We start from the raw sequence: 43,073 nt of genomic DNA on the forward strand, positions 1-43,073 counted from the left end.
CACTCAAGAAATCACTCCTTTACTTAAATATCTATTACATATACATTTGTTTTAATCTCTCTAAAAATGACCTTCAATATACATTTTCAGACTTCTTAATAAATCTATTCTATTCTTTGGAAATTCTATTATTAAAGGCCTTTACACTTTTGTAATGTCCTATTGCTGAAAAACGTAACATATGAAATTTAGAGCTAATTTATAATAATGTTAATCTCTTTTTCTTTTCTTTAATTTATTAGTAAATTTAGTTATTGCTTTTATTTCTTCTTCTTTATCTATTCCAATATATCGTCTTGTTACTTCTATAGTCTTATGGCCCAATATCTTTCTTATAAGTTCTAAAGCATAAGTCTTATTTTCTTCCTCATCATAAATATGTCTTGCAAATGTCTTTCTTAAAGAGTGTGTTGCAACATTTTCTTTAATCCCTACCTTTTCTGCTGCTCCTTTTATTATTCTTCCTGCTTGCCTTGTTTGAATAGGTCTATTAAACTTTTTTCTCTTACCGCTTTTAAATAAGAACTCCTCTCCAGGTTTATCTTGAGTATAGTTTTCTATAGCCCCCTTTATTACATCAGATAAGAAAACTTCTCTATCATAATCCCTTTTTTCCTCTATAACTCTAATCCAATCCTTAGATACTCTTATCTTCTTCCCTTTTTTATCTAATTTTACATCTGTTACATCTGCAACTTTAAGTGCTAATATATCCCCTATTCTAAGTCCAGTACACATTCCAAATATAGCTAACAAGTAATTTCTTTCATTCCATTCCTCTAAAAAATTTAAAAGTCTAAAGACATCTTCAATATCTTTTATAGGATTAACTTTTTGTCCTTTATGTGCTTCCATTCATTAAAAACACTCCTTATTCCCATAATAATTTTTTCTCTGCCTTTCTTGTACTAACATCTTTAAATCTTCATCTACATTAGCAAAAGAATCTGTAATTATAGAGGTTATATCATTTGTAGTGTATCTTCTCTCTTTTGAATAAGTACTGGTTTTTATTCTAAATCCTAAGTCATTTACAGTTCTAGTTACTTTCACCACATTTTCTAACTGTAAATATAACTTAAATGTAACCAACTCAACATGATCACACTCGTCAATTATACTTTCTTCTAAAACTTTTAAATATAAATCTAACTTATCAATCTTAGAATGATAGTTACTTTTAACCTTCTTTTTTAGTTTCAGAAGTTTTTCTTGTTTTTTCTTTATAAAATCTAAAGAACATTCCCTTCCATACATACCTGGAGTTTCTCTCATTACATTGTCATAATACTTTAGATTGTCTGGTATATATGCAGCACTTAAAATTTCCTCTGTTATATCTCGTTTAATTTCAAACACCTCTTTTAAAAATACTTATTTTATTGCATAAAAAAATACCATCTATTTAGATAGCATTAAATTATATCTATTAATTCTTTAATTTTCCTATATATCTCTTTATAGTTCATATCTTTATCTATTAACTTAGGTAACTTCATAGATATAACTCTTTCAAGTGCTTGTATATCAAACAAATCACTTTGATTTAATTCATCTCTTTTTACATCTTTTGGGATTCCTAGTTTTTTTCTTACAAGTTCAGTGAAATGTTTATAATACGTTTGAGGCTTACTACTGCCTTGACTAATAGCATAATAAACAAACTCTTGTATTTCATCTGTGAAGTCTTTTCTTACTTTTTTCCCTTCTGTTCTTATGCTTATCCATTCTTGGTCTTTTTCTGTAGCAACGTAATAGCCATGTATTCTAATTTGTTTAAGAGTTTTAGAAACCCACTTTGTAAATAGTTTTGCCTCTGGTTTATTACTTCTAAATGACATATTATATACTGCTTCTTCTGTAATGAATATGGTACCAAAGTTTGGCAATTTACTTTTAAAATTTCTAGTGTCGGAATCTCCGACACTAGACTCATTAAATTTCTTTTTATATTCTCTATCTATATTTCTTAAAGTATCACGAATATTTACTATGCCTAATTCTTCTCCTACATCATTTGCATTAAACCAAACCTCACTACCATCCTTTGACCATATCATTCTTATATTTTTCTCTTGCAAAACTTTCAACATACTACACCCTCCTAAACTAATTATTGAATTTTTGTATAAAAAAAGACCTAGAATATAAATTCCAAGCCATTTTTTATTAAATATATTTTTTCATAATACAATATTATCATGATTAAAAGACATAAATCGTACACAAATCGGTCATAAATCGTACATAAAAAAGACATAAATCAGTTTTAAAATAGATGTGTTTAATAACATTCTCAGATTTAGATAAATATAGTGTACTAATAATGTATTTAATTTATAGTAAAATTGCAGTACAATTAAATAAACCATCATACTAATTATTAAAAATTAATATGATGGTTTATTTGTATAGATTTACTTATGAGAAATTTGAATACTTTATGTAATATTGATTAAATATATATTTATCAAAAATCCAATAACAAGTAGCTCCTAAAGTATATGCAACACAGTCCCACCAATCAGCAGTACTAGGTTTAAACAAAGGCATTAGCCATTCCCAAAAAAAGCTACATAAACATGCTATAAGAATAACATGAAAATATGATTTAATCCTAATTGGATGATCCTTATAAAAAGATAAGACCAAATTTGTATATGCTAAAAAAGCCATACCACCTAAAAAATCATTAAAATAACACTTTAGTAAATATGATAGAACTGGAACATCTATATAGTGTCTATACAGATGGTTTATAAAATGTAACAAAATGCAGGTTGAGAAAATAACTATATCTACTAAGCGTAATTTATTCAACTTAACCACACAATCCAAAAATAACTAATGCTACTAACATAGCTCCAACCATTTTCCAAAAACCCATTTTTTTCTCCCTCCATCCCCTATTTTAAATCTATGTTTACAGAATACTACAAAATATATAATACTTCAAGTATTGCAAATTCTTCTTAAATTGAATAACTTTTTACACTTAAGAAATAAAGTATGGAGGTATAATTATTTAATTAAAAGTAGGTTAAAAATATTTTTAACTTATTAAATATAAATTAAGAGCATACTTTACAATATGCTCTTAGGAAATGTATTTCTTGTTTATAGGTTGTAATATTTCTCTATGATTTTTATTTTTATTATTTCAAAAATAAAAACTAAAATCACAGTTATTATCATATTTATTGTACTACTTTCTATAATATTATAATTAAACAACGCAAAAACAACAATTAATAAAATTACATTTATAGCTCCAGAAATTAAGAATGCCTTTTTCTTATTATTCATATATTTCCTCTCTAGATTATCTAAATTAGTCTATATCAAGCATTTTTAAGTACTTCTCATTAACTTTATATACATCCTTTTCTCTAGATAAAATCTCTATCTCTTCAAGATTATTAAACACTTCCATCAACTGGTCAACTAATTCAATTTCCTTTATTCCAGCCTTTAAGTATCTACTTTTATTCTTTTTAATATAATTTTCTAATGTCATAGAATAGTTATCTTTACTACAAATATATTTTAATATATGTTCTTCTGTTGCTGATAGAGTAATATCATTTTCAAACAACTCTTCTTTTAATACACTCTCTAAAGACTTTCTATCATGTATGTCTCTCATTTCATTTATAGACTGTATTATAGACTTTAGCATGAACTCTATAAATACAGTTAAATTATATCCCTTATTCTCCACATCTAGTATAGCCTTATAATACTTAGTTCTGTTTTTAGATATCATATATGATATTGAAAACTCTTTAAAAGTATCATATCCTTTATTAATTAAATATAGATATGATAAGGCTCTTGATGTTCTTCCATTACCATCACTAAAAGGATGAACATACACAAAATAGAAATGAATTATTGTACTCTTTACTAAATCATTTACTTTACTATTTTCCATAAAAGTTATTAATTCATCCATAAAGTCATATATTTTCAAAGGATCAAGTCCTGTATGTATAATCTCTCCTTTTGAATCACATACATATACTTTTTCAGTTCTGTACTCATATTCTTCTGAATCTAAGCAGTTTTCACCCAATATATGATGTAAATTATATATAAATTTGTGACTATATAATTTATCTAAATTATCTAATCCATATTCTAAGGCTCTATGATTATTGTAAATCATGTACTCACTTTTATTACTTGGTTTCATCTTTCCTCTAATTATAGATTTTGCAATCTTTCTAGTTGAAAAGGCACCTTCTATTACACTAGAATAATAAGACTCTAAGGCTAAATCATTTTTATCTTCTATTATTTTAAATATCTTACTTGATGTTAATCTATCTATTTCATCTATTGAATTTAATATGTTATAAGTTTCATGATAGTATAGTTCTTTATTATCAAAACTCTTTAAGGAAAGTATAATTTTATCTCCAGTAGAGTATTTATTTTTGTATTCTTCTATTGTCAGTTTAATCACCACCTTAGTTTATCTTTATCTATTAATATTAACAAAAAGTCTTAGTTTTTACACTATTTTTGATTGTTTATTTTATGATCTATAGTTTTATTTCTGTTAATTGTAATCTTTAATATATAAAATTTTTAAAGATTCTATAAATGTGTCTAAAAATCAATTCATTCTTCGTTATAATTATATATACATTACCATAAAGGAGGATTAATATGCTAAATAAGAAAAATATAAGTTTAATTATCTTAGTAATAGTTTTAAGTTTATTCACTGCTATATTTGTTTTCAATAATAGAAATACAAATGACAAATTAAAAGAAGTTACTAAAAATAATGAAGAAATAGTACCTAAAAACTTAGAAGATTTAAGCATAGAACAATTAACAGAAATTAGAGATAAGGCTATTGATAAAAATTTAGAAGATCTTAGAGAATTTGGAGAAGATTCAATAAAGGAGCGTAAAGATTCAATTTTAAATTTTGAATTTGGATTAGTTGCTTTTGTTAACAAAAATTATAGTAACTTAACAGAAAAAGAGAAATTAATAAGACAAATTAATATTGTTAACTATGAAAACTCTATAAATGAAATAATGGATCCTTCAGGTTCATTCTTTGAATTAGCCAATCAAAATTATGAAATTAATGAGTTTATGTTAAAAAACGGAAAAAGTTATAAGGAATGGTCATATGAATATGTAGAATTTCTAATTGATCACTTAGAAGAATTGTGCAAATTTGTCGATTTTGATGTAAAAGATGTAATAGATATTATTGATCCTACAATAAAGACAGATCTTTCAGAAGAACAAAAGAAATCTTTGAATGATAAATTAAAGAAAATGTCTTCGAGTGATACTTTAAGTGAATACATTAAGAAGGAGATAAAAAACTGGGAAAACAATTTGAATAGTTTAAATATGAATAAAAATAACTCTAATTAACTTTTTCATTGCTAATTCTTTCTAACTATAGATAATAATCATTCACTTGTAGTAAAAGTATTTACTTGATGATTATTATGATAGTGTAAAATGCACATAATGATAAACAAAAAGGACTAAATATTTATTAGCCCTTTTTGTTTACATGTATTTGTAAAATAAACTTACTATAAACATAAAAAGACCTAGAGCATAAACTCCAAGTCATTCTTATTAAATATATTTTTACTTGATTAATCATTCTTTTGTTCACTTAATTTTGACTCTATTAACTTCTTATATTCTAATGCTTTTTCATTATCTTTATCTAATTCTAGTACTTTTTCAATATCACAAGATGCTTTATCAAGTTCACCTATTTCTATATATAAGTTTCCTCTACCAATATATGCATATACATTTTTATTGTCTAATTCTATTACTTTATTAAAATCATTTATTGACTTATTATATAAATTATATATTGCATATATAATTCCTCTAATAATATACGCCTTTATATGTTTATCATCTAATTTTATTACTTTACTAAAATCATTTATTGCCTTATCATGAATTCCTTTACTTTCATATGAATGTCCTCTATTAAAATAGGCATCTATATACTTACCATCTAGTTCTATTACTTTATTAAAATCATCTATTGCTTCATCATACATTTCTTTATTTATATATGAATTTCCTCTATTATAATATGCATATACATATTTATCATCTAATTCTATCACTTTATTAAAATCATCTATTGCCTTATCATGAATTCCTTTGCTTGCATATGAATGTCCTCTATTTAAATAGGCTTTTATGTATTTATTATCTAATTCTATTACTTTATTAAAATCAATTATTGCTTCATCATACATTTCTTTATTTATATATGAATGTCCTCTATTTAAATAGGCTTTTATGTATTTATTATCTAATTTTATTACTTTATTAAAATCATCTATTGCTTCATCATACATTTCTTTATTTGTATATGAAACACCTCTATTATAATACGCATCTATATATTCATCATCCAATTCTATTACTTTATTAAAATCAATTATTGCCTCATTATACATCTTTTCTAATCCATATAAATGTCCTCTATTTAAATATGCATTTACATATTTATCATTTAACTCTATAACTTTACTAAAATTAATTATTGCCTTGTTATGCATTTCTTTATTTACGTACGAAACACCTCTATTATAATATGCATCCACATATTTATCATCCAATTCTATTACTTTATTAAAATCAATTATTGACTTGTCATACATTTTTTTACTTCCATATGAAATACCTCTATTATAATATGCATCTATATATTCATCATCCAATTCTATTACTTTATTGAAATCAATTATTGCATCATCATACACCTCTTTATTTGTATATGAAATACCTCTATTATAATATGCATCTATATATTCATCATCCAATTCTATTACTTTATTGAAATCAATTATTGCATCATCATACATTTTTTTGTTTATATATGAAATACCTCTAATATAATATGCATCTATATCTTTATTATCTAATTCTATTACTTTATTAAAATTATCTATTGACTCACTATACTTTTTTTCTTTTCCATATAAAATTCCTTTAAATAAATAACCCATTCTTTCTTTAGGATACCTTTTAATTACTCTATTAATATAGTTAAATTTTTCGTTATCATCATCTTCCAAGTTGCAAATAGTAATTGTATTTTGAATAAAGTTATTTTTTTCAACATCGTATAACTTTTTATCCATTTCATCTTTACTTTCTCTTAAATCTTTTCTTAATTCATTTATATCCTCCAAGCTATTTCTTAACTCTTCTTTTAAGTCATCCACTTCTCTTTTTTCAATAACATTATATATATTCAATCCAACCCACACAGTTGCTAATACTCCTAATATAGCTATACCTGCATCATCTTTCTCTACATTATATTCAGAATATCCAAAAACTAAATATAAACTTATAAATAATCCAGTTGATACCATTGCAACTAATGTAATTTTTTTCAGTACTTTAAATTTATCATCTTTTTTGTTTAAAAATAAAAGTGCAAAGAAAAGTATTGCTGTTATAATTCCAACACAAAATAATATTGTTTGATATCCAGACATTAAAATATCCCCTCCCATGATTATTATATTATCATAGGAAGGGACAAATTTTTTAATATCGACAATCTTTTTACCATATTTTTCATAATGGCAAAACTTCAAAGCAGTCCTTTTATCTTATCTATAATCTCTATCCTCATCTGCTTACACTTACTTGTTGAAAAACCAATCATTCTACCAACATATTCCCAAGATGTCCTATTATTTGAAAAATACTTATATTGGACTATTTTCTTTTCTTCTTCACTTAATATCTTCATTGCATTATCTATTTTTTCAACTAATAATTCCTTATGTCTTTTCTCTTTTTCTTTTAATAATAATTTCCTTTCTTTCTCTTCAACTTCTATCTCAACTACACTTTTAGTGTTATATCTTCTACTTGATTTCTCTTTAACCTCAATACCACTGCATCCTCTATAGTTATTCTTTATTATTTCTATATCAATACCTATTTTCTCTATTTCTGCTTTTGCTTTTTTATAGCTATATAACTTGCCCTCTGCGCTACTGAACAAAATATCTTTTTTATCGGCCAATATTACTTCACACTCCCATTTATGTTATAATGATTTTGTGATGACAACTTTAGAATTTTGACAAGCGGGAGCGTGAAGTAATGCTCCTCTTTCTTTTTTGAATTTTACTTATTACCAAAGCCTATTTTCTTAAAAAAATCTTCAATTTTACTTTCATTTTTTTCTATATCTTTTAGCATTTGTTCTTCTTCTCTTTTCTTGATAATAATTATTTCTTTACTATCTTTACATACATTTATAGTTTCTTTATGTATTTCTTCTTGCATAATTTCTCTATATAAATCAATTCCACTACTACCAACATTTAGATTAATTAACTCATCTATTGTACTTTCCATGCTTTCCTTCAAATTCTTTATATTTTCACTATGTTCAATAAGGCTTTTCATATTTTCTTCCATCTTAAACTCCTCCTTTAATTTTTCTTACATTTAAAGTCCTGATACATACAACCACAGTCTTTGCATTGCCAAACTATTCCGATTGATGTTTCAATCTTAAATACATTGCCACCACATATTGGACACTCATTTTCCCTACCACCAATTACTTTTACTTTTTTCAAGAGATTTCCCCCTAAACTGTTTTTCTAGTTATTCTAATGATTCTATTATCAGTTACTATTCTAGTTGAAATCTCAATATCATAATTCTCTTTCAAATTTAAAAGATGCTCATAAAAATGTTCTGCATTATCCATAGTTGAAAATGCTATTTCACACTGTCTTCCCCTAACCTTAGTACCTTTCGTTCTGAATTTTACTATATATTCTTTTTCTCTATTAACCATTTTTCAATTCTCCTCTTTAAGATATATATTCTTCTCTTTTTTCCATTTCTTTTACTACTTCTGTTGCTTTTAATAATGATTCATATCTACTCATTGACTTAGATTCAGATTTTATTTCTGATGCTATTTTATTAATGAATTCTGTTTTTCTAATATGTTCATATGTGATATTTTCTTCATGAACCATACCCCTTTTTATATATCTTTTTTTAATTGCTCATATATCTTTTGACATTCATTCTCTATCTTTTTAGTATTTTCCACTGTCTTAGTTGCATCATTAAAAACTCTATTTATTCTGACTGCAATATCTAATGATGAATTAGCACTTTTATATAAACTATTTTTAAAACTATTAATTTCTTTTACATCTTGATCTATTAATTTAATGCTTTTTCTTAATCTGATATTGTTTCTAATGCTGAAGACTGCATCAAAACATAATATCAAAATTACAATGTTAAATATCATGTACTCCCCTTCCTTAATGCATTTTTTAATTCCAAAACGGTGCTTCTTCTCCATTTAGCTCAAAAATTATAGCATTAACTATCCTAAATTTTTTTAGTTCATTTTTATACCTCTTTCTATTAAAGGTTATTTTTCCTACGAGGAAATTAATTAATAAACTTTAGCTATAATTTAATAACGTTTTTATAAAACTTTTTAATTTTATTTTTTCTCTCTCCCATTACCATTTTTTTAATGGTTTTTGACAACTTCTTTAAACCTGTGTTTTTCGCATAATGTAATCGTCTTCTATAAGCATTGCAATTGCTATATTCTTTAAATTTTTTCAATATTGTTTTTCAATACTTTGTCAAATTTTAATTTCAATATTGAAAAATGACCCTTTTTCAATATTGAATTTCTATATTTTTCAATATTGAATTTTGCTCAAATTTACTACTTTATAAAACTTCCTCTTTTCTTTACTCATTTTTCAAACTTTGCCTTTTGACTTTTCTTTATAATTTCATCTAACTCTTTGTTACTATACTGAGTAAATGTTTGTTCAAAATTGGCAAATTTATTTTTACTCACTTCTTTATTTTGTTTGACACTCTCATTTCCATTTTTAGCCATTCGTGGCACTTCATTTAAGTAAGACTCAAACTTGTTGCCAAAGATCGTCTCAGGGCGTAAATAGATGTTCATTTTGGCATCTTCTAACCATGTATGCACTTTATTATCTATTGCTTTGTAGAAATCTTCTTCAACAAACCCTTCTTTGAGTCTCGCATTAATTAAGTCTCTTGTTTTTTTAGTTGTGCTCTTGAAAGATTTATCTGCTTTTTCATTTAAGTAATCAATAATCCTTTTATGTGCCTCTTTGTCATTTGTTTTACCTTCTTTTTGCTCTGCAGGACTATATATATTATTAGTTAATTGGGTATTGTTAATATGTGTATTGTTTGCGGGTCTGTCAGAGCCCCCCCTAGGCTCTGTGTGAGCCCCTCCGGGGTTCTGTGTGAACCTAGGCTCTGCGTGAACCCCTAGTTTCGAGCTAGCTACATAATATAAATTACTAGTGTTGCTTCCTGTTTTTTTATCCTTTCTAAATACTCTTTTTATTAACTTTTTTTCTTCCAAACTATTGATAGTTCTTTTTACAGTTGCTTCACTACAACCTGCCTCTTTAGCTATAGTGCTTTTTTTGGGAAAACATGTGCTTTCATCATCTAGATGTCTAACTAATACTATATAAATCATCTTTTCATATGTAGATAAGTCTAAATTATCTATAAGCGAATTTTCTATCCAAAACCACTCTTTTTTTCTAGAATCTTTCAGAAGTTCCAAAATCTACACCTCCTTCATGCTAAGTTATTTTTAAGACAATAATTCGAATTTGTAATCATTGAATATTAAATCCTCTTCGCTTATAACCTTGTATATTATTTCCTCTATTTCTTTTTCGTAATGCATAACTAATATTTCATTCTTTTCTACTTCTACAATAATGCAATCGGTTTTTGTGCTAAATCTTACATCTTGCAATTGAATAGCTTTTCCTATCTGCTTTCTATTAAAATCTGAGATTTTCAAATTTATCACTCCTTTGATTTTGTATATTATTTATATCTTCAATGTCTTGAATTTCTTTTAATATGTCTATTTTGCTTAATGCTAATTTTAGTTTTGCATGACTAAGTAATTCTAACTTTCCATATATTTCTTCTCTAATCTTATTTATATCTGTCATTTTAACCACCTCTTTTTTGTTGATTTCGTAATACAATTATATTATATATTTGCTTACAAGTCAACTATTTTGTAATACTTCATCTTTTATTTTTTGTTGACTTGTAAGCACCATTAAAATATAATGTTCATATGGAGGGATAATAATGATAGATGAAATAAAATTAGAAAACAAAAGAATAAGAGAGCTGAGATTAAATCTCAATCTAAGTCAAGAGGAATTTGCTAATAAACTAAATTTAAAAAGAAACACAATATCTCTGATTGAGAATGGTAAAAGAAATGCAAGTGAAAGAACTTTAAATGATATTTGTAAAGTTTGGAGTGTGTCTGAAAATTGGCTTAAAAATGGAATTGGAGAAATGTTTTCTATCAAAGAATTAGATGAACAATTTGCTCATTTAGTTGGTGAACTAAGTAAAATAGAAAATAAAGTAGAAAGAGAAATCATAACTAAAATGTTCAAATTGAATAAAAAATATCTAACTGTATTTGATAAAATGATAGATTCTTTATTAGAAATAGAAGAATAGTAATTGCTATTCTTCTATTTTTTCAAAAGGCCAATGATAAAATTTTTTATCATCAATAAATTCCTTTTATCTTTATCGATATTTAGTTTTTTTATAATTTCAATTATTTCATATTTTTCCTTTTCTAAATCTCCCATAAAATCGCCCCCCTGTTTTCAAAATATTCTGATTTATATTCTTGCAATTACCCAACTTCTGAAAAACAACAGACTCCTTTCTTCAATTTTTAAGTTTTAAAACTGACATAGTCTATATTTTTGATTGTATATGTCATGTCCTAAGATGAATTCAAATTGAAAGTTAATGTGATTATTTTAAAAGTGTTTTATGTACGTAGTTTTATATGTATTATTTCGATATATATCTTCTTTATACTACAAGTATAGTACCTATTTTTGCAATAATCAACTTCCAATTTTTACCATTTATTTAATTTTATTAAATTTACAAATAAAAAACAGAGTAGTTAAAACTACTCTGTTCGCCACTTAGTTAATATAAAACTAAGACACTTTGAGGATTTTGTTTGCAGTGGAAAAAATTTACATACCACTTAGTTAATATAAAACACGTTTTGTCGGCTACCCCTGTACTTTGTCAAGCCTAATTTACATACCACTTAGTTAATATAAAACCTACTACCTCAAGTTTGGTCGCCAAACCAATTTTGAGTATTTACATACCACTTAGTTAATATAAAACTAGTTGTTGTTGCTTTTGCCTCTACTATAGTCGCCTATTTACATACCACTTAGTTAATATAAAACCTTAAAAAAAAGCTAGATTATATTTGTATTGCTAAATTTACATACCACTTAGTTAATATAAAACATAAGAATGATTGCCATTATCCAACTAGTTGTATTGAATTTACATACCACTTAGTTAATATAAAACAAGGATATGGAATAAAACTTACTGTATCGGGTGGTACATTTACATACCACTTAGTTAATATAAAACCTTTTCTAGTCATTTATTCCACCTTCTTTTTAAAAATTTACATACCACTTAGTTAATATAAAACACTGAAAAAAATAATTGTTTTTTAAATTGTTTTTTGAATTTACATACCACTTAGTTAATATAAAACTAGTGGAGAACAGGTAATTAGTCAAGTATTTAAATAATTTACATACCACTTAGTTAATATAAAACGCTTTTGAAAAATTAGGGTATGAAGTTTTATATCCAAATTTACATACCACTTAGTTAATATAAAACGAATAACACTTCACAAAAAAACTACCCGACCAATCATATTTACATACCACTTAGTTAATATAAAACTTTTTATTTTTTGAAATATAAATATATTTCTATTGCATTTACATACCACTTAGTTAATATAAAACCCCGAAATAAATTGGTCAATTTCAATACTTTCAGATACAGAAAATATTGAAATTTGCAGTGAGCCACAAGTAGTGCTTTTTGATATCTTTCAAAAACACCTTGTGACTCAGTGTTTACAAGCATCACAACGTTTATTTTCAAAATATCGCACACTGCATATTTATATATTTATTATAACATAATTTATTTAATAAAAATTTTAGTTTGTTAATTAAACTAAATATAGAGAACCAAAATTATTTAAATTTATATATACATTTTATAAAACTTATTATTTAATTTATTTTATAAATTATATATGCACTTCTTTATTAATTTATATTTCTATTTTTACTTTATATAAAAACAGAGTAGTTTAAAACCACTCTGTTTTCCACTTAGTTAATATAAAACATGTTAATATTATTTTAATAAAATACTGGTTTTTTATGTATTAGAAGATTGCAAAATAAAAGCAGAGTTAGAAGATTATCCATATTTAATTGATGTTTATAAAGACAATCCAAATGAATTTGATACTAGATCAAATCTAATCAAAGTACATTTTATTTCAGAAAAAATATTTAGTAATGATGAAGAAAGGTTTATTGAGCATGTTGGAATAAGTCTTGTAGAGTTTAAAAATAATGTTAGTACTTTATTTTATACTCATGAAAACAAATAAATTAAAAAACTCTTAACTGTTTATGATGAGAATCCGTTTAAATTGTATAATGAATTATTACAAATTACAGAATTAAAACCAAATGTTTTAAACTTTAAAATCAGTTCACTAAGTAATTTATATCAAGAGTAAAAAATCAAATATTTATTATTTGACTTTTTACTCTTTTGTTTATTAAAAATATCTATTTATTTCTATTTTAAAGGCTTTTGTTTTATAATTTATACTTTCCTACCTTATTGTAAATAATGAAATCGTTCCTTATGGCTTATATCACTTGTAATGATGATTTAATTATCATTTTAGAGTTTAAGTATATTTATTCGCAAATGCAATATTTAACTGCATCTTTATTTATTAATTTAATATCCCATCCTTTATCACCAATACTTCCAATAAGTGCAATATAATATATAAAATCTTCATTGATACAATCTCTATTTCCTCCTTGATATAAGCTAGTTCTAAATGTCCAGTCTCCATTTTTATTTTGCCTATAAAGCTCTAATGTATAAAAATTATATAATTTTCCTAAGCTATTTCTTTTTTCATGTTCAACTACTCTCAATTTGACTTTTCCATAAAAAATATACAATTCATCTTTTTCTAAATTTCCAGCCCATACATTTAGACTTTTTCTTCTAAGAGAACGTAATATTGTATTTTCTTTTACTTTTTCTGGTATAAGCATTGGATTATTTTCAGGTTGACTTAATGAGATTTCTTTAGTTCTCTCTTGGTTTGTCATAGGTCTACAGAGCATATTTATAGCAGAATCTAATTTATCTTGAATAGCATTATAACTAATAGATTCAAAATATTCTTTAATTACTTTTTTCCTAGCATATTTATAATTATAAGAACAGTTTTCCTTGTGAATAGCAGTTCCATAACGTCTTAGATGTGCACATCTTATAGAAGTTTCAGGAATAAAAGATAACATCGCTTGATGGCATTCTGGGCAAAACATCTTTTCACGATATTTATCAATTTTTCTTCCATGTAATTTAAAACAAGTTATTACATCATCTACACTATGTATGCTTTCATCCTTTATATAATAAAATTCTTCAAAACTTTTTGTTGACATATCAATACCTCCTTTTAAAAAGATTGTATCAGATGTTTTGAGGAATAGGTATATAAACGTTTTTATTAATAAAATAAAAAGCTTAAATACAGTATACACTTATCTATATTATTTATCTATTTGCCATCTTTATTTTTTGCTAATATAAGTATGACATAAAAATTTTAGAAAAATATATATAATTTAATTTTAAATTATGAACTTTTTGTAATATTGTATTAAAAAGAGGTTGCAAAAAAAGTACATATGTTCTAGTATTAGAAATAAAAAGGAGTTTTATTATGTACTATGTTTATAAATATATTAACCCAGTTACAAAAGAATGTTTATATGTTGGAAAAACAGAATATATGTATGAAAGAAATTCATCTCATTTGAATAATAAAAAAGAAGATTGGTGTACCAAGGAATTAATATTAAAGTATATTGAACTTCCATCTAAACGTAATATGGATTTTTTTGAAGTTTATTTAATAAATGAATTAAATCCAAGATTTAATAAATTAAGTAAAGGTGATATGGATACTAAGCGTATCTTTTTCGATTATAAAGATAAAGATTGGAATATATATTTAGAAGAAGACTTTACAGAAAAAGTAAAGAAAAAAAGAACTGGAAGAAAAAGAAAGATAGAAATAAAGTATGATGTAAGTCAAAAATCTATTAACTTTTTAAATAAAATAAAAAAAATAAATGCCAAGAGTGAAATGTTATATGAAAACAATGTTTTAAATGTACTATATAACCTTGAAAATAGGGATATAGAATTTTTTAAGAATGAATCGGATATTAATTTAATTTCATATGATTTTGAGATATTGAAATCTTTTGGAGGTTGTACTTTAATTTCAATGTATCGTAGCTGGACAGAATGTATAGCAACAAATAAAGAAATCCTTATAGATATAGAATTAAAAATTAGGGTTGGTTCTTTGATTAATTTAATGGAGTTAAAACCAATTTTTGAATCTGAAATTATTAAAATTGGTAAACATTTTAATGATATTCTTAAGATAATTGGAATTGATTGTGAGTGGGATAAGCTTTCTGATTATTGTAACATAAACTATTAACTATATATTAAAAAATATATTAGAATTAAACTTGACAAGAGAAAATTATAAATAATGAATTTAAGTATTAAAAGTAAGTAAATTTATCATTTATACTATGACAACCCAAAAATTATCTTTTTAGCACATTGAAAGAGGCTTTTGGGTTATCATATTAATTAGTAACAAATAGTGTAACTTATTACTTTATTTTTATTTCTCATATTTATTTCTATAGTATAAATCAGCTTCTTTTAATCTAATGTTCATTTTTTTCCAATGATTTTTAACTTGGGCTCTTATATTAGTTTTATATTTACTGTTTTCTTTAAAAACATCATGTGCTTTATAAGCATATGTTAAAAAGTTTCCATGCTTATTATTGACACCTCTTATTTTTTTATGTTTAGGATTTGCTCCTAAATGAGAGTATATACCATATAATTTTTTTCTAAAAATTTTTCTATTAAGTACTACACTACATTTACTTGAAACAGTTGCCTTTCTGTACATTCTTTTATAGTACTTAAATAAACTTTTATCTCTTATTTTTACAGAATTTCCGTCAAAGCTAAAACCTAAATAATTTATTAAGTTTTTATTTGTATGCTTTGCTCCTATTACTTTCCCTTGACTGTATATAAATTTAGATGTTTTATTATCATTTATAACTACATTTAATTTTGGGATTGATGTTCTCATGGCATTAATTTTTTCTGTATGTTTAATATATTCTTCATCATCGCATATTGGTATAACAATTATAATATCATCACAATATCTGCGATACATTCCTTTATTACTTGTTACATAATTATTTATATTTTTATCAAAATCTATCATATATATATTTGAATATACTGCACTAATTGAAGAACCCTGCGGTATCCCTATGTTCTTTTTACCTTCATAGCTATCTCTATGTTTTTTAAGGTATTTTTTTTTAAAAGATTGAAATTCTTTAGATGTTTCAAAAATTTTATCTAATTTATTATATTCTTTATCATTTATACCTTTATATTCTAAAATGTCATTTCTATTAATGTATGTAAAGTTTGTGATATTTTTAAAAATTGCATAGTGTTCTTTTGGTAATTTATCGCACTTTAAAACATCGTAAAGTTTTTCTTTTAAATATGAATGGTCTAATCTGTCAAAGAACTTAGAGAAATCAGCTATATATACATATGCTTTCTCTTGTACAGATATAAAATCAATAACCTCTTTTGCAAAGTGAATATTGCTTTTTCCATTAAATATATTTCTATAAGCGATTGAAACACGATTTATTCCATATTCTTTAGCTATTTTATTATAATAAGTATTTAATTCATTGGCATAAAATTGATATATATATCTATCTAAATGTGCTGAATAATAAATTTCTCTTTTTTTAGGTTCACTTTGTTTAAATTTTTTTGGATTTATAATTTCATAATGAATAAATGGATAAAATCCATGACTTGAAACCCAATCTCGATTTGATATTTTAACTTTATAATCTTTTGAATTTTTCCTAGAATCGAAGTGGACATAAGGTTTATATTTAAAAATTTTTCTTTTATTCATATTTTTCCTCTCAAGTTGAGCTTGCTAACTAGATAATTCGTAGCTATTATCAACTTTAAGTTAGCAAGCATTCTTAAAAAATTAGGTTGCCCTGCTACTCTCCTCATGATACTTTCATGTATAATCTTATTATAACATCAGATTGGAGGTTAAAGTTCTTGTACAACATATGGCTTATAATAGCAGTTATACAGACTTATCTTTTGAATAACATCAATTTAAACATTGACATATTGAATACAAATTCCCCTTAAGACTAAATCTTAAGGCATTATCTATTATATCATACTTTTTTAATTTTTAAATAAAATAAACCTTATTAATTATAATAAAACTTTTCATTTTTTAATTGACATATTTATATCAAAAATAAGAATTTGAATAACAAATATTTGAGTACTAAAAATTGACAAAGCACTAGAAAGATTTAAATCACTATGTTGTTAAAATTTCTTGAGATTTTAATTTTAAAAATATAAATCTTTGTCCAAATATTAATTTTAAAATTATAGTAGTCAACCTTTTTAAGTTCTATTTTTCTATGTCTTAGAAACGCTACATATAAGTATTATTTAAAACTTAGATTTACTTAGACTAATTTCCTTAAGAAAATTTTAGTTAAAATCAAATATAAATTATTATATAGGAGATGATATTTATGGAAAAAATACATTAAAAATTGTAAATATATGTATATAGTGGCAATTATTCTTTTGATTTTGATTTGGATTAATAGGAATAAAAAATATTTCAATACAACCGATTTTAACGATTTTAGTTAAAGTATATATTGGTTTTACATTTGTAATTGTAGTTATTAGCTTGTTAAGATACTTTCAGAAACAAAATAATTAAATTCATTTGTATTAGTTTTTTAAATTTAGCTATTTTTCCTATATAAAAAATGTCCTTTCAATCTATTTATTCAGATTATGAGGACATCTTTACCATAGATATTTAATTGCTTAGATAAAAATATAATTTATACCAATTTTTTATTCTACTATTATTTTTATTACTACAAAATTACTGGGACTTCATTTCTTCTTTTAAATTCTCTAATTTAAAAAAGCCATCTTCAATATTAGTTTTATTTTCAACTTTTATTTTCTTATATTCTTCTATGCCACACATTATTTTTTTATATAGTGAATATAAGTCAGTTTGATTCTCAATTATTTTTAAATTATTCTTAGATGTGCTTACTTTATTCTTCATAAAAAATTTGTTTGTTGATTTCTGCACACTATTTATTCCTATTGACAAAATTTCCTGTTTTTTTAATAATATTGAGTTTGTTAAGCATTGCTTAAAAATAGGCAGTGTAATTATAAGAGAAGATTTTATTAAATTTATTAACTCGAAATTATAATTTTGAATTTGCTCCATTAATGTTATATTCTGCAAAGATATATTTCGAGTTATCTTTAGATCATAAACTCTTTGTTCTAAGATTTCTTTATTCTCCTTTAAAAATCCCACTTTTTCATAAGACTTTGTTTTTTCTACTTCTAGGGACAATTCTTTGTCTAAATTCTCTAAAATAATTCCACTTGCTGATATATAATTTTCCAAGCTACTACAATATTCAAAGTTTGATTCGTATAACATGTTCATTTTTTTTAATTGATCTCTTAAATCTATTTCATATTTTTTTAATATAAAATAGCTTTTATCAACTTCATCTACTATCACTGTATATTTACTTATTTGTTTATCTAATTTATATTTATTTTTTTTAAATATTTGCTTAAAAAAATTTGATTTCTTAGATTCTTTTAGTTCATCAAAATCAAATTCATTTATTACTTTGTCTAATTTATTTAATACTTCATTTATGTCAATATCATAATAATTTTTCAATGAATATAACAGTCCATCAGATATTTCTGTAACACTCTTTGAAGATGTACTTCCAAATTTAAGTATATTATCTATATTGTTTATATTTATTTCTTCTAATATAGTCTTTACTTCTTCGCTTTCTCTTAAATCAATTTCATATTTATCATTAAAATTTATTTTATCCTTGCCTTTTATAGATATATAATCATACTCTTCTTTTATTTTTTCTAAACAATCCACTAAAATAACAACCCCTTAATAATCTCTTTAAATGAGAAAAAATCTTCATTACTGATACTATTTTTTATATGTTTGTTTAACATCCTTTGAAACATTAATACTATTCAAGTTTAAAATATCACTTATATATATTATAGCTTTGTATATTCTTTTAACATACTATTGTATTTTTTAATATCTTTTAATAATATTTCTTTTTCATCTAAAACCATTTCTCTTTTAGAGCGATTAGCCATATTATCAGTAAATTTTAAAAGATTAATTAAAGATATTTTTATTTCGTTATATATATCAAGTTCTTCTTTTTCAGTTTTAAAATAGTCTTTTATATTGTTGTATTCATTCACAAATGAGTCAAGGATAACTGCATTTTCTACGACTATTCTGTGGTAAGGATTTTTAATGTCAGATAAAATACTTTCTATTGTTTTAAACTCATTCTCATATTGTCTATTAATATCTACTTCTTTATCATAAATAGATTTAATTACATTTAATAAATATTTAGCATGATCCTTTTCAAAATCTCCTCCTAAGTTAAGAAGCACTCCTAAAATAGCAAATGCAGAAGCCAAATACCCCAGAAATGGTATGCAAAATACAAAAAAATATGTCCATGAACCTACTATATCTAATACATTAACATTATCTTTTAGAAAGTTCGAAGATTTATTTTTGAACTTAAATTTACTTTGTATAAAAATCAGAAAAAAAACTAAAAAAACTAAAAACATTTGATATTTATATATCTTAATTAATGCCTCAAGTAATTCATGCATTACTTTTCCCCTCTCCTTTTTAATTATCCTTAGATAAAATACTATTATACCTTTTAATATTTTTCAATGATATATCTTTTTTAAAAGTATCAAAGATTCCATTAATATAATTAAATATAGCTTCAAATTCTTAAATAGATTAGTTATCCTATTTTATTGTTTTTTTAATTTTTTAAATTATATAAATAAACTTTTAATTAAGTTATTTTTTAAATTATATATTAATTTTAAAAATAATTTATTTTAAAATTTAAATTATAAAAAACAGAGTAGTTGAAACTACTCTGCTACTTACTTAATTAACATAAAATATAATTTAAATTTTATATTAATATATTCCGATCTTTTATTCTATTATTATTTTTATTACTTTAAAGATATTAAATTTTAAGTATTAATTATACATATTACATCTTCATATATTCTTTTAACATATTAGTATATTTCTTAATATCTTTTAATAATATTTCCTTTTCATCTAAAGCCATTTTTTTTTCAGGATTATTAACCATATTATCAGTAAATTTTAGAAAATTAATTAAAGATGTTTTTATTTCATTATACATATCAATCTTTTCTTTTTCAGTTTTAAGATAGTCTTTTATATTGTTGTATTCATTTATAAAAGAATCGAGAACAGCTGCATTTTCTACCACTATCTTGTGGTAGGGATTTTTAATATCAGATAAAATATTTTCTATTCTCTTAAATTCTCTCTTGTATTGCTTATTAATATCTTCTTCTGTGTCATAAATAGATTTAATTACATCTAACAAATATTTAGCATAATCTTTTTCAAAATCTCCTCCTAAGTTAAGAAGCATTCCTAAAATAGCTAATACAAAACCCAAATATCCTACAAATGGGATACAAAGTATAAAAAAACATTCCCATGAATTCATCAAGCTTAATACATTATTATTTTCTTTTATAAATTTTAAAGACTTATTTTTAAACTTAAATCTACTTTGTATAAAAAATAAAATATAAACTAAAATAACCAAAATCATTTGATATTTATATATCTTAATGAATCCTCCAAATAATCCATGCATTACTTTTCCCCTCTCTTTTCAAGTTATCCTTAGATAAAATACTATTATATCTTTTAATATTTTTCAATTACATATCCTTTTTTAAAATTATTAACTATTTCATTAATAGACTAATTAAATTAATTAAATATAGCTTTGAATTTTCTAATAGATTATGTATTCCATTTTATTGCCATTTTAAGGTAGTTTGTCCTTATCATAAAGTAAATTATTGTATTTATTATTTAAAAGTGTTACAGACGTTTTAAAACTCTTTAAAAAGCCTTTCTAAATTTATTTGAGACGTAAGCCTTTTATATAAGTTGTTTTTACAAAGAATGAGAATTTAAATGTTGTTTATATAACTTGATAATTTATAAAAGAAATATATTTGTATTTTTTTATAAACAGTACAGAATAGAAAAGTATTTGTGTTTTCCCTTTTACTATTCTATTCTATTTTAAAAACATTTTATTTATTTTATATTTTATTATTTTAGGCGATTTGGACACATTGAAACTACTTATGTACAGAGATCGAACGACGAGTATTTGGGAATTAACGACGAGTGTTTGGGAGTTTAACGACGAGTATTTGGGAATTAACGACGAGTATTTGGGAATTTAACGACGAGTATTTGGGAATTTAACAACGAGTATTTGGGAGTTTCACGACGAGTGTTTGGGAATTTAACAACGAGCATTTGGGAGTTTTTAATGACGAGTGTTTGGGAATTTATGAATTTAAAATAAAAGTGTAAAAAATAAAATCTTTGTAGATATAAAAAATAAAAAATCTTATAAAACATTTAAATTTCAATATTTTGGTATATTTTAAGATAAACTTTTAATAATTAATTTCAAATAAATTATTTCAAAAAATGAATAAACGAGCATTTGGGAAACTAAAAACGAAAAATAATATATTTTTCGTGAAAAATAGGTTAATATATAACTGTAACTAAAAATGTATTATTGTTTTATTAGAAATTAAGGAAGGAGGCATGTATTAACTTTTAGCTTAATACATTAAGATATATGGGTAATGTAAAAAGAGTCATTTATAATAAATACGATAAAAAAGAAATTTTTAAAGACTACAATAGTCTTGTAAAACACAATAATCTTATACAAGGAAAATATACTCTTTCTGCTTCTGAACAGAAATTTGTGTATAAGCTTTTTGAAATAATTCAAAAGAGGAATTATTCTTCAAGAGAGATTTCTTTCAAATTTGATACTATATACAAAGACTATAGTGGAATAGTAGATAAGAATATAACTAAACAGGAGTTTAAAAATTTAATTGAAGGAATACAGAATAATCAACCTCGTGTAATTATAGGAGATCAGTTTATAAGGACACAGTGGTACGCTATAAAAGGGGATTTGGATTATAATGAAATAACTTTAATAATAGATGAGCACATATTTAAATACATACAAGCAATAGAGGAAAATTTCACCAAATTAGATTTTGCAAGTATTTATTCTTTTACAACTTTTTTTGCTATGCGAATTTATGAGTTATTAAAGCAATGGAGTGGGACAAGGCAAGGAATAGTTTTTAAATTAGATTATTTTAAGGAACTTCTAGAAATACAAGATAAATACAAAAGATATTATGATCTTGATAAGTATGTACTAAAAAAGAGTACAGAACAGATTAATGAAAAGTCAGATATATTTGTTGAGTACAAGCCAATTCGTAAGGGCAGAAGTGTTGAATCAATAGAATTTACTATAAGAGAGAAAAAGGAAAATATAGAAACTTCTTATCAAGATAAAAAAGACGTTATTGAGGAAAGACATGAGAATAAGAGTATGAACTTAAATAAAAAAGATTTTTTTATACCAGAAGAAATATCTCTGAGTGATAAACTGAAAAATTTATTTAAGATAGAGTTTGGAGAATACAATTTTAGTGAACCAAAGTATTATAAACTATTGTTAGAAGCAGAAGAAATTGCTTTAAAAAAAGATAACTCTTCTAAAATAGTTGCAACAAATTATGAATTATTTTCTTCGATTTTAAGAAATAAAATATCTTACTTAAAAGCAAAAGAAAATGCAATTGAAGTAGAACTTATAGAAATGAGTTTAACTGAGGAACAGTTAGAAGAAATGCAAATACTTGATATGAATCCTGTCACTTTTCTTGAAAGAATAATTAAGCCAGATAAGAAAAAATATGAGGCATTTAAAGCAGTATATGAGAAATGTGAAAAAGAAAAAGATAGAATAACTTTTTAAATAAGTTATATTTTAATTTATATATTAAGTTATTAAACAAAATAAAAAGAAAATTAGTATATAAATCATTAATCCTTATTTAAATAAAGTCAATTAATCGCCATATTATGGTACAATTAATTTTAGCAAGAGAAAAAATATATTCTAAAAAAGAGTGGAATTTGTGTAACAAAAGATTATCCTCCCAACAATGTTGAAGGGAGGTGAATTACATGGATAACTTTTTACTAAATGTATTAGCTGGTGTTTTTGCTAGCTATATATTCTATTTAATTTGCAAATTATTTAGACATGTAAAAAGCCACTCCGGCAAGAGTGGCTGGGAACTCGATTTAAAAATCAAGTTCAAAAAGTTCAAATAATTTTTTATTTTAAATTACGAACTCCATTCTGTCGCTAAATAGAATATAGTTCTCTTGCTTTTATTATAGCACAAAAACTTAATTTTGATACAATTTTATATTGGATTGCCAAAACTCCATGTTCTAGGGTTATTAAATATAAAGATTTTTAAGATAGACTTTAAGATAGTATAAAAAATAAGAGGTATTAATCTCTTGTTTTTTTATGATTTTCTTTATAATACATAATAATCATTATTATATATAAAGTCAAAAGTGTTCCAAACATAAATATCTCTAATTGAAGTTGACCATAAACAATACTGAATAAATTATGCGAAATCATTAATAAAACTTGTGGGATTTGTATGATTATTATCAAAAACATACCTATAATCAAAGATGCTATATGAAAACTCTCTTTTTTTATCAAAAACTTATATATAAATAATGAAAATATTAAAAAATAAACCAATATAAAAATTATAAATTGAAGTTTATTAATATTAAATCTTATTATCTGCTCATGCAATAATGAGTTAAAGAACATAGATATTAATATTATAACTGGATAAATAATAAGAAACATATTATTGAATATATTCTTTTTATTCATAATTATCAACAACTTTCAAAATTTTAAGAGTATGTGAATTCAACATTAATTGTATGTGTCGCAGTCATTCCTTGAACATGGATTTTAGCACTGCTCCAAGCTCTTGGCGCATTATCTCCCCAAGTTCTATCGTTGTACCCCCATCCAGTAGTATATGAGAACGTATTTGATGTTGGACTTTTAGTTAATTTTTTTCCAGTAATAACACCAGAGTGTGCATTAACTGATCTATTTGACAAAGTGTATAAGCTAGAACTTGGAGTCCAACTGCCATAAACTCTGTTTAATCTGACTTTCTCATTAGTAGAGCTAACGTCATAATTAACATTCAACTTAGCAGTTACTCCTCCTGATGTTTGTGTTCCACCTGTAGATTCAAAAGGAGTGATACCTTCTTCTATTGGAATAAAAACTTCATATCCTAATTCATTATTATATACAATTGAATTAGTTTTTGATTCATTTTTTAAGTCTATCGGATTTAAAGTAGTGACTTCTCCTGTTTGATCGTTTGTAACTGTAATTTTAATTTTATTATTATGTAATATTTCATTGTTTGAGTTGTTTGCATAACTTCTGCCTGTTATCAATAGCACTAGAGAAAACATTAAAGATAGAGAAATAAATAATTTAGAAAATTTTTTCATAAAATCACTCTTCCTTTCTTAATTAATCTGGTTATACATTACCAGTTAAAATTGCTATTAAATCCTCCTTTTTTAAATTATATCATATATTCTATAATAATAGAATGAAAAAGTAAAAATATTTAGAAAATTTTGATAAATTGTCAAGGTAAGTCATTTTAATGATATAATACAAGTAATTATTTAAAGGAGGGATTGATATGGTAAAAAAACTTTTTTTAGGTATTTTTATAGTTTTTGCAATCTCTATATTTTTTATATTTAGTAAAACAGATGATGAAAATATTTTTATCAACAATAGGCGAAATACTCCATCCTCAACGTAAGTAGGGTGGAGATGAAAGCCTGAAACATGCTAATATAAATTAAAAGGAGGTGAAAAAATGATACAGATGAGAGCTTTTAAGTTTAGAATATATCCAAATCAAACTCAAAAAGAAATAATAGAAAAATCTTTTGGGTGTTCAAGGTTTGTGTACAATCGCGTGTTAGCACTTCAAAAAGAAAAATATGAAAATGAAGGCGAGTCATATTCAAAGTATGATTTAATTAAAAAGCTTCCATCACTTAAAAAAGAATATGAATGGCTTAAAGAAGTTGATTCAACCAGCTTGCAAGCTACTATTGATGATTTAGATAGTGCATATAAAAACTTTTTTAGAGAGTTTAAAAAAGGAAATAAACAAGGATTTCCAAAGTTCAAAAGCAAAAGAAATCCTAAAAGAAGTTTTGAAAGTAAATGGGTGAACAATAATATAACTATTAAGGATAACCTAATTAAACTACCAAAATTGAAATGGGTTAAGGCTAAAGTGACTCAAAATATAAATGGTAGAATATTAAATACTACTGTATCAAAAACACCTACAAATAAATATTTTGTTAGTATATGTTGTGAGGTTGACATAAAGCCATTAAAAGAATCTAATGAATATATTGGCATAGATTTAGGTTTAAAAGATTTTGCAATATGCTCCAATGGAAGCATATTTAAAAATCCTAAATGGTTAAGAAAAGCCAACTATAGATTGAAATTGGAACAAAGAAGATTATCAAAGATGACGAAGTTCAGTAATAATTGGAATAAACAAAAAAATAAAGTAGCTAAGATACATGAAAGAATATCTAATCAAAGAAAAGATTACTTACATCAAATATCAACTAAGCTAATTAGAGAAAACCAAATAATTTGTTTAGAAGATTTGAAAGTGAGTAATATGATTAAGAATCATAAATTAGCAGGTGCAATAAGTGAAATTAGTTGGTATGAATTTAGAAGATTGCTTGAGTATAAAGCTACTTGGTATGGGAGATTAGTTTCTGTAATAGGAAATACATATCCATCCAGTCAGTTATGTAGTGTATGTGGTCATAGAAATAAAGATGTAAAAAACTTAGCACTTAGAAAGTGGATTTGTCCAGACTGCAATACACAACATGACAGAGATATAAATGCCAGTATAAATATACTAAGAGAAGGATTAAGATTAGTGGGGATGGAACAGCCCTTAGAGCCTATGAATGCTTAGTGCAAAAGTGCTATCGAATAGGAATCTCCATCTTCAAACATTACCGAAGGTAGTTAAGGTGGAGTAGTTCAATGGAGAGTCTGAACATTGGACAGCTAAGTTTGTGACTACTGAAGAACGATCAGAATTAGAAATAAAATATAAAGATAGTAAAAAAGTATTTGACCAAAAATTCGATTATTCATATGAGTTTATAGATGGGAAAGATGCAGTTGTAATTGTAAATGGAGAAGTTTTAGAAGCAGGTCGAGAAAAGGCAATAAAAATACAAAGACCAGGTCTTTATTCAAATAGAGAATCTAGTTATAAAGTAATTATATCTTGGAATGGAAATGAAGAAACTATAAATTTAGAGAAAAAATAGTAATTGAATGTGATGAAAAAAGATATTATAAATTTAAAAAGAATTTATAATTAAAATTATTTTTGTATGAAGTCAATTAAGAACTGAACTATATTAGAATTAATTTTATAGATAAGATAAAAAATACAATCTATAAAAGTGAAATTCATGTATGAAAGATTATTGTTAAAATTAGCAAGAATCAATTTAAAAAGGATTAATTATGCCTAGAAGAGATTTTCTTTTTAGCTAAGAAACTTCCAATACCCAACATATTATAAACTATTAATAAATCTATACAATTTCCCATGTTATACATTAAATTTACAGGTACTATAAATGCTATAGATGATAAAATGAATCCTAGAAGCAATTCATTTTTGAAATCTGAATACATTATCCCTTGTATAACAAAGATGATTGGAAACAGTAAAAATAATCCAAGTAATATATTTTTTTCAGCTCTACCCCATAGAGTTATTGCAATTATTATCATGCTTGGTAATATTATAGAAAGTATTTTCTTCATAAAAACCCCCTTTTTACTATGTATTTTCATTTATATTACTAAATGTTATCCATCTTTATATACATTTCTATGTATTTTATCTTTATCAAATCTATCTATAAATTCATTTTTTTCTTCGCTATATCCTATAGATACTAGTGCATAAGGTACTAGTTTTACTGGCAAGTCTAGAGTTTGTCTAATCTTACTTACCACTTTATTTTTAGGAAAAACACCTGTCCAACAAGCAGCCAATCCTTGATTGGTGACTTCTAACAATAAATTCTGTGTACAAGCGCCTAAATCTTGCATCCATTTACCAGGCTTCAAGAATTTATCTCTATTTCCAAGTACTACTATACATAGTGGTGCGAATTCTATATGTTTTGCTCTATGTTGTGACTTTGATAGTTCTTTTAAGAGGTATTTATCATCTACTACAATAAATTCCCATAGTTGAGCGTTTTTTGATGACGGTGCTTGCATAGCTGATTTTAGTATTTCAGTTACTTTGCTTTCTTCTACTTTTTTACCTATATAGGTTCTTATTGAACGTCTATTTTTTATAACTTCCAACATATAGATTCTCCTTTAAATAATATCATTACTTTAAATTCAATCTATAGCTTCTATAAAAAAATAAACACTTATTTTTTTATAGAATAATATAAATTATAAAATAATATAAAAAATAAATTGTTTTATAATTTAATATATAATTTAAAATGTGTAATATTATTTCTAAATACAGGCATAACAATACTCTATTTAAATAGAATTATAGATGCATCTATGTTATAATTAGACTCTAAAATATTGATTCGAGATATTTACTTTGGAGGAATTATAAATGTTAATTTATTTATCAATGCTTGAATTTGAAGAAGATAAAATCAAGTTTGAAAAGATATATGAAAAATATAGACAGATAATGTTTTATGTGGCAAATAAAATATTAAAGGATGATCATTTAGCAGAAGATGCTGTACATAATGCTTTTCTAAGAATAATTAAAAATATAGATAAAATTGATGAAGTAGATAGTCCAAGAACGAAGGCTTTTATCGTTATAATAGTAGAAAGGATTGCTATAGACTTTTACAGAAAAAGAAAAAGGGAGAAAGTATCTGATATTGAAGAAGAATATAAAAATAGAGAGATAAACTTTTCTATAGAGGATAAAGTGTGTGAAAGTAATTTAGCTATAGCACTTGCAAAACTTAATGAAAGTTACTTTCAAGTACTTTCTTTAAAATTCCAATATGGTTTTTCAAATAAAGAAATAGCAAAGGCATTAAATTTAGGGGAGGAGAATGTATATAAGAGGATTCAACGTGCTAGAAAAAAACTAAAAGAAATATTAAAAGAAATGGAGGTTGAGAATATTGAGTAATAAAAAAGATGATTTTGATATTACAGATGATATGCTTCAAGAAAATATTCCAATTGCAACACAAATTATTCTTGACAACCTTCCTTCAGATGATGAATTAAATCATGTCTTTTCAAAAGGTTTTGAACGAAAGATGAAAAAACTCATTAAGCAGCAAAAAAGAAGTAACATTACAAATAAAATTATTTTCTATTCAAAGCGAACAGCTATTATATTTTTGATAGTCTTAGCTAGTTTATTTACTGTTACTATGAGTAGTGAGGCATTGCGTACACGTTTCTTTGAATTAGTAGTCAAAGTATATGAAGACTTAACTTCATTTGTTTTTTCAACTAATGAAGAAGATAATCTTAGTTTAAAAAACAAAGAACCTGGCTATATACCAAAAGGATTTAAAGAAGTTGATAGAGTGGATGATTTTGTTATTACATATAAAAATGATGAAAATATTGAGATACAATATATAACAGATAAAATTAGTTTAAATTCTATTATATTAGATACAGAGGATGCAAAGGTTGAAGATATAACTATAAATGGATATAAGGCAAAATATATAGAAAAAGAAACCTTTTTACAATTGTTTTGGAATGATAATAATTTTGTATATTTGATTAATGTAGATTGTCATGATAAAGGAAATTTAGAGTTTTATAAAGATATTTTGATAAAAATGGCAAAAAAAATAAAATAATTTTTTATGTGTCCAGAAATCACTTCTTTATTCGTTATAGCAGTATATAACAGATAGAGAGGTGATTTTTATGGTTTTAAAAAAGAAAATTATAAGTGTAATTTGTTTATCAACATGTTTGTTAACATCTTCACTTCCTGCTTTTGCAGATACCTTACAAGAGGTGAATGGAAAAGAAAATTTAGCACTAGTATATATGTATAATTCTATGGAGAGAATGGCTAAAATTAAATCTGGTATTTGTGATTTAAGTATTTCTAGTGGCGTTGCCACAGTAAAATGTTTTGTAAAGGGTGGAGATAGTGTGAAAAGTACATCAATAAGTGCTAGTTTACAAAAAAGTAGTGATAATGGAAAAACATGGTCTACGATTCAAACATGGAGCTCTGCAGGAAAAGAGTCATGCACACTTTCTAAAACAAAGAGTGTTGGTAAAGGATATTATAGGGTTTATTCTGTAATAAAAGCAGACTCTGAAAGTAAAAATATAGTAAGTAGTGAAAGAAAGTATTAAAAAAGTACATATAATAAATAATTTAAATAATATAATATGATGGGAGAGATATTTATGAAAATAAAACTAAGAAAAAGACTAGCATTGCCATTAGTATCAATTATGATTTTGACAACTATAATTCCAACAAGTTCATTTGCAAATGAAATTACTGGAGGTAATATTGTGCTTGATGAAGATTATAATAAGATAAATTTGAGTAATAGTGAGATTAATGAGATATTAGAAAATGCTGGGATTGATAAAAATACAGTAAAAATTATTAGCCCAGAAGATGCTTTTTCTGGAGATGATATAGATAAATTTATTGAACAAACAAAGATACAAGAAGAAAAAGAGGCCATAGATGGTTTTACTAGAACTGAAACTATACTTGTGGAACCTAAAATTAAAGGAAGAGCAGATGGTATAGAATGTACAACTGTTGTAGATAACTACACAGGAAAAGAGGAAATATTAAATAAAAAAAGTAATGGTATGGCACATTGGGTAGATGTTATTTTTAATTTAACGATAGGAGTTAAAACAAAATATGCATGGAAAGCAGCAACTTTTCTTGGTATATCACCTAGTACTTTTCAAAGCAAATATATAAATGGAGATAAATTATCATCAACTATTAGTAAAGTTAAAAGTAGAAGATGTTATAAAAAATACAATCCAGTTAGAAAAAGTAAAGAATGGTATTTAGAAACATCAAAATTAGATCTAAAAAATTATGTAGATTTATATACACTTGATAAAAATAATAAATCTGTGAGAAAGAGTAAAACAGATTCAAAAACATATTACACTGAACATTATTCTGATACTACATGGATTAATAATTATGTAAATAATGCATGTAAACAGAACTTATCTGGTCCACGTATTGATACTGTAATATAAATTAAATGATAATGGAGGTCATCGTTATGACATTTTCTAAAAAAATTAAAACTATAAGAATAGCAAGTTTAATCTTGTTAGCAATTGCTGTAATGTTTATGGCCTTTAATTTTTATATTCTAGGTATAATTACTCTATTAGCAGATTGGCAAGTATGTAGAATGCATAAGTGTCCAAATTGTGGTAAGTATATTGATATGAGATTAAGCCTTGATGAGATGCAGTATTGTCCAAGTTGTGGATACAAACTTAATATATGAATTTAAAAACACTTACTATAAATGATTAGTAAGTGTTTTTAAATTCGTATATCATAAATTAAAGATGTAAGCATTAAGAAGATGATTTTATAAATTAATAAATAAATTATATTTAAATTTATTTATTAATTTATTTATTAATTTATTTTTGATTTTTTAATTAAAAATCCCGAATACAATCGGAAGTATGATATAATACTATATATCAATAAAATTCATGGGAGGATTGAAATGAAAATAGTAAGTTTATTTAATGTAAAAGGTGGGGTTGGGAAAACGACATTAGCATATCTAATGGCTCTTAATTTATCAAAAAAAGACAAGAAAATACTTATACTTGATGGAGATACCCAAGCAAACTTTACACAATTCATATATAAAATAGTACATAATAAAAAAACAATTCTAGATGCATTTAAGGATGATATAAGTGCAGAAGAATTAATAATAAAATCTCCATTAAAAGATTATCCAAATGTAGACTTAATACCAAGTGATTTATCTTTATCTGTTTTATCAGAGTATTTAACTATAAAAACTAGTAGAGAAAAAGTCGCTTTTAAGTGGTTTAAGAAAAATATTTCTACTCTTAAAAATTATGATTATATTTTAATAGATTTGTCTCCTTCATATGACTTGATTGCTAGAAATTTTCTATTTATTTCAGACAGTATTATTACACCTCTTGAATTTCAAGATATAGCAAGTATAAGAGGTTGTGAACTGTTCTATCAAAAATATAATGAAGATTTAGAGGATATGGGAGAAACTAATGAAGCAAAAAGAGCTGTTGTAATAAATTCTTTTACTTCAAGAAAGTTAACTTCTGGCGATATATTTATGGATTATCTTGACAGGTTTGATAGTATAAAAGAAGATTTATCAGATGTAAAAATAAGTGAAAGCACTATAGTAAAAAATTGTGTGCTAAATAAGTTAAGTATAGATGACTATTGTAGAAAAATAAAAAAGGCTCATAAAGTTAGAGAAGAATTAAATGATTTAATAGAAGAACTTACTAATAAGGGGGTATTATAATGAGTAAATTTGAATTAGAAGAGGAAGAGATATCTATACCTAGAAAAGACTATAAAAATGAAATCAATAAAGAAATTGAAAATAAATTTAATGAACATACAGAACTTCCAGGGATAAACTTATTAGACTTAAAAGAAAATAAAAAGACTAAAAAAGGACAAGTTACATTATATATTGATGATGAGGATTTGAAAGTATTAAAGACTATAGCACACCTTAAAAAGACTACATTAAATAAAGTAATAAATGAGTTTATTAGGGCTAATGTAAGGGCAACTAAAGGTCATTTACCAGAAGAATTAAATATAGATAAGATAGCAAAAGAGTATGATAAAAGAAATAAAAATAAAGGACCTAGAAAATAAGTTATTATTAAAGTTTTAAAATAATTTTAAATAAAATGTTTTTTGTAAGTAAAATAAAAAACTCTATAAGAAAACTATATTTTTAATATGTTTTCTTATAGAGTAATATATGTTGTATGTTGGGGGTATGCCTTACTATTTCATTATTATTTATTTTTTATATTCAAAAACCAATAGTTCTCTATTATCAGGAGTTACAGCATATATTTTCATTGGTTTATATGTCAATAATTTTGCTAAGTCTGTATCATAAGTCTTAAAATTTATATAATTAGTGTTAGGTTGATTTTCATCACCACCATAATGACGAATTTCTTTATTTCTAGTACCAATATCTTTATATACACCAGATCCAGTAGAGCCTTCAAGTGTCGCATACACATGATATTTATTGATGTAGTTAAGAGCATCTTTATTAGTATCTGTAGGTTTGAAATAAAAACCTTTAAAATAAGAATTTCCAACTGAATCAAATTCAAAATCTGCATAATATGTTTTATGTGCATCGATTATTTCTTTATCTGTTGGAACTTTAACTTCTCCTCCATCTTCTTTAAGTATCTCAGGTGTAGAGTTTAATTCTACAAGAGATAAGTTGTCAATGAATATATCTTTTGAGCCATTATTTTTTAATATTATTTCTACATCTTCTGAATCTTTTTTAGTTGTTTCAAATTGTAAGCCAAATTTGTTATAATCTTTAGTTGCAAATATATGGTCTACTTTACCTTGACCACTTTGTTGATCTTTTGTTTTAATATTTACAGATAGTATTTCAGATGCGAAATTATCTTTTAAGAATCCAGTAAACAAATAACGTTTATAAGGATTTAATTTAGACATAGGTATTGTTATCTTTGTTTCTTGTTGAGCTTTAAGTCTATTTGCAAGGCCTTTTATTCCAATTGTATTAGATGTATCTAAATTACTCCATTGACTAGGATAATTATTATATCCATCAAAATCTGTAAAATATGAAGGAACTTTTATTAGTATATTCATACCTCTTTCAAGTTTAATATCATATATTTTTTTACTATCTGATTCTTTAAGTCTATCTTTAATTGTATCTGAAGTATATTCATCAAAAATAAGTTCTACACAATTCTCATCGATAGGTAAATTATTATAATAAAGTAGACCATCTTTCTTCTTAGTCTCAAAAGCTTTTTCAATTGCTTCTCCTATTGTAAGTTGTGGAGTTTTATCTTCTGGATCATAAGAGTCTTTAGCCGTTACACGTCTTTCTAATGTATCATTTCCTGTATCCAAAATTATACAAGCAGAAATATTATCTATTTGACTTATATAATCTGACCAACTGTTTCCCTCTGTAACAAGTTGTCCTTGAGCGTTTTTAGTTGCATAATTTCCACTAACTTGTGTTGTTTCTAATTTAATATTTTTACCATTATCTAATTTTTTCATTTGGTTATAGCTCAATGGTATCAATCTAGAACTAAATTGATCCATTGTATTAAGAGCTAAAGGAGAAACACCTTTTTTAGGATAAGTATCACCAGGTGATAAATTATTACCAATTTGATTATCTTGTGCTTTAATAGTTGATAATGTATCACCATCTAATACTAAATTTGTTGTTGGTGTAACTTTATACATAGGTGCAGTACCAGTATTATAATATCTAACATTTGCGTTTACATATGCTGACTCACTTTTACTTATTTGTAATCCATTATTCCAAGATTCGCCATTACTATCTTGTACAGCAGTTGAAGTATCCCATGTATGAGAATAGTTTGCTGTTACACTAGCTTTAAATACACCCTCCTCATATCCAACTGTGGCAGATATACCAGATGTATTTGAGTCAGTTTTACTGTTTGTAGTAGCTCTAGAAACTGTTTTCCCCTGATCTGAAGATACATGTTCATTTGTAGACATTATTAATTTTTCCATACCAACTCCAACTACTGGATATGCAGCAATTAATGGATCTCTTGCCTCTCTTTTTATAGCTCTATCAAATGAACCCGAAGCTTTTTCATAATCTGTATATGGATCTCCTGAAGTATGTGATTCTAAATAGTTTGATAGATACTTTTTATATCCTTGGCTTGCAAAGCTATCTTCCCATTTTACAGCAATTGAGTCTTTTATAGTATATCCATTTCTTTCATATGCATCTGGAATATTATCATTATCTGTATCTAAATCTTCATCATCCCAATCTGACATCAAATTTGGATCAAAGAAATTATTATTTGGAATAAATGGGTCATTCTTTTCCATCTTTGAATAATCTCTTAAAAATAGATTTTCTTCTGGGATGACAACCTTATTTCCATTTGATTCCCAATAAAGTTTAGGTGATGATAGATTATCTATAGAACCTAGACTGTTGTCTTGTAATTCTATTCTAATTTTATATTCCTTACCCTTTTCCATTTTAACTTTAATTGTGTTTGCAACATCACTTTTAGCATCTACCTGCATCAATATATCATCTCTATCAGTAGACAGTGTATATTCACCATCCATTGATGGAATTATTCTTCCTGTCCAGCGTATAGATTTTACATCTGATACATCTTTATCTAAAAGTTTATCTACCTTCTTTTCTTCAAATTTCAAATTACCATCTTTTATTGGAGCCATTAATTCTAGATCTTTAAAATGTTCATCTGTGAAATAATATCCCATTAATCCATTGCTTGGGAGTGTATCTTCACTTACAACTTCTCTTTTCTTAGTAGAGTGATAATTATTAGTAGTTTGTGCATATACAGGATATGCTAGAGCTTGACTAACGATAGCTGTAAGTGTTAAAAAACTCAGTAATTTTTTGTTTTTCATTTGTACCTTCATTTTTTCTCCCCCTTATATTAGAAATATATTTAAATCAATTGTTAATTTAATAATGTTGCATCAACAATTAATTTTGTTGTAGTTTTATCTTTATAAGTATCAACTTTATTAATCTTAAACTTACTACCATGGTTTAATAAAACCTCATATTCCCCACCATAGCCAGGTACAGCTGATAAGTAAGCACCAGGAGAACCTTTAGGTATATTTATACGTAGTACTATTTTTCTAGGAGCAAATGCACTCATGTTTGCACTGCCTATACTAGTACTTACAAAATTTTGATATGTTAATGTTTGTCCTTCCCATTTTTCCTTAAATGCATTTACATTTGCTTCTAGGTTAAAATTGTATCCTGGTGATGAAATTTCTAAGCCAAATTCAGGAGCACCAGCTCTTCTATATACAGTTAAGTTTGATGGAATAGGTTTACTTTTTAGTGCACTTTCTATATTATTTATTTGAGAATCTAATTTTGGGTCAGGATTATTTGTTGGTCCATTTTCTAACAAATATTTGTTAATAGCAACATAGTCTCCACGCATATAACCATTTATATCAGCAAGTTGTTCAGAAGTTAATTTATTACTCCAGTCATTATAATTTTCTTTTCCCCAAGAATCTCCTTTACCTACATCTTCTTTGAAATCAAGGCTACTTACTAAAGATGCCTCAACTTTTATATATTGTTTTCCACTTATAACTATACGAACTGTTTTATCAACTTTAACACTATATCCTTGTTCTATTAGTGTACTTACAGATTCATTACTTTGTTGATATGGTAACATCCCAGTTCCTTTAGGTAATTTTAAATGTACAAGTAATGGTGTAGGTTTACTGTCTTGATTACCTGGTTCATATAAAGATATATCCTTAAATCCATCTTGTTTAAATAATCTGTCTTGAACAATATCTTTGAATTCATTAAATTTTTCTAAACTAATTTCATTTTCTGTATTTCCTCTAATTTCGCCTTTAAAAGCAAATCTATCAGCAGATTCAAAATAGTAAACATACATAGGTTTATCTAACTTGTTTTTTGATACTGCGCTTTTAAGATCCTTATAATCTTTTTCAAAAGGATTATCTTTTATTTCATAGTCATAAAAATAATTTCTTTCTCTGGAATACTTACTTATTTCTGCTGCATTTTTCTTATATTCTGTTAAAGCTTCTTTCTCTGCTCTTTCAAGTCCTTTTTCTGCCCTCTCAGCTTCTTTTTTCTCCCACTCTTTAGCTTTTTCTCTGTCTTTTAGGAAGTCCTCAGGTCTTTCTATTGGAGCTTTGTATAATGTCATATTTTTATTTGAGTGGTTGTAGCCCGATAGTGTTTCGGCATTTATGCCATTACTAAATATTAAAGTAGTAAAAATTAAAATAGCTACTAAAATTCTGGATAAATAACTTTTAAACTTCCTATGATTTTTTTTGTTTCTCATTATTCATTCCTCCTCACATAACATTATTTTATTTATTATTATATACATAGAAATGAATTTATTTATTGTATTTCATAAGATGTTATTCTACCATCATAAAATTAAAGTTTTATGATAAAATGCAGTTTAATATATAATAAAATGTATTTTTACAATAAAAAACAAATAAACTGCCTATATAAGCAATTTATTTGTTTTTTATTGTGAAAATATAAACTTATCCAAATACTTGTGTTGATTTAAGCTTATTAACATCATTAAGATATAAACTTGATATAAAACATACACTACCATTATCCATGTTAATTTTTTTTTCTTTTAGATTTAAAGAAAAGATATGATCACTATTTACAACAAATGATTGATGTGTTCTTAAAAAACATTTATCTAATTTAGATATGTTTTTTAAACTACTATAAAATTCAATTGTATTATTATTTGTAACTACCTTAATCTTGTGAGGTGTAGGGCTTGTCTCAAAATATATAATATCATCAAATTTTATTTTCCAGAAAGTATGATCTGAATAAAAACTTAAAAATTTTCCATTTTTTATAAGTCCATTTTTATTGTGTCTTTTATTTATGGTTTCAAGACAAGCCTCTACTCTACTTTTTATGATGTTTAGATCATCTTTTAATATAAAATCCATAGCTTCTATTCTATATGTAAATACACTCATACATAATTCTGGGAAACTTGTAAGAAATATAATAGTGCTATGATAATCAATTTCTCTGATTTTTTTTGCTATATGTAATCCATTATGCGAATCATGATTTACACCAAGAAAAAATATCTTTGCTTTATCAATATCATTGGTTTGCGCTAAAACATCTTCTAGATTCTCTAGAATATCAACATTATAATTATCCCAACATTTCTTCATTAGAATATTACCTATTATATCTTTTAATTTCATGCTAAAATTTGACTCAGTATCAAAAATAAATATATTCACTATACTTCCGCCTCCCTCTTTTAAACAAAAGTAATCTATTTCGTATATCTAGATTTAAATATATTAAGTTTCTGTAAAAGATTAATCTTTATTAAATAATTAAGTCAAATCAAAAGATAGTTAATTTCATCTAAGCTTAAATAAATATACATATGTATAATTTATATAATTATATATCTAAATTTAAAATTCTACAATGATAAAATTTTTTTTATTTTTTAACTTAATAATCTATAAAATAGAGCACAATTTTCAATTATACATACTTAACGATGTTTATATTTATTAATAAAGCATAATTTTAAGGGAACATAAGTAAAGTGACAAAATTGTATAACAAAATAAATAAAAATAAGAAATTTCAAAATGTATTTAAAAATGTATATAAAAAATTATAAAATAAATAATTAATAAATAATATATAAATTTATATAAAATGTATAATATAAATTATATTATACATTTTATAATGGAAATATTAATCTATTTATTTATAAAATTTAAGGCTTTATGAAGAGTACCAAATCTATCATCACCTTTTAGAGTTGTATATTTTTCTTTGCTCAATGAGTCTATCTTATTACATGCTCCTGTTCCAACAACATATAAATTTTCAGTTTGATATGGTTTGTAATTTTTTATATCACAAACTAAACATTCTTCTTTTTTATAATTCCAGGAAATTACTGTTGCTGATATTTTATCAACTTCTCCATCATAAATGACTGTATGTTTATACATTTTATTTTCGCCTTTAGTATTTATGTCTTTATTTAATACACCTTCTGCTATTAATTTCGCAACTATATCTTTATGCTTAATATAATAGTCTGTATCAGCTTTGCTATCTACAAAACATACTTCGATTAATATTGCTGGTGCTTTGGTATGTTTAAGCCAATAGAGATCCCTTACATCTATTTTAGCTCCTCTATTTTTAAATATGGTTGATAACTTTGAATTAACTCTTTCAGCATATACTTTCCCATTATTTGTTTTATATAATGTCTCTGTTCCCATAGGGTTTAATGTTGTACTATTTGCGTTAAAGTGGATTTGTACTGCTAAGTCTATGTCTTGTTTATTGGCTATTTGACATTGCTCAGAAAGATAATTATTGGACTTATCAACTTTACCAGTGTAAACAGTTGCGTCGCCATATTTTAACCATTTTACTATTAAATCAGTTAAGGTTCTATTTTCTTTTCCCTCATCTATATACCCAACTGCTCCTGTTCCTTTTCCTGTTAGTGTGTGACCTGGTACTATTGCAATTTTCATTATTTATCACCTTCTTTTTGTAGCATAACTTTTATGTCTGTCACATCTTCTTTTATATCTTCTACATCTATTTTTATTACACCCATTTCTAAAAGTAGATTTTTATTTATTTCTTGTTGTTGAGTGGATAATTCAATAAAGTTTTCTACAGTTTTTTTATACATGTCTCTATCCTCTTTTTTCTCTTGCATTGTATTTTTAAATAGTAGAGCACATAATATGCCTATTGCTCCTAGGCTACTTAATTGTGTTACTAGCTCTTCCATAATAACCTCCTTTTATATTAAAAAAGACTTAGATTCAAACTAAGTCTCTTTTATTTAATGTTTAATTGTAAAAGATTCTTTATATTTTTTAATGTAATGAATAATTAATTATATATTTATATTATCCAATAGCATAAACAGTAATAGTAGTATAATAAGTATATATAGTCTTAGTAGAAATATAAGCATGGAAAATATTTTGACCAAGGCTAATAGCTTGGTCACTAACCAAAGAACTAAAATAAACACTAGAGTCTGAATTGTTTATATATGCATATCTCATTTCTGTTAAAGAATTATATGCACCTTCAACTTTAGCAGGTTTATAACTGTTACCTGGCAAAGTACCAGGAGCACCAGTAACAAGAAAAAATTTAGGTTTAAAAGGTAAAGGAAAATACCAATGTCCTCTGCTATTACCATATCCGCCAAAATTATTAGAATCACCAGTTTCAATATATCCTGAAAATGTGTAAATTTTTAATCGACTATTTACCTCTTCTTGCAAATTACTTATAGTACCATTTAACTGGGTGATAGTATTATTTTTCTCTGTAAGTTGACTTTGCAAATCTTGCACACTAGCATCTGCTGAACTGAATGCTGTGCCTATCATCTCTCCCATTTCTATCAAAGTATTATTTAATGTAGCATTTATATTTTTTAACGCTAGTTTATTAATGATATGTGTTTTACTATTTATAAAGGTATTTTTCATTGTAGATACTGTACTTTCAATTTCTTGTAAGGAAGAATCATCCTGTGGTGGTTGTATCTCTTTTGATACACTTATTAACTTTTCGCTTAATCCATGCATATCTGTAGCTTTAATTTTAATTGTGTGTATTGCATTATCATTTAATGTATAATTAAATATCTTTTCTAAGTATAAATCTGTAGTTATAGTTTCTTTTAAAGTATCATCTAGAAATATCTCTATCTTATTTAAATTATTATCTAAGTCTGATACTATGAATTTTACTTGTGTGCTATTAAATTCATTTATTACTATTTGAGGTAAATTATTACTCCTAGTAAATGTATATGTTCTTGTTGTGCTAGCATTATTGTTGTCTGTTGCAACAATACTTATTGTATTACTAGAACCTATTCCAAGTGCTAATATTCTTTCATCTGTTAACACAATTTCCTTTTCTCTATTTTTCTCTATATTTGTGATATTTTCTAAAATAGTAGAATTAAGTTTAGTAACAACATTTATAGTATCTCTGTAGTCTAAGTCATTTACTGTGTATTTTAAAGTAAATCCCTTACTTTTATCTCCTATATTTTCATTTACTCCACTTATTGTTGGTATACTATTAGATTTTGTAAATGTATAATTTCTATAGATAGCACCTACCCCATAACCTCCTGTAACTTCTATTTTAATCTTATTGTTAGAGTTTAGTTGAAGAGACAAAATAAGTGAATCAGGTACATTTATAGTATACTTTGTATCTTTTACGGCTTGCTTTGTATCAAATAAAACATCATTTAGATATGTTTTTACTGTGTATGTGTAACTATCTTCATTTGTTATTGTATAATCTATACCAAACCCTCTACTCTTAGAACCAAGCGAACCATCTGTTCCACTTATGCTTGGTGTTGTGGATTTATATTGGCAATCAAAGTAACAATCTTCATAATATCTAGTCCATTCGCTCGAATTTTGTGGTGAGAAAAAATAGCTATAGGTTAATTTATAGCGATTGCCTGGGTATGCGTCAAAACTTCCACTTTTATCCCAACCAACGGAATCACCATTCGGCAATACGCAATTCATCATATCATACGCACCATTTAAATCGGCAACCTTGTTTTTATCGCAATAATCCCACGGCTTTATGGCGATTTTAGTAGCAGGTTTTTGTACTGTTATAAGCGAAGGCACATATAATCTTGGAAAATGTACACTCATACATATCACTTCCTTTCTTTTTTATATAGGTAACATATCTTTTAGACTATTTCTATTACCTTTTACTTCTTACATTACTTCTTTTAATATCTTATTTATATTTCTTACTAAATCATTAAAATGTAATTTACAATACTCCTTTCTTAATTTATGGTTTTATTGTACCTAATTTTAAAACTATAAAAGTCTGCAAAGTGTAGATGAAGTGTGGGCAAAATGTAAATGAATTTATATATTTTTAGGAATAAAAAAAGAACCTTCTATACTGTTGGTTCTACTGGTGTTTCTTCTTTATTTAATAAAGCTGTTAACTCTAAATATTGTTCTTCTGAAATCCTGTTTACTGCATAGAATACATCAATCTTATGTTGTAAATCCTCTTTAGCACTATAGTTCTTTTGTTCTATCATTAATTTTAATAAGTTATACATGTTGATTCCTCCTAAATATTGTTATTTAATTTCATATTTACTACTTCAAATGCTGTGTTTACTATCTCACTATCTCTATTCTTATTTTCTTCTTTTAACATACTTAATTCTTCTTCTAATACTTTTAATCTCTTTTGTTCATCTGTCAAAATGACTTCTATATTTTTTAAAACAGGCTCTTTTGTGATTGGATTTATAGACTCTATATACTGTTTACCATAGTCTATACTTCCAAATTCAATATCGATATAATTTAATTCTGTTATTGTATCATGCTCTAATATATCTCCTGCTGCTTCACCTGTTTGTATCCATACCTTACCTGTTTGGTCGTAAATTATTCTATTTCCTCTATTCATTCTATCACCTCATATTATATTAATTATATAAAAACTCTATATCTAACGCATACCACCTAAAAGAAAATTTATTAAATTTAAAAGGAAAATCAACGCCAGCATTCATATCACCCTTACCAATTTCAATCTTAAAACTATCGGCAGTAATATCTCTAATACTAGCACTACCAATAATTCGAGTATATGAACCATTGTTATATTTAATATTTGTACCTGCAGAATTGATACTAATACCACAACTAAGAAATTTAGCCGGATTTGAACCATCACTTAAACCAAAACTCATGATTAAAATAGTTTTTGGAACAAAATTTAAATTAGTTGGAACAACTAAGGAATTTTGAGAACCATCTGGTGGAGTATAAGTACCTGTCGCATATTTAATCCTTTGACTTAATTGATTAGTCAATTCTGTTATCCTATTTTGCAACTCCTCAACACTAGCATCTGAACTATCAAAAGAAGTCTTTATTTTTTCTGATAACTCAACAAGTGTATTATTTAAATTGGCATCTATATTTTTAAGTGCTAGAGTATTTATAATGCTTGTTTTCCCATTCTTAAAACCTTCTCCAATCTCTACTAATTTAGATGATATATCTTGTAAAGTTGCATCAGATTGAAGTGGCATTATTTCTTTACTGATACTTAAAACCTTCTCAGCAGTTGCATTCTCTGAATCTGTAGCTACTATTTTAAGTGTGTGTATTGCATTGTCTGTAAGTTCATAGTTTATTGTTTTCTCTGTTGTTAAATCTGTTGTTATTGTTTCTTTTAATACATCATCAAGATACCACTCTATTTTACTTAAATTATTATCTGTGTCTATTGCTATAAATGTTGCAGAAGTGGAATTGTAAGAGGATATATTTAATTTTGGTTTAGTATTACCTTTTGTAAATGTAACAGTTTTATCTAACATTTTACCACCAGCAACAGTGCCAAGCTCAATAGTTATATTATTTACAGAGTA

48 protein-coding genes, 1 pseudogene and 1 CRISPR repeat array (1 of these 50 only partly in view) are annotated in these 43,073 nt (G+C 25.2%); of the genes and pseudogenes, 15 read left to right on the plus strand and 34 right to left on the minus strand.

The window, feature by feature from the left end; genetic code table 11:
- The 6 genes from Q3223_RS17245 to Q3223_RS17270 all read right to left on the minus strand — a co-directional run.
- Positions 1–7: the 5' portion of a helix-turn-helix domain-containing protein gene (locus tag Q3223_RS17245; protein ID WP_407812252.1), read on the minus strand. It extends 446 nt beyond the left edge of the window; the window shows 7 of its 453 coding nt (coding positions 1–7); its start codon is at positions 5–7; the stop codon falls past the left edge of the window.
- Positions 8–210: 203 nt separating this feature from the next.
- Positions 211–855: a tyrosine-type recombinase/integrase gene (locus Q3223_RS17250; protein ID WP_223195817.1), complete on the minus strand. Its 645-nt coding sequence runs from the start codon at positions 853–855 to the stop codon at positions 211–213.
- A 3-nt stretch (positions 856–858) separates the two neighbouring features.
- Positions 859–1,359, minus strand: a complete 501-nt coding sequence (locus Q3223_RS17255; protein ID WP_407812254.1) for a hypothetical protein — start codon at positions 1,357–1,359, stop codon at positions 859–861.
- Between the two features lie 56 nt (positions 1,360–1,415).
- On the minus strand, positions 1,416–2,093 hold the full coding sequence (locus tag Q3223_RS17260) for a Bro-N domain-containing protein (protein ID WP_407812255.1): 678 nt from the start codon (positions 2,091–2,093) through the stop codon (positions 1,416–1,418).
- A 1,024-nt stretch (positions 2,094–3,117) separates the two neighbouring features.
- Positions 3,118–3,306, minus strand: a complete 189-nt coding sequence (locus Q3223_RS17265; protein WP_407812257.1) for a hypothetical protein — start codon at positions 3,304–3,306, stop codon at positions 3,118–3,120.
- Between the two features lie 25 nt (positions 3,307–3,331).
- Complete coding sequence (locus Q3223_RS17270; protein ID WP_407812258.1) at positions 3,332–4,471, minus strand: Fic family protein; 1,140 nt, start codon at positions 4,469–4,471, stop codon at positions 3,332–3,334.
- A gap of 203 nt (positions 4,472–4,674) precedes the next feature.
- Between Q3223_RS17270 and Q3223_RS17275 the strand changes: the two genes are divergently transcribed.
- A complete protein-coding gene (locus tag Q3223_RS17275; RefSeq protein WP_407812259.1) occupies positions 4,675–5,406 on the plus strand; it encodes a hypothetical protein in 732 nt (243 codons plus the stop codon).
- Positions 5,407–5,639: 233 nt separating this feature from the next.
- Here Q3223_RS17275 and Q3223_RS17280 read toward each other — a convergent pair whose 3' ends face one another.
- From Q3223_RS17280 to Q3223_RS17325, 10 genes are all read right to left on the minus strand, one after another.
- A complete protein-coding gene (locus Q3223_RS17280) occupies positions 5,640–7,523 on the minus strand; it encodes a tetratricopeptide repeat protein (RefSeq protein ID WP_407812260.1) in 1,884 nt (627 codons plus the stop codon).
- Between the two features lie 98 nt (positions 7,524–7,621).
- Positions 7,622–8,062 (minus strand): RNA polymerase subunit sigma, encoded by a 441-nt coding sequence (locus tag Q3223_RS17285; protein ID WP_407812261.1) that lies wholly within the window; start codon positions 8,060–8,062, stop codon positions 7,622–7,624.
- Between the two features lie 104 nt (positions 8,063–8,166).
- Positions 8,167–8,463, minus strand: a complete 297-nt coding sequence (locus tag Q3223_RS17290; RefSeq protein ID WP_407812262.1) for a hypothetical protein — start codon at positions 8,461–8,463, stop codon at positions 8,167–8,169.
- Positions 8,464–8,477: 14 nt separating this feature from the next.
- On the minus strand, positions 8,478–8,627 hold the full coding sequence (locus tag Q3223_RS17295) for a hypothetical protein (RefSeq protein ID WP_407812264.1): 150 nt from the start codon (positions 8,625–8,627) through the stop codon (positions 8,478–8,480).
- Between the two features lie 11 nt (positions 8,628–8,638).
- Positions 8,639–8,851 carry a hypothetical protein gene (locus tag Q3223_RS17300; RefSeq protein ID WP_223195722.1) on the minus strand — a complete coding sequence of 71 codons (213 nt, stop codon included), beginning with the start codon at positions 8,849–8,851 and terminating at the stop codon, positions 8,639–8,641.
- A 16-nt stretch (positions 8,852–8,867) separates the two neighbouring features.
- Positions 8,868–9,038, minus strand: coding sequence for a hypothetical protein (locus tag Q3223_RS17305; RefSeq protein ID WP_407812265.1), 171 nt, complete (start codon positions 9,036–9,038; stop codon positions 8,868–8,870).
- Positions 9,039–9,046: 8 nt separating this feature from the next.
- Positions 9,047–9,322, minus strand: coding sequence for a hypothetical protein (locus tag Q3223_RS17310; protein WP_223195724.1), 276 nt, complete (start codon positions 9,320–9,322; stop codon positions 9,047–9,049).
- Positions 9,323–9,787: 465 nt separating this feature from the next.
- Positions 9,788–10,654: a conserved phage C-terminal domain-containing protein gene (locus Q3223_RS17315; protein ID WP_407812267.1), complete on the minus strand. Its 867-nt coding sequence runs from the start codon at positions 10,652–10,654 to the stop codon at positions 9,788–9,790.
- Between the two features lie 30 nt (positions 10,655–10,684).
- Positions 10,685–10,900 (minus strand): hypothetical protein, encoded by a 216-nt coding sequence (locus tag Q3223_RS17320; protein ID WP_407812268.1) that lies wholly within the window; start codon positions 10,898–10,900, stop codon positions 10,685–10,687.
- Entirely contained in the window at positions 10,881–11,057 is a 177-nt protein-coding gene (locus Q3223_RS17325) for a hypothetical protein (RefSeq protein ID WP_227831817.1), read from the minus strand. The genes Q3223_RS17320 and Q3223_RS17325 overlap by 20 nt, the downstream gene beginning before the upstream one ends.
- Before the next feature lie 145 nt (positions 11,058–11,202).
- Between Q3223_RS17325 and Q3223_RS17330 the strand changes: the two genes are divergently transcribed.
- Positions 11,203–11,589 carry a helix-turn-helix domain-containing protein gene (locus Q3223_RS17330; RefSeq protein WP_407812269.1) on the plus strand — a complete coding sequence of 129 codons (387 nt, stop codon included), beginning with the start codon at positions 11,203–11,205 and terminating at the stop codon, positions 11,587–11,589.
- A 14-nt stretch (positions 11,590–11,603) separates the two neighbouring features.
- Here the strand turns inward: Q3223_RS17330 and Q3223_RS17335 are convergent, their stop codons facing one another.
- Entirely contained in the window at positions 11,604–11,726 is a 123-nt protein-coding gene (locus Q3223_RS17335) for a hypothetical protein (RefSeq protein ID WP_407812271.1), read from the minus strand.
- Positions 11,727–12,129: 403 nt separating this feature from the next.
- Positions 12,130–12,944: a CRISPR direct-repeat array (repeat unit 29 nt; unit sequence ATTTACATACCACTTAGTTAATATAAAAC).
- Between the two features lie 984 nt (positions 12,945–13,928).
- Positions 13,929–14,699 (minus strand): hypothetical protein, encoded by a 771-nt coding sequence (locus tag Q3223_RS17340; RefSeq protein ID WP_407812273.1) that lies wholly within the window; start codon positions 14,697–14,699, stop codon positions 13,929–13,931.
- Positions 14,700–14,980: 281 nt separating this feature from the next.
- Here Q3223_RS17340 and Q3223_RS17345 point away from each other — a divergent pair, with 281 nt between their 5' ends.
- Complete coding sequence (locus tag Q3223_RS17345) at positions 14,981–15,772, plus strand: GIY-YIG nuclease family protein (RefSeq protein ID WP_407812274.1); 792 nt, start codon at positions 14,981–14,983, stop codon at positions 15,770–15,772.
- Positions 15,773–15,964: 192 nt separating this feature from the next.
- Here the strand turns inward: Q3223_RS17345 and Q3223_RS17350 are convergent, their stop codons facing one another.
- The 4 genes from Q3223_RS17350 to Q3223_RS17365 form a co-directional block, all read right to left on the minus strand.
- Positions 15,965–17,320 carry a reverse transcriptase domain-containing protein gene (locus Q3223_RS17350; RefSeq protein ID WP_407812276.1) on the minus strand — a complete coding sequence of 452 codons (1,356 nt, stop codon included), beginning with the start codon at positions 17,318–17,320 and terminating at the stop codon, positions 15,965–15,967.
- A 1,026-nt stretch (positions 17,321–18,346) separates the two neighbouring features.
- Positions 18,347–19,405, minus strand: a complete 1,059-nt coding sequence (locus Q3223_RS17355; RefSeq protein ID WP_407812278.1) for a toxic anion resistance protein — start codon at positions 19,403–19,405, stop codon at positions 18,347–18,349.
- Between the two features lie 131 nt (positions 19,406–19,536).
- The gene (locus Q3223_RS17360) at positions 19,537–20,184 is read right to left on the minus strand and encodes a hypothetical protein (protein WP_407812279.1); all 648 of its coding nucleotides are present in this window, start codon (positions 20,182–20,184) and stop codon (positions 19,537–19,539) included.
- Between the two features lie 407 nt (positions 20,185–20,591).
- On the minus strand, positions 20,592–21,239 hold the full coding sequence (locus tag Q3223_RS17365; RefSeq protein ID WP_407812280.1) for a hypothetical protein: 648 nt from the start codon (positions 21,237–21,239) through the stop codon (positions 20,592–20,594).
- Positions 21,240–22,256: 1,017 nt separating this feature from the next.
- On the opposite strand from Q3223_RS17365, the gene Q3223_RS17370 reads away from it, so the two are divergent.
- Together Q3223_RS17370 and Q3223_RS17375 are read left to right on the plus strand one after the other, a co-directional pair.
- On the plus strand, positions 22,257–23,471 hold the full coding sequence (locus Q3223_RS17370; RefSeq protein ID WP_223195732.1) for a replication initiation protein: 1,215 nt from the start codon (positions 22,257–22,259) through the stop codon (positions 23,469–23,471).
- 212 nt (positions 23,472–23,683) lie between these two features.
- Positions 23,684–23,833 carry a type I toxin-antitoxin system toxin gene (locus Q3223_RS17375; RefSeq protein ID WP_169470172.1) on the plus strand — a complete coding sequence of 50 codons (150 nt, stop codon included), beginning with the start codon at positions 23,684–23,686 and terminating at the stop codon, positions 23,831–23,833.
- Between the two features lie 618 nt (positions 23,834–24,451).
- Here Q3223_RS17375 and Q3223_RS17380 read toward each other — a convergent pair.
- Positions 24,452–25,075 carry a hypothetical protein gene (locus Q3223_RS17380; RefSeq protein ID WP_223195733.1) on the minus strand — a complete coding sequence of 208 codons (624 nt, stop codon included), beginning with the start codon at positions 25,073–25,075 and terminating at the stop codon, positions 24,452–24,454.
- Positions 25,076–25,275: 200 nt separating this feature from the next.
- Here Q3223_RS17380 and Q3223_RS17385 point away from each other — a divergent pair, with 200 nt between their 5' ends.
- The 3 genes from Q3223_RS17385 to Q3223_RS17395 all read left to right on the plus strand — a co-directional run bounded on the left by Q3223_RS17385 (position 25,276) and on the right by Q3223_RS17395 (position 26,968).
- Positions 25,276–25,401 carry a hypothetical protein gene (locus tag Q3223_RS17385; protein WP_284959440.1) on the plus strand — a complete coding sequence of 42 codons (126 nt, stop codon included), beginning with the start codon at positions 25,276–25,278 and terminating at the stop codon, positions 25,399–25,401.
- 57 nt (positions 25,402–25,458) lie between these two features.
- A complete protein-coding gene (gene tnpB, locus Q3223_RS17390; protein ID WP_407812281.1) occupies positions 25,459–26,604 on the plus strand; it encodes an IS200/IS605 family element RNA-guided endonuclease TnpB in 1,146 nt (381 codons plus the stop codon).
- A 103-nt stretch (positions 26,605–26,707) separates the two neighbouring features.
- Complete coding sequence (locus Q3223_RS17395) at positions 26,708–26,968, plus strand: hypothetical protein (protein WP_223195735.1); 261 nt, start codon at positions 26,708–26,710, stop codon at positions 26,966–26,968.
- A gap of 196 nt (positions 26,969–27,164) precedes the next feature.
- On the opposite strand, the gene Q3223_RS17400 is transcribed toward Q3223_RS17395, so the two are convergent.
- Positions 27,165–27,476: a hypothetical protein gene (locus Q3223_RS17400; RefSeq protein ID WP_223195736.1), complete on the minus strand. Its 312-nt coding sequence runs from the start codon at positions 27,474–27,476 to the stop codon at positions 27,165–27,167.
- A 45-nt stretch (positions 27,477–27,521) separates the two neighbouring features.
- Positions 27,522–28,034 carry a nitroreductase family protein gene (locus Q3223_RS17405; RefSeq protein ID WP_407812282.1) on the minus strand — a complete coding sequence of 171 codons (513 nt, stop codon included), beginning with the start codon at positions 28,032–28,034 and terminating at the stop codon, positions 27,522–27,524.
- A 271-nt stretch (positions 28,035–28,305) separates the two neighbouring features.
- Here Q3223_RS17405 and Q3223_RS17410 point away from each other — a divergent pair, with 271 nt between their 5' ends.
- The 7 genes from Q3223_RS17410 to Q3223_RS17440 all read left to right on the plus strand — a co-directional run bounded on the left by Q3223_RS17410 (position 28,306) and on the right by Q3223_RS17440 (position 32,607).
- The gene (locus Q3223_RS17410; RefSeq protein WP_223195738.1) at positions 28,306–28,848 is read left to right on the plus strand and encodes a sigma-70 family RNA polymerase sigma factor; all 543 of its coding nucleotides are present in this window, start codon (positions 28,306–28,308) and stop codon (positions 28,846–28,848) included.
- Positions 28,841–29,542, plus strand: a complete 702-nt coding sequence (locus Q3223_RS17415; RefSeq protein WP_223195739.1) for a DUF4367 domain-containing protein — start codon at positions 28,841–28,843, stop codon at positions 29,540–29,542. Before Q3223_RS17410 ends, Q3223_RS17415 begins: the two co-directional genes overlap by 8 nt.
- Before the next feature lie 70 nt (positions 29,543–29,612).
- Positions 29,613–30,056 carry a hypothetical protein gene (locus Q3223_RS17420; RefSeq protein ID WP_223195740.1) on the plus strand — a complete coding sequence of 148 codons (444 nt, stop codon included), beginning with the start codon at positions 29,613–29,615 and terminating at the stop codon, positions 30,054–30,056.
- Between the two features lie 54 nt (positions 30,057–30,110).
- Positions 30,111–30,944, plus strand: coding sequence for a hypothetical protein (locus Q3223_RS17425; RefSeq protein ID WP_407812283.1), 834 nt, complete (start codon positions 30,111–30,113; stop codon positions 30,942–30,944).
- A 26-nt stretch (positions 30,945–30,970) separates the two neighbouring features.
- Positions 30,971–31,204, plus strand: coding sequence for a hypothetical protein (locus Q3223_RS17430; protein WP_223195742.1), 234 nt, complete (start codon positions 30,971–30,973; stop codon positions 31,202–31,204).
- 231 nt (positions 31,205–31,435) lie between these two features.
- Complete coding sequence (locus Q3223_RS17435) at positions 31,436–32,242, plus strand: AAA family ATPase (protein ID WP_169470166.1); 807 nt, start codon at positions 31,436–31,438, stop codon at positions 32,240–32,242.
- Complete coding sequence (locus tag Q3223_RS17440) at positions 32,242–32,607, plus strand: hypothetical protein (protein WP_223195743.1); 366 nt, start codon at positions 32,242–32,244, stop codon at positions 32,605–32,607. Before Q3223_RS17435 ends, Q3223_RS17440 begins: the two co-directional genes overlap by 1 nt.
- A gap of 150 nt (positions 32,608–32,757) precedes the next feature.
- On the opposite strand, the gene Q3223_RS17445 is transcribed toward Q3223_RS17440, so the two are convergent.
- From Q3223_RS17445 to Q3223_RS17485, 9 genes and pseudogenes are all read right to left on the minus strand, one after another.
- Positions 32,758–35,436 carry a binary toxin-like calcium binding domain-containing protein gene (locus Q3223_RS17445; protein ID WP_407812284.1) on the minus strand — a complete coding sequence of 893 codons (2,679 nt, stop codon included), beginning with the start codon at positions 35,434–35,436 and terminating at the stop codon, positions 32,758–32,760.
- Between the two features lie 41 nt (positions 35,437–35,477).
- Positions 35,478–36,878 (minus strand): ADP-ribosyltransferase, encoded by a 1,401-nt coding sequence (locus Q3223_RS17450; RefSeq protein WP_407812285.1) that lies wholly within the window; start codon positions 36,876–36,878, stop codon positions 35,478–35,480.
- Between the two features lie 217 nt (positions 36,879–37,095).
- Entirely contained in the window at positions 37,096–37,839 is a 744-nt protein-coding gene (locus Q3223_RS17455; RefSeq protein WP_223195746.1) for a LytTR family DNA-binding domain-containing protein, read from the minus strand.
- A gap of 483 nt (positions 37,840–38,322) precedes the next feature.
- The gene (locus Q3223_RS17460; RefSeq protein WP_223195747.1) at positions 38,323–39,120 is read right to left on the minus strand and encodes an N-acetylmuramoyl-L-alanine amidase; all 798 of its coding nucleotides are present in this window, start codon (positions 39,118–39,120) and stop codon (positions 38,323–38,325) included.
- A complete protein-coding gene (locus Q3223_RS17465) occupies positions 39,120–39,386 on the minus strand; it encodes a hypothetical protein (RefSeq protein WP_219674152.1) in 267 nt (88 codons plus the stop codon). The genes Q3223_RS17460 and Q3223_RS17465 overlap by 1 nt, the downstream gene beginning before the upstream one ends.
- A 121-nt stretch (positions 39,387–39,507) precedes the next feature.
- A complete protein-coding gene (locus tag Q3223_RS17470) occupies positions 39,508–41,310 on the minus strand; it encodes a hypothetical protein (protein ID WP_407812286.1) in 1,803 nt (600 codons plus the stop codon).
- 260 nt (positions 41,311–41,570) lie between these two features.
- Positions 41,571–41,741 (minus strand): hypothetical protein, encoded by a 171-nt coding sequence (locus Q3223_RS17475; protein ID WP_021382821.1) that lies wholly within the window; start codon positions 41,739–41,741, stop codon positions 41,571–41,573.
- A gap of 11 nt (positions 41,742–41,752) precedes the next feature.
- The gene (locus Q3223_RS17480) at positions 41,753–42,100 is read right to left on the minus strand and encodes a hypothetical protein (protein WP_223195749.1); all 348 of its coding nucleotides are present in this window, start codon (positions 42,098–42,100) and stop codon (positions 41,753–41,755) included.
- A gap of 19 nt (positions 42,101–42,119) precedes the next feature.
- Positions 42,120–43,073, minus strand: a pseudogene (locus tag Q3223_RS17485) (hypothetical protein); the annotation flags it as partial.

The sequence above is a fragment of the Clostridioides sp. GD02367 genome (assembly GCF_045900275.1).
GTDB lineage: Bacteria > Bacillota > Clostridia > Peptostreptococcales > Peptostreptococcaceae > Clostridioides > Clostridioides difficile_A.

What these genes read in the sequence shown, in the direction of transcription:
- Q3223_RS17250 (WP_223195817.1), bottom strand. Translation starts at nt 855, where the DNA reads ATGGAAGCACATAAAGGACAAAAAGTTAATCCTATAAAAGATATTGAA.
- Q3223_RS17260 (WP_407812255.1), bottom strand. Translation starts at nt 2,093, where the DNA reads ATGTTGAAAGTTTTGCAAGAGAAAAATATAAGAATGATATGGTCAAAG.
- Q3223_RS17265 (WP_407812257.1), bottom strand. Translation starts at nt 3,306, where the DNA reads ATGAATAATAAGAAAAAGGCATTCTTAATTTCTGGAGCTATAAATGTA.
- Q3223_RS17275 (WP_407812259.1), top strand. Translation starts at nt 4,675, where the DNA reads ATGCTAAATAAGAAAAATATAAGTTTAATTATCTTAGTAATAGTTTTA.
- Q3223_RS17280 (WP_407812260.1), bottom strand. Translation starts at nt 7,523, where the DNA reads ATGTCTGGATATCAAACAATATTATTTTGTGTTGGAATTATAACAGCA.
- Q3223_RS17290 (WP_407812262.1), bottom strand. Translation starts at nt 8,463, where the DNA reads ATGGAAGAAAATATGAAAAGCCTTATTGAACATAGTGAAAATATAAAG.
- Q3223_RS17300 (WP_223195722.1), bottom strand. Translation starts at nt 8,851, where the DNA reads ATGGTTAATAGAGAAAAAGAATATATAGTAAAATTCAGAACGAAAGGT.
- Q3223_RS17305 (WP_407812265.1), bottom strand. Translation starts at nt 9,038, where the DNA reads ATGGTTCATGAAGAAAATATCACATATGAACATATTAGAAAAACAGAA.
- Q3223_RS17310 (WP_223195724.1), bottom strand. Translation starts at nt 9,322, where the DNA reads ATGATATTTAACATTGTAATTTTGATATTATGTTTTGATGCAGTCTTC.
- Q3223_RS17325 (WP_227831817.1), bottom strand. Translation starts at nt 11,057, where the DNA reads ATGACAGATATAAATAAGATTAGAGAAGAAATATATGGAAAGTTAGAA.
- Q3223_RS17330 (WP_407812269.1), top strand. Translation starts at nt 11,203, where the DNA reads ATGATAGATGAAATAAAATTAGAAAACAAAAGAATAAGAGAGCTGAGA.
- Q3223_RS17335 (WP_407812271.1), bottom strand. Translation starts at nt 11,726, where the DNA reads ATGGGAGATTTAGAAAAGGAAAAATATGAAATAATTGAAATTATAAAA.
- Q3223_RS17340 (WP_407812273.1), bottom strand. Translation starts at nt 14,699, where the DNA reads ATGTCAACAAAAAGTTTTGAAGAATTTTATTATATAAAGGATGAAAGC.
- Q3223_RS17345 (WP_407812274.1), top strand. Translation starts at nt 14,981, where the DNA reads ATGTACTATGTTTATAAATATATTAACCCAGTTACAAAAGAATGTTTA.
- Q3223_RS17350 (WP_407812276.1), bottom strand. Translation starts at nt 17,320, where the DNA reads ATGAATAAAAGAAAAATTTTTAAATATAAACCTTATGTCCACTTCGAT.
- Q3223_RS17360 (WP_407812279.1), bottom strand. Translation starts at nt 20,184, where the DNA reads ATGCATGAATTACTTGAGGCATTAATTAAGATATATAAATATCAAATG.
- Q3223_RS17365 (WP_407812280.1), bottom strand. Translation starts at nt 21,239, where the DNA reads ATGCATGGATTATTTGGAGGATTCATTAAGATATATAAATATCAAATG.
- Q3223_RS17370 (WP_223195732.1), top strand. Translation starts at nt 22,257, where the DNA reads ATGGGTAATGTAAAAAGAGTCATTTATAATAAATACGATAAAAAAGAA.
- Q3223_RS17375 (WP_169470172.1), top strand. Translation starts at nt 23,684, where the DNA reads ATGGATAACTTTTTACTAAATGTATTAGCTGGTGTTTTTGCTAGCTAT.
- Q3223_RS17380 (WP_223195733.1), bottom strand. Translation starts at nt 25,075, where the DNA reads ATGAAAAAATTTTCTAAATTATTTATTTCTCTATCTTTAATGTTTTCT.
- Q3223_RS17385 (WP_284959440.1), top strand. Translation starts at nt 25,276, where the DNA reads ATGGTAAAAAAACTTTTTTTAGGTATTTTTATAGTTTTTGCAATCTCT.
- tnpB (WP_407812281.1), top strand. Translation starts at nt 25,459, where the DNA reads ATGATACAGATGAGAGCTTTTAAGTTTAGAATATATCCAAATCAAACT.
- Q3223_RS17400 (WP_223195736.1), bottom strand. Translation starts at nt 27,476, where the DNA reads ATGAAGAAAATACTTTCTATAATATTACCAAGCATGATAATAATTGCA.
- Q3223_RS17405 (WP_407812282.1), bottom strand. Translation starts at nt 28,034, where the DNA reads ATGTTGGAAGTTATAAAAAATAGACGTTCAATAAGAACCTATATAGGT.
- Q3223_RS17410 (WP_223195738.1), top strand. Translation starts at nt 28,306, where the DNA reads ATGTTAATTTATTTATCAATGCTTGAATTTGAAGAAGATAAAATCAAG.
- Q3223_RS17420 (WP_223195740.1), top strand. Translation starts at nt 29,613, where the DNA reads ATGGTTTTAAAAAAGAAAATTATAAGTGTAATTTGTTTATCAACATGT.
- Q3223_RS17425 (WP_407812283.1), top strand. Translation starts at nt 30,111, where the DNA reads ATGAAAATAAAACTAAGAAAAAGACTAGCATTGCCATTAGTATCAATT.
- Q3223_RS17430 (WP_223195742.1), top strand. Translation starts at nt 30,971, where the DNA reads ATGACATTTTCTAAAAAAATTAAAACTATAAGAATAGCAAGTTTAATC.
- Q3223_RS17435 (WP_169470166.1), top strand. Translation starts at nt 31,436, where the DNA reads ATGAAAATAGTAAGTTTATTTAATGTAAAAGGTGGGGTTGGGAAAACG.
- Q3223_RS17440 (WP_223195743.1), top strand. Translation starts at nt 32,242, where the DNA reads ATGAGTAAATTTGAATTAGAAGAGGAAGAGATATCTATACCTAGAAAA.
- Q3223_RS17445 (WP_407812284.1), bottom strand. Translation starts at nt 35,436, where the DNA reads ATGAAGGTACAAATGAAAAACAAAAAATTACTGAGTTTTTTAACACTT.
- Q3223_RS17450 (WP_407812285.1), bottom strand. Translation starts at nt 36,878, where the DNA reads ATGAGAAACAAAAAAAATCATAGGAAGTTTAAAAGTTATTTATCCAGA.
- Q3223_RS17460 (WP_223195747.1), bottom strand. Translation starts at nt 39,120, where the DNA reads ATGAAAATTGCAATAGTACCAGGTCACACACTAACAGGAAAAGGAACA.
- Q3223_RS17465 (WP_219674152.1), bottom strand. Translation starts at nt 39,386, where the DNA reads ATGGAAGAGCTAGTAACACAATTAAGTAGCCTAGGAGCAATAGGCATA.
- Q3223_RS17470 (WP_407812286.1), bottom strand. Translation starts at nt 41,310, where the DNA reads ATGAGTGTACATTTTCCAAGATTATATGTGCCTTCGCTTATAACAGTA.
- Q3223_RS17475 (WP_021382821.1), bottom strand. Translation starts at nt 41,741, where the DNA reads ATGTATAACTTATTAAAATTAATGATAGAACAAAAGAACTATAGTGCT.
- Q3223_RS17480 (WP_223195749.1), bottom strand. Translation starts at nt 42,100, where the DNA reads ATGAATAGAGGAAATAGAATAATTTACGACCAAACAGGTAAGGTATGG.